Origin of the sequence: Herbaspirillum sp. 1130 (assembly GCF_017833835.1) — a bacterium.
GTDB classification, from domain to species: domain Bacteria; phylum Pseudomonadota; class Gammaproteobacteria; order Burkholderiales; family Burkholderiaceae_D; genus Herbaspirillum; species Herbaspirillum huttiense.
Genome location: NZ_JAFICQ010000001.1, coordinates 1720817 through 1777707 on the forward strand (window position 1 = coordinate 1720817; position 56891 = coordinate 1777707).

The following is a 56891-nucleotide window of genomic DNA, read 5'->3' on the forward strand; positions in this document are numbered from 1 at the left end:
GTTGAAGCAGATGGGCCAAGCGTCTTCGTTCGATCCGCAGCAGACCTGGCCGGCGGATTTTCCTGGCGAATATTGAGGGAGTCCATCCCCGCGCCGGGCGCGGGGACAAACGCGGCGAGGATCAGTCCGCCGACTTCAGCACATGCACCTTGCGATCTGCGATCAGGTCCTTGGACTTCTCGCGATAGTCAGTCATGTGCGGCAGGGTGAAGTGCAGTTTCAGCGCTTCTTCGTCCTTCCACTTCTCGACGAAGGCGAAGGTATCCTGCCCCAGCGGCGCCTGGTTCGGGCCGAAGCCATCCACATCCACCACCAGTCCATATTCGATGCAGCCTTCCTCGGCACGCACGGCGGCCAGGTTGGCGCGGGCGATGGCCAGCAGCGCTTCACGCTGGCCGGGCTTGGCGGTGATGATGGCGACGACGGTAACGGTGCTCATGCGGGAATTCTCCTATGCAAGGTGACGGACGCCGCCAGGGCGGCGGCGCGGGGCCACCAGCATACGCGATTTGTCGCGCCTCAGTTGAGACGGATCTTTTCCAGCAATTGCGTGATGTTGTAGCGCATCAGCGAGAGGTAGTCCGCTGCCGGGCCATCCGGTTTCGACAATGCATCGGCGTACAGCTTGCCGCCCGGTGCCGTCCCGGATTCGCGGGCGATCTGCTGCAGCAGCTTGGGGTTGCTCATGTTCTCGAAGAACAGGGCCTTGATCTTCTCGCTGCGGATCTGGCGGATCAGCGAAGCCACCTCGCGGGCGCTGGGTTCGCTGTCGGTAGACACGCCCTGCGCAGCCAGGAAGCGCACCTTGTAGCGCGCACCGAAGTATTCAAAGGCGTCATGCGAGGTGATGACCTTGCGCTTGGCATCCGGGATCTGGCTGAACTGGCGTGCAGCCCAGGCATCCAGGTCCTGCAGCTTGGCGACATAGGCCTCGCCGTTCTTGCGGTAGACCTCGGCACCGGCCGGGTCCAGCTTGGCCAGGGCGGTGACGATGTTGCGGGTGTAGACGATCACGTTCTGCGGATCCTGCCAGGCGTGCGGGTCGTCCTTGCCGTGATGTTCATGTCCGGCACCGTGGGCGTGATCGTCCTCATCGTCACCCACGCGCTCGCGCGGCTTGATGCCGGCCGAAGCCACCACGATGGGGCCACGGTAATTGGCCGACTGCGCCAGGCGCTCCATCCAGCCTTCGAAACCGAGGCCATTGACCACGATCAGTTTGGCACGCGAGACCGCCTTGATGTCATCCGGCGCGGGCTGGAAGACGTGCGCATCTTCATCCGGACCGACCAGGGTGGAGACGGCGATGCGCTCGCCGCCGACATTGGCGACCACGTCGCCCAGGATGCTGAAGCTGGCCAGCACCGGGATGCGCTCGGCAGCGGCCGCCGGCAGGCTCGCCGCCACGGCCAGGGCCGCCAGCAGCGCAGAGAGAGGACGAAACAGTTTCATGAATACTCCGGAGAAAGAGAAGCAGAAGAAATCAGCAATAGACAGGAGAAAGTGAAGTCTCAGGCCTGCAGGTGCGGTCGCCGCAACAGGCGCGGCAGCCAGCCGCGCGGGGCCAACAGCAGCGAGGCGGCATACAGCACGCCCGCGCAGACGATGATGACGGGGCCGGACGGCACCGAGGCGTAATACGAGATCAGCAGCCCTGCATACCCGGCCAGCGCCGCCTGCAGCACGCTGTTGCACAGCTGCGCAGGCAAGGTGTCGTGCCACAGCCGCGCCGAGACCGCCGGCAGCATCATCAGGCCGACCGCCATCAAGGTGCCCAGGGTCTGGAAGGAGGCCACCAGGTTCATCACCACCAGCATCAGGAATACCTGCTGGTAGATCGCACCGCCGCTGCGTCCGCCGCCCACGGCCATGTAGGAAGGATCGAAGCTCTCCAGCAGCAACCCGCGATAGAGCGCGGCGATGCCCAGCACGCTGGCGCTGGCCACACCGGCAATGAGTACCAGGCCTTCGCTGTCCACGCCCAGCACGTTGCCGAAGAGGATGTGCAGCAGATCGAGCTGGGTGCCGTGGCGCGAAATCAGGATCACGCCCAGCGCCAGAGCGACCACGTAGATGGCGGCCAGGCTCGCGTCTTCCTTCAGTTCGGTATGGCGGCTGATCCAGCCGGCCACGGCCACCACCAGCACCCCGGCGGCGAATCCGCCGATGGACAGCGCCGGCAGCGACAGGCCGAAGAAGATGAACCCCACCGCCACGCCCGGCAGCACGGCGTGGCTCAGGGCCTCACCGAACAGGCTCATGCGGCGCAGGGTCAGCAGCACGCCCAGCGGGGCACTCCCCAGCGCCAGGGCAAAAGCAGCCACCAAAGCGCGGCGCATGAAGGAAAATTCCAGGAACGGGGCAATGGCCAGCGTTTGCAACGTCGAAAGTACACTCATGCCTGGCCTCCCGGGCTGGCGGCATGGTGCGCGTGGGGATGCCCATGTGAATGTTCATGCGCATGGTCATGCACGCGCGACAAGGCCAGCACTTCCGCCTCGCTCACCTCGCAGACGCCGGCATGCTCATCGACCGCCTCGGCCATGGCGCGGGCGCGCTGCAGGTTTTCTTCACACATGACCTCGGCCGTCTCGCCCCAGGCCACCACATTGCGCGCCAGCAGCAAGGTCTGCGGGAAGGCGCGGCGCACCTGGTCGTGGTCGTGCAGCACCGCAATGACGGTACGGCGTTCGGCATGCCAGGCCGAGATGATGCGCAGCAGGTCGCCGGTGGTGCGGGCGTCGATGGCATTGAAGGGTTCATCCAGCAGGATCACCTCGGCATCTTGCAGCAGGATGCGGGCAAACAGCACGCGCTGGAACTGCCCGACCGAGAGGCTGGACACCGGGCGTCCGGCAAAACCGTCCAGCCCGACTGCCGCCAGCGCCTGCACCGCACGCTGGCGCATGGCGGCGTCGATGCCGCCCCAGTTGCCCTTGGCCTGCCAGTAACCCAGTTGCACGCAGTCGATCACCGTGATGGGGAAGCTGCGGTCAATCTCGGCCTGCTGCGGCAGGTAGGCGATGCGGCGTGCATCGACATGGGTATGCACGCGTCCGTCATTGCAGCGCACCAGCCCCAGCATGGTCTTGAGCAGAGTGCTCTTGCCGGCCCCGTTGGGACCGACGATGGCCGTGAGCGAACCACGCGCAAAGGCCCCGTTGACATGGTGCAGGGCCGGATGGCGGCGATAGCTGACGGTGAGGTTGTCCAGCGAGATGGCAGCGTCCATGTCAGCCCTCCCCCAAGGCCCAGTGCACGCCCAGCCACAGCAGCAGGACTACGGGCACAACGGCCAGCACACGCTCCCACCAGGGGCTGGCGAGCACGCCTTGCTTCAACAGGAATCGAGAGAGAAACGACACGGCAGGCAATCTGAGAAGAAGCAACACGGGCACCGGACAAGGCGGCCAGCAAGGCCGGGAAGAGCACACTTGCCCGTTGGCGCAACCGAGTTGCAGAAACAGGAAAAGCAGGCATTATAATGCAACCCTGTTGCAGAATGTAACAACGCTGCAAATCTGCCCTTGGTCCGGGGCACAATGCCGCTCTGAGGGCGGATCTTCTGCCCTGGTTTGCAGTCTGTTTCCTTGCGTTGCCGGTTTGCCGCCCCCCTTAAATTCTCTTTACAACAAGCACAAGAAAGAAGCCGCCCATGTTCCGATCCCGTCCATCGTTGCGCCTGATTCCTCTCGTCCTGCTGTCCCTGGCCAGCCTGCCTGCGCTGGCCGCCGATGAAGGCCATGACCATCATGGCAACCATCCCGCGCACGTGCACGGCGTGGGCAAGCTGGACGTGGCCCTGGAGGGCAACACCCTGACTTTGCACCTGGACAGCCCGCTGATCAACCTGGTCGGCTTCGAACACGCCGCCAGCAGCGGCAAGGACAAGGACACCGTGCGCGCCGCCGTCAAGAACCTGCGTGAGGTCAACCGCATGTTCGCCACCGATGCCGCTGCCCAGTGCAAGCCGGCCGAAGTACAGCTGGAGTCGGCCGTGCTGCCACCGGCTCTCCTGGGTGAGAAGACGCCCGCCAGCAGCGAGCCCGCCCCCAGCGATGGCCATGCCGACCTCGATGGCGATTTCACCCTGGTCTGCGCCACCCCTGGCGCACTCAATACGGTGGATGTGAGCGGCCTGTTTGCCGCCTTCCCTGGCTTCCAGCGCATCGACGTGCAACTGGCCACGCCCAAGAAGCAAGGTGCGGTGCAACTGGTGCCAGGCAGCGCCCTGATCCCCCTGAACTGATCCTCCGAACCGCCGGGGCCACTTGCCCCGGCGGCCAGTCAGGCCAATGACAGGCAGCGGCGCTATGATCGGCCCTGCCCCTCTGCCTCGGCACTCCTGCGCTTTTCCTTCATGTTGTCATGACTCTCCCTGAACGCCCCTCCCCGGCCGCAGCCATCGCCATGCGCGAGCTGCGCTTCACCTGGCCCGGCCAGACGCACCCGGCGCTGGCCTTGCCGCATTTCCAGGTCGCGGCTGGTGAACATGTCTTCGTCAGCGGCCCCAGCGGCAGCGGCAAGAGCACCCTGCTGGCCGCCATCGGCGGCATCATCGTGCCGCAGGCCGGCACCGTGGAAGTCCTGGGCCAGTCGCTGCACAGCCTCTCGGCGGCGCGCCGGGACCGCTTCCGGGTGGATCACATCGGTTTCATCTTCCAGCAGTTCAATCTGCTGCCTTATCTGTCGATCCTCGACAACGTGCTGTTGCCCTGCCAGTTCTCGTCCTACCGCAGGGAGCGCGCCGGCCAGCAAGGGGCCGATCTCAAGAGCGTGGCGCAATCCCTGCTGGCGGCGCTGGATCTGGCACCGGCCCTGTGGACGCGCCCCGTGACCCAACTCTCCATCGGCCAGCAGCAACGCGTGGCCGCCGCGCGCTCGCTGATCGGCCGTCCGGAAATCATCGTCGCCGATGAACCGACCTCGGCCCTGGACAGCGACCGCCAGCAAGCCTTCCTCGACCTGCTGCAGCGTGAATGCGCGCAGAGCGGCGCGGCACTGGTCTTCGTCAGCCACGACCAGCGCCTGGCCGAACGCTTCAACCGCCGCATCGCGCTGGAACAGCTGAACCAGGCCGCCCGCCCCGAGGAGGCCGCATGAAGCTGCTCCTGCGACTGGCCGCGCGCAGCGCCTGGAACCGGCGCTTCACGCTGGGGCTGATGCTGCTGGCCATTGCCCTCTCCACCACCATGCTGCTGGGCATCGAACGGGTGCGCCATGAAGTGCGGGCCGGGTTCTCGCAATCGGTGTCCGGCACGGACCTGGTGGTCGGTGCGCGGACCAGTCCGATCCAGCTGATGCTGTACGCCATCTTCCGCATCGGCGGGGCCACCAACAACATGGGTTGGGACAGTGCCCAGACCCTGGCGCGCAATCCCGCGGTGGCCTGGACCATCCCGATCTCGCTGGGCGATTCCCATCGCGGCTTCCCGGTGCTGGCCACCAATGGCGATTACTTCACCCATTTCCGCTATGGCAGCGGCCAGTCGCTCAAGCTGGCCCAAGGCCAGCCCTTTGCCGGCGTCTTCGATGCCGTGCTGGGGGCGGACGTGGCCGACAAGTTGCACTATCACCTCGGTGACGTCATCGTGCTGGCCCACGGCATGGGTGGTCTCGGGCTGACCCAGCACGCCGACAAACCCTTCAAGGTGGTCGGCATCCTGGCCCGCACCGGCACCCCGGTGGACCGCACGGTACATATCGGCCTGGATGGCATGCAGGCCATCCACCTTGACTGGGAAGGCGGTGCGCCCTTGCCGGGGGTGCATATCCCGGCCGAATTCGTGAAGAAATTCAACCTGACGCCGACCAGCATCACCGCCGTCCTGGTGGGCCTGAAGAGCCGCGCCCGGGTGTTCGCCGTGCAGCGCGCCATTGCGGATGGCGATGGCTTCAAGGAGCCGTTGATGGCCGTGCTGCCGGGCGTGGCGCTGGACCAGTTATGGGACGTGGTCGGCATCGGCGAGAACGCCTTGCTGGTGGTCTCGGGCATGGTGGTGGTGGTCGGCCTGGCCGGGCTGGTGGCGGCGATCCTGGCCAGCCTGGGCGAGCGGCGGCGCGAGCTAGCCATTCTGCGCTCGGTCGGAGCGCGTCCGCTGGATGTGCTGTGGCTGCTGTGCGTGGAGGGATTGGGCGTGATGCTGTGCGGCGTGCTGGCGGGGCTGTTGCTGCTGAGCGGACTGATCTGGGTGCTGGGGCCGATGCTGGCTGACCAGTTCGGCATCGCCCTGCATCCCGCCTGGCCGGCGGCAGGCGAATTACAATTGCTGCTCTGGACCGTGCTGGCCGGACTGGTGGCCAGCCTGTTGCCGGCCTGGCGCGCGTATCGCCTGAGCCTGTCGGACGGCCTGACACCAAGACTCTGATCTGGAAGCAATGATATGAAGACTCTTTACTGGATAGGCGGCATCGTGGTCGCCGGCCTGTGGGCCGGGCTCGGCGTGCGCCTGCTCTCGCAAGTCAACGCCCACGCGGCCCCGGCGGCCGCGCCTGCAGCGGTCAGCGCAGCCCCGGCGACGTCTGCCGCGCTGGCCGGCGCGGTCCCCGCTGTCACGGCACGCGCCGATGCCGGCAGCACCGTGCCGGGCGTGGCGGACGCATCCAACGGCCCCTACAAGGTCGGCGACCAGTTGCAGCAAAGTGCCGCCGTGACCGAAAAGCCTTACCAGGCCTCGGGCAAGATGGTGAACGGCTTCCAGGAGATCGCCTGGGAATCGTTGATCCCCAAGGACTGGGACCCGATGGCCCCCTTCAAGGGCTTGAAACTGGACCAGATGACCGATGACGATCCGCGTGCCGATGCGGCGCTGTGGAAGGCCAAGAAATACTGGAAGGATGCCCCGGTCGACCCGGCCATGGAAGGCAAGCCGGTGCGCCTGCCCGGCTTTGTGGTATCCCTGGACCGGGAAGGCGAGGCACTCAAGGAATTCCTGCTGGTCCCCTACTTCGGTGCCTGCATTCACGTGCCGCCACCGCCGGCCAACCAGATCATTCACGTCAAGAGCGCCAAGGCCGTCAAGAATGTGCGCACCATGGATGCGGTGTGGATCAGCGGCGTGCTCAAGGTGGAACGCTCGGATTCTTCCATGGGGGCCTCCAGCTACAGCATGAAAGCGGTCAGCGTTGAACCCTACAGCGCGCCGGACAAGAGCTGAGTCGTCGCCCGACGGCTTATCCCCAGTTTCTCCTCTGCCTCCTCCAAGGCCTGCCCTGCGCAGGCCTTATCCACATTTTACGGGGGCAAGCTTGTGGACAAGGCTTTGACAAGCCACCCAAGCCCTTGATTCTTCAGTACTTTTCCCTCCCGCCTCGGCAGCGCGCAGAAATGGTGCAGTCGCCTTCCGCCCATCTCGCGGCGCTGACTTGTCCCCGTCCCGTGAGCGGATATCCACATTTTTTGGGAGCAAGCCTGTGGAGAAGCGCTGGGCAAGTCAGGCAAGGTCTTGATTGCAAAGGACTTTCCTTAGCCGAGGCTGCAGCAGGCAAAAAACGGGCGGCCCGGCAGACCCGATAAGCGTTGCAGGACCTGCAAGGATATCCACATTTTCTGGGAGCAAGCTTGTGGAGAAGCACTTGACAAGCCACTCAAGCCGTTGATTCCAAACAACTTTTCATTATCGCAACTGCGGCTGGCAAAGACCACCCAAATACGCCCGACCTTGGCTTTTCAGCTTGCTCCGGACTCGAAATACGGCATTGCCAGGCGCTTTCGGCAGGATATCCACACATTTTGGGAGCAAGCCTGTGGACAAGCGCTTGACAAGAGATCCAAGTAATTGATTACAAAGGAAAAACTATTTCAGATGCAAACCCGGGCAGTTTTTTGGCGCACCAGTCCGTCCGCCGCAAAGCCGCGCCCAGACTGGCCGAGCGGGGTGATATCCACACTTTTTGGGAGCAAGCCTGTGGAAAAGCACTGGACAAGCCACTCAAGCCATTGATTGTTAAGGGCTTTATGAAAAATGATACGAGACGGGCAAGGCCCGTTGGCCTGCAGCCCTTGCATGGATATCCACATTTTTTGGGAGCAAGCCTGTGGAAAAGCGCTGGGTAAGCGCATCAAGTCGTTGATTGCAAAGGGAATTCACCACCAGGGCAGCGGATGGGCAACCGGCGGGCAACACGGGGAGCAGAAGAGAGGAAAAAGCGATGAGCAGGCCCCGGTGACGGAGCCTGCCCGGAAGGGAGGGACGCACCCCGCGCCGCGCACCGACAAGCTTGCGCCTGACGGGAAGGGAGGACTGCGGCTTCCATTACGTGTGCGACCTGCCGGGTTACGACGCCACTGTCCGGCCTGGGCGTGAAGCATGAAGCTGGGAGAAACTGGCTGACCCGCAGAAAAAAAGGCCTGCGACGCGCTCGCATCGCAGGCAACAACATCTGCACAGGGTCAGAGGAGACGTGTTGAAGTCTAGTGGCCGCGTATGACCGCGCCATGACAGTGCTCAGGGGATATGAAGGAAAAAGCGAGAGCGGCAGCGGCCGGGAGAAAAGTGATACCGAAAATGTCATGAAGCCGTCATAACGACGAACTATAGTGTGAATCTTAGTGCGGTACATGCAACCGATATGCATGATCGCATGGTGTGTTGGACATCTGTCCAGCACACCCTCCTCTCGGAGGCGTCCGCCTCCATGACATTCCCGAACTACATTACTGAAGAAAAACGACGGACGTCTTACCAGACGCCTTCGATGGCCGTGGCCTGCAGTTTGATGCGCGAGACTTCGCCATCGGCGCCTTGCAGGGCCAGGTCATCCGGCATGGCCTTGGGCGGCTTGCGGAACCATTCCAGGCACAGTTGCGAGAGATTGGTCAGCGCCTTCTTGGCCATGAACTGCTGCAGCAGCTCGCGTGTCAGTTCCAGGTTGGAGGCCAGGAAGAAGTCGCCCGGCTTGGCCAGTTCCTGCACGTCCGCGCTCATGCGCTGCAAGTCCTTCTGGAACATCTGGCGCGGCACCGGCAGCGGGTGGCCGGCCGAGACCAGCAGCTCCTGGAACAGCGGTGCCATGAAGTCCAGCGCATAGCCATCGCACTGCACCCAGGCGTGGAAGGCATCCTGATGGCTGTTCACGCTTTGGCCGTCTTCGGCCAGTGAACCGAAGGACAGCGCACCGCCGCCATCTTCACGAATCAGGTAGAACGCCGCACCGGCGACGGGGAAGGCATTGCGCTTGTAGAACTTCTTGAGGATCTGGGCGGCGGTGACGGAAAAGAAGAAACTGGCGGCCGGGATGTCCGCTTCCACGCTGTGCAGCACGGAATGGATGACGCGGAAGATGCGTTGGTAATCGGCCAGGGGGATCAATGGGCGCAGGTTCTGCGCGGAGGAATGTGAGCTTTGCATGGGCGCTATTTTCTCATGGAAAAGAACGGGCAAGCCGCTAGGCCGCTCCACGGGTGTGCCGGACTGCACACTCCCGTTGCGTGACGCGCTTTGGAACAAAAGCGGCTGCACGACTTGCCGTTCCACCCTCAAGACATGTTTACTACGCAAAACTCTGCTGCTACTGCTACGGCTACTTCAACTGCTGCTACGCACTGCAACTGCAACTACCACTACAAACCCATTGCAAAACGAAACGACATTGGTTCACTGCTGCTGCGGATGCTTGCTGTTGTTGCAGGCACTACCCCTAGTGCCACGCAACGGTACTGCCTTTGCTGCTTCACTCCCCCTCGCTTCACTTCCCTTCACTTCCCCTCACTTCCCCTGCTATCCCTCGCCCCCAGGCACTGCTCCCCTGGAATTCAATCCGGCTTCTTCGGTTCCTGCATGAAGCAGGTGCAATCGACATCGTGATACTGTGCGCAGTGCTGCAGCGACGGCCGGGTCAGGCCATTGTCGAACAGCGAACGGTCTTCGGCATCCACCTTCACGTAGCGCAGGGCCGAGGCCATCACCTGCTGGTCGCGCCGGCCGATGTCGTCCAGCGACACTTCCAGGCTGCCCCACTCCTTGTCGGTCTTGACGAAGAGATACATCAGTACGGTGCAGAAGACCAGGTAGCTGATGAACATCAGGGTGATTTCACCCGGTACGGATTCGGTAACGAAATGCATGGCTGGCTCCTGAGGCAAGATTCTTGGTCAAGGTCTTGCGTGCCAGTCACGACCCCACTGTGTGGTCGGGGGTCCGGGGCACAGACCGTGTTTCATTGGTTCCCATGGTAGTGGCCCAACGTGACTGCGAACATCGGGAAATTCCTGATCCTGCAACGCGGCTTGTCAGCTCGACAGCAAGCTGGCACAAGGCTTTGCCGCATATCAAGCTCTTCCATGACCTGTAAAAGTTACGTGAATTTCATGCCGAGCTGCCGCAGGGAAACAGCCGAAAAAAAACCCGCCAGGCTTGCGCGTGGCGGGTTCAGGCTCGAATTGTCCAAGTCCAAGGACGTCTGAGGAGACGCCCTCAATGTACCGGGCTACGCAGCGGCTGAAAACGAAGCATTCGTCATGCGCTTATGCTGTTGATGCATAAGCCTCGCGCTGCCCCTCTCAGCCAGCCTTGACGGACAGCCATCGCTCCACCAGCCGGGTCCAGAAGGCGGCTCCCACCGGGATGTTGGCATCATTGAAATCGTAGCCTGCGTTGTGCAGCATGGGCTGGCCCTGCCCGTTGCCCACCCGCAAGAAGCAGCCAGGGCGCTGTTGCAGGAAGTAGGCAAAATCCTCGCTGCCGGCAATCGGACCGAAGGGCGCGATCACCTTCTCCGCACCCACCAGTTCCTCAGCCACGCTACGGGCGAATTCGGTTTCGGCATCGCTGTTGACCAGCACCGGATAGCCGCGCAGGTACTCGATATCTGCCCGCGCACCGTAGCTCTCGGCATGCAGCGCCACCAAGGCGCGGATGCGCTCTTCCAGCAACGCGCGCACCTCGGGCTTGAAGGAGCGCACGCTCAACTCCAGCGTGGCGAATTCGGGAATCACGTTGGAGGCCTTGCCCGCATGCAGGCTGCCCACCGTGACCACTGCCGTTTCCATCGGATCGACATTGCGCGAGACCACCGTCTGCAAGGCCATCACCAGGCTGGCGGCGGCCACCACCGGATCGACCGACAGGTGCGGACGCGCCGCGTGGCTGCCGCGCCCGGTGAGGCGGATCTTGACGGTATCGCAGGCCGCCATGAAGGGACCGCTCCTGAACATGAATGTGCCCGCTTCCACGCCCGGATGATTGTGGATGCCAAAGACGGCATCGCAGGGAAAACGTTCGAAGAGCCCATCGGCCAGCATCTTCTGCGCGCCGCTGTCGAAGCCGGCTTCTTCGGCCGGCTGGAAGATCAGGTGCAGCGTGCCATCAAAACGGCGCGTGCGGGCCAGGTGCTTGGCCGCCCCCAGCAGCATGGCGGTATGGCCATCATGGCCGCAGGCGTGCATGGCACCGGGCTTCACGCTGGCCCAGTCCAGGCCGGTTTCTTCGTGGATGGGCAAGGCATCCATGTCGGCGCGCAGGCCGATGCTGCGGGTACTGCTGCCGGCTTTGAGGGTGGCGACCAGGCCATTGCCGCCGATGTGGCGGGTGACGGCATAGCCCCACTCTTCCAGGCGCGAGGCGACCAGGGCAGCGGTATCGACTTCCTCGAAGGACAGTTCGGGATGCTGGTGCAGATGGCGGCGGATGCCGGTGATTTCGTCGTGGATATCGTGCAGGTCGGCGACCTCGCACAGGGCGTGTTCATGCGGGTGACTCATTGTTTCTCCGTGGGGGATGGGCGTCGCGCCAGCACATCGCGGCCCTGCTCGGCCAGGTCCCAGAACAGGCCCGCCATCAACTGCAGCGACTCGCGCGATACGCTGGCCAGTATATGCTCGTTGGGCGCGTGCTGTGAGCAGGCCGGATAGGAGTGCGGCACCCACAGCGTCGGCAGGCCGAGGGTCTCGGAGAAGACATCGTTGGGCAGCGAGCCTCCCAGGTTGGGCAGCAAGGTCGGTGTCTTGCCGGTGCTCTCCTGCAGCGAGGCCAGGCCCCAGCGCACCCATTCATCATCCGGATCGAGCCGGGTCGCGGAAAACTGCACGCCCGACAGCGTCACCTGCACATCGTCATAGCCGTGCTCATCCAGATGTGCGCGGATGTGTTCGATGAAATGCGCATCATCGCTGCCGACCACGAAGCGGATCTGGCAGTGCGCCGTGGCACGCCCCGGAATGGCATTGACGGGGGCCTCCGGATTGCCGGTCTTGAAGGCCAGCACTTCCAGCGTATTCCAGCCGAAGACGCGCTCGGCGGGCGTGAGGTCGGGCTCGCCCCAATCCGGATCGATCTCGGGATCGGTGAGGCCGCCGCCCAGCTTGACGCTGGCCAGGGCCTTGCGCACGCTCTGCGGCAGGGCATCCGGCAGCAAGGCCGGCACGCGGATGGCACCGCGTTCATCGACCAGGCAGGCGATCGCATTGGCCAGGCGCACGCCAGGATTGCGCAGCAGGCCGCCCCAGTTGCCGGAGTGATGGCCGCCGTCGCGCAGATGGCAGGTCAGATCAAAGTTGCAGCCGCCGCGCGAGCCCAGGAACATGGTCGGCGTGGGAGCGTTCACGCGCGGGCCGTCGGAGGCGATGAAGAGATCAGCCTTCAGGCGCTCTGCATACTGGCGGCAGACTTCGTTCAGGCCGGGTGACCCGGTTTCCTCGCCCATTTCCAGGATCAGCTTGACGTTGTAGCCGAGCTTGCCGCCGCGTACCTTCATGACTTCTTCCAGCGCGGCCAGGTTGATGGTGTGCTGGGCCTTGTTGTCGGCGATGCCGCGTCCGTACCAGCGTTCGCCCTCGACCACGATCTCCCACGGCGAGAGGCCGGCGCGCCATTGATTGTCATAGCCGCGCACCACGTCGCCATGCCCGTAGGTCAGCAAGGTGAAGGCGGCCCCCTCTTCGATGCGCTCGGCGATCAGGAAGGGACTGCCGCCCGGCAACGGATTGTCGATCACTTCGCAGTCAAATCCCAGCGAGACGAGATAAGGCGTGATCTCCTGCCGCAGGTAGTCGTAGAGGATGGGCAGGCTGGCCGCTTCCTGGCTCTCGGTACGGATGGCCACGCGGCGCTTCAGGGTTTCCATGAAACGGCCGTCGTCGAAGTAAGCCTGTACGCCGGCGATGGCTTGTGCTCTGCTCATGCTGCTGCTCCTTGGTTTTTTACAGTTTCGTTCATGTTCTCAAGCCGCTGCCGCCAGCGCCGGAATGCCCATGCCCGGATCGGGCGTCAGCGCCGAGGCCAGCAGCATGCGGGTATACGGATGCTGGGGATCGCTGAAGAGTTGTTCACGCGAGGCCAATTCCACGATGCTGCCCTTGTTCATCACGGCCACCCGGTCCACCAGGTGCTCCACCACGCCCAGGTCGTGGCTGATGAACAGGTAGGTCAGCCCGAACTCGGCCTTCAGGTCCAGCAGCAGGTTCAGGATCTGCGCCTGCACCGACACATCCAGCGCCGAGGTCGGTTCATCGCAGATGAGGATGTCGGGCCGCAGGATCAGCGCCCGCGCAATCGCCACCCGCTGCCGCTGGCCGCCGGAGAGCTGGTTGGGATATTGCGTGTGGGTGCGCTCCGGCATGCCGACCAGATCGAGGATCTGGCGCACCTGGCGATTGCGCTCGGTAGCGTTGCCGATGCCATGCAGCTTCAGCGGCAGGCCGACGATCTCGCCCACGGTCTTGCGCGGATTGAGTGACGAATACGGGTCCTGGAAAATCGGCTGGATGTGACGTGCATGCGCGCGGCGCTCGGTCGGATCGACCTCCTGGCCATTGATGAGCACGTTGCCCGACGTCGGCGCCAGCAGCCCCAGCAGCATCTTGGCCAGGGTGCTCTTGCCGCAGCCGGACTCGCCGACCAGGCCCAGAGTCTCGCCGCGATAAAGACGCAGCGACACGTCATCGACCGCCTTCAGTTCACCGGGTGCCTGGAACAGCCCGCGCTTGAGCGGATACACCTTCGACAAGGCGCACAATTCCAGCGCAATATCGTCGAGCGGTGGCCGTGGTGTCAGGGAATTGTTCATGCTGCCACCTCCATCGCCGACACCGGCGCATCGAGCTTGAAACAGCGCGCCTCATGCGGCAAGCCGGGGCCGCCCTGCTGCACCATGGGCGGATCCTGTTCGCAGCCGCTGTCGGCCAGAGTACAGCGATTGCGGAAGGCGCAGCCGCTGACCTGCCCGACCAGGCTGGGCACCACGCCCGGAATGGCTTGCAGCCGGCTGCCCGGCAAGGTCTTGCCGCGCACCGGGATGCAATTGAGCAAGCCGCGCGTATAGGGATGGCGCGGCTGCGCGAAGAGTTGGGCCACACCGCTGGTCTCCACCACCTGCCCCGCATACATCACGGCCACGCGATCGGCGATGCGCGAGACCACGCCCAGGTCATGCGTGATGAAGATGACCGCAGTCCCGAACTCCTGCTGCAGTTCGCGGATCATGCGCAGGATCTGCGCCTGGATGGTCACGTCCAGTGCGGTAGTGGGTTCGTCGGCGATGATCAGGTCCGGGCTGCACATGAGCGACATGGCGATCATCACGCGCTGGCGCAGGCCGCCGGAGAGCTGGTGCGGATACTGGCGCAGGCGGTCTTCGGCATTGCTGATGCCGGTCCGGTGCAGCAGGTAGAGCGCACGTTCGCGTGCCTCGCCACGTGTGACGCCCGGCTGCTGCAGCATCGCCTCGCAAAGCTGGTTGCCCAGCGTGTAGGCGGGGTTCAGCGACGTCATCGGCTCCTGGAAGATCATCGACATGCGCTTGCCGCGCAACTGCATGCGCTGCCGCTCGCTCATGGTGTTGAGATCCGCGCCATCGAAGAGGATGTGGTCGGCACTGCATTGCGCCTTGCGCGGCAGCAGTCCCATCAAGGCCAGCGAAGTCATGGACTTGCCACAGCCGGACTCGCCGACCAGGCACAGCATCTCTCCCTTGCGCACCTGGAAATCGATGCCGCGCACGGCATGCAGCATGCCGTTTTCGGTGGGCAGGTCCACCTTCAGGTTCTTCACGTCCAGCAATATGCTCATGGTGTGCTCCTTGCGTGAACCCTCAGTTAGTTGCGGCCATCGGGCGCATTGACATCGCGCAGGCCATCGCCGACCAGGTTGATCGCCAGCACCAGCAGCGCCAGCGCCACACCTGGAATGACGATCACCCAGGGCTTGAAAAACATGTAGGTCTTGCCCTCGGCCACCATCAGTCCCCACGACGGCGTGGGCGGCTGCACGCCCAGTCCGAGGAAGGACAGCGTGGCCTCCAGCAGAATGGCGTGGGCCATTTCGAGCGTCGCCACGACGATCAGTGCACCCATGATGTTGGGCAGGATCTCGCGCAGCAGGATGTAGGGGGTCGAAGCCCCGATGGCCTTGGCGGCCGCGATGAATTCGGCATCGCGCAATTGCTGCGTGGCCGAGCGCGTGACCACCGCAAAGCGGTCCCACAGCAACAGCCCCAGCAGCACGATCACCACCTTCAGCGAGCCGCCGACCAGCGAGGCCATGGCCAGCGCCACCAGCACCACCGGCATGGCCAGGCGCGTGGTGATGAGATAGCTGATGACGGCATCGGTGCGTCCGCCGAAGTAACCGGCCAGCACGCCCAGGGTGGTGCCGATCAGGCCCGAGATGAGCGCGGCGGCAATGCCGATGGTCAGCGAGACGCGCGCACCGAAGATCAGCCGCGAGAGATAGTCGCGCCCCAGCTTGTCAGTACCGAGGATGTGTTCCCAGCTGCCCTGGGCCTGCCACACCGGCGGGATCAGGCGCGCCGTGACATCCTGCTCGAAGGGATCATGCGGCGCCAGCAGCGGTGCGAAGATGGCCGCCAGCACGATGATGGCCAGGAACAGTGCCCCCAGCACCAGGCCGCGATGGCCCAGCAGGCGGCGCAGCTTGCGGCGCCACGCCGGCAGCGGTGGCAAGGCCGCACTCAACACGGCAGGGGGCGGCAACGTGGATGATGAGGTAACGCTCATGTCGTCTCCAGACAAGATCAGCGGGTACGGATGCGCGGGTCCAGCAGCGCATTGATGACATCGGCCAGGAAGGTCAGGCCGATGTAGAACATGGCGATGATGAGCACCACGGCTTGCACCACGGGATAGTCGTTGCGCGAGATGGCGTCCCAGGCGAGCTGCCCCAGCCCCTGCATCGAGTAGACCGATTCGATGACCACAGAACCCCCCAGCATGAATCCCAGCTCAACTGCCGCCAGCGCCACCACCGGGATGACCGCATTGCGCAAGGCATGCTTGAACACCACCCGTGATTTGGAGAGGCCCTTGGCACGTGCCGTGCGGATGTAGTCCGAACCCAGCACCTCCAGCATGCCCGAGCGGGTCAGCCGCATCATGGCCGGCATGGCGTAGTAGCCCAGCGCCACGGCCGGCAGGATGAAATGCTGCCAGCTCTCGTTGCCGGCCACCGGCAGCCAGTGCAGGGTGACGGCGAAGAGGAGGATCAGCGTCAGGCCGAACCAGAAGCTGGGCATGGCCTGCCCCACCACGGCGATCAGCAGCGCCGTGCGATCCAGCCAGGTATCGCGATAGAGCGCCGCCAGCACGCCCAGTGGAATGGCAGTCAGGATCGCCAGCAGCAAGGCACTGCCGCCGAGTTTGAAGGTGATGGGCAGGCGTTCGGAAATCATTTCCATCACCGGCCCCTGGAAGTAGAAGGACTTGCCGAAGTCGAGCTGCACGGCGCGGCCCAGCCAGTCCACGTATTGCGTGGTCAGCGGGCGGTCCAGGCCGAACTGGGTACGCACCGATTCGACCTGGGCTGCCGTGGCCTCCGGCCCGGCGATGGAGACTGCCAGGTCACCGGAGAGATGCAGCAAGGTAAAGCTGACGACGGACACCGTCAGCGCTACGCACAAGGCGATGGCGAGGCGGCGCAGGAGGTAGATCAACATGGCGATCCTTCCTTGCAAAAGCTGGGCGGATGACGTCAGGAGCGGCGCACGCAGTGCGTGCGCCACCGGGTTTATTTCCAGGAGGCTTCGTAGAAGCGCGGCAACTCGTCCGGATATCCCTGGAACTTCAGCTGCGCATTGAAGGCATAGAAGGTCGAATAGGAGAACATCGGTGCCACGTAAGCCTGCTTGGAAATGAGTTCCTGCGCCTTGGTGTAATTGGCCTTGCGCACCGCCGGGTCGATGGAGGTATCGGCGGTCTGCAGGAACTGCTGCAATTGCGGATCCTTGGTGATGTCATCGGCACCGCCCTTGAAGTAGACACCGGCAAAGGCCGAGGTATCGTTCATCGAGAACGAGCCCCATGAATAAAAGCTCATGGGTGTCTTGCCGCTGCGGTATTCGGTCTGCAGGGCCGCGAACTTCATGTAATGCAGCCGTGCGCGGATGCCGACCTTGCGCAGGTCGCCGATGATGGCTTCGGCGATTTCACGCTCGCGGTAGGCGTAGATGTCGGTATCGAAGCCGTTCGGATAACCGGCTGCCGCCAGCAGCTCCTTGGCCTTGGCCGGGTTGTAGTCAAACTTGATGGCGGCGTTGCTGTCGCAGCCGAACTGCGTGCGGAAACAGGCGGTATAGACCGGCTGGCTGCCGCCGCGCATCAGGTTCTCGGCATAGCCCTTGCGGTTGATGGCGTGATTGACCGCCTGGCGCACGCGCACATCCTTGAAGGGAGAATTGGGCGCGGAGGTGCCGGTCGCATCCAGGGTGATGAAGCCCACGCGCATGGTCTCGCCACTCTGCACGGTCAGCTTGGGATTGGTCTTGAGCGAATCGGCCTGGTCGGGCGGCACGCGCCAGATCCAGTCGATGGCTCCGGTCATCAGTTGCGCGGCACGCGTTTCCGGATCGGGGATCACCACGAACTTGATGTTGCCAATCGAGGGCTGGCCCTGCGGGCTGTCCTTGAAGTAGTTGCCGTTCTTGACCAGCGTCACGCCCTGTCCCGGGGTCACGCTGGTGACCTTGTAGGGACCGGTGCCGATGGGGGCCTTGGAAAAACCTTCCAGTCCGACCTTCTTGAAGTAGGCCGCCGGATAGATCGGCAGCGGACCGGCCAGATATTCGAGGGCAGCGGGGAACGGCCCCTTCAGGTTGATGCGCACCTGGTAGTCGCCCAGCTTGTCGACGCTCTTGATCCAGTCGGTGTTCTGGCGTGTGACCGCCTTGGATTCCGGCGAGACGGCGTAGTTGAAGGTGAACACCACATCGTCAGCGCTGAACTTGTCGCCGTTCTGGAATTGCACGCCCTGGCGCAGATCCAGCACCAGCGCAGTGGGCGACTCCCACTTCCAGGCGGTGGCCAGTTGCGGCTTGTACTCGTTGGTCTTGGGATCGCGATAGATCAGCGTGTCCCAGATCAGGTGCGCCAGGATCACGCCTTCGCGCAGGTTGTTGTGGTACTGGCTGATGTTCTCGACTTCGCTGTCGGAAGCGTAGATGAGGGTGTCGTTGGCCTTGCCGGCATGGGCTGCCATCGCGCTCATGGCCCCCGCCACGAATACCGCGCAACGTGACCAGCGCATGAGGGATTTCGGTAGTGCGTTCATTCCTGCCCCTTCGTTCGAATAAGACAATTTAGAAAAAATCGCGACGTCGGGGCTGATACTAGGCTAGGATTTATCGATGCCACAATCATCAAATTTCTAAGCCTGCGTTGCCGAATCCAGAACGCAGAAATGCTGCACCACAATGAGACCACCCTGGCAAAAGCCGCATCGCTGCTGGGCTGCGGGGCGTGGAGCAGGTGCAGCATCGCAGTGCGCGCCCAGCCCGCAAGCACTGCACCAAAGCCGTGAAGCACGCACCAAATAAAGCGCGAAATTATTTGCACCGACCGGGTAAAGTGCCGGTCAGCCTTGGTCAGGACGGAAGGAGTCACCGGATGAAATCACAGCAACTGCAAGACACCGCGCTGCGCTACTTTCTCGAAGTAGTCCGCTGCGGTTCCATCAGCGAAGCCTCGCAGCGCCTCAACGTGGCCAGCTCGGCCATCAGCCGCCAGATCAGCAGTCTCGAAGAGACGCTCGATACGGTTCTGTTTGAACGCCGTCCACGGGGCATGGTGCTCTCGGCGGGTGGCGAAATGCTGGCCGCGCATGCGCGCAAGATGGCCCTGGAGGCAGACCGCGTGGTGGCCGACCTGCAGGCCCTCAAAGGCTTGCGCAGCGGGCGTGTGCGGCTGTCGGCCTCGGAAGGTTTTGCGATCGATTTCCTGCCGCGCCTGATCAACGCTTTCCAGAAAAAATATCCGGGCTTCGTGTTCCAGCTCTTCGTGGGCGCGCCGGCAGTCGTGTCGCGCCAGGTGCGCGAAGGCAATGCCGATATCGGCCTGACCTTCGCACGACTGCCCGAGCCGGAGATCAAGGTCGTGCACCGCCAGCCCGGCCCGATTGCGCTGGTGATGCGCAACGATCATCCGCTGGCGCGCTTCCGCCATGTGTCGCTGGGCCAGCTCAAACCTTATCCTCTGGCGCTGCCCGACCCGACCACGACGCTGCGGCAATTGTTCGACATCGCCTGCAGCCGCCAGCAAGTGGTGATCGAACCGGTGATGACCAGCAATTACATCCAGTCGCTGCACAACTACGTGCTCGATAACGACGCGCTCTCCATCACCGGCGACGTCACCGTGCGCTACCGCATCGAGCGCGGTGAACTGACCATGCGGCCGATCCGCGATTGTCCGAGCGATGGCCGCTTCGTCGAAGTGCAGACCCTGGCCGGACGGACCTTGCCGCGCAGTGTCGAGATTTTCCTGGATTACCTGGTCGCGGAATTGAGCAAGGACCTGTAAAACGCAACAACGCAACGCGGCCGCTACAGAAGCGGCCGCGTTGTTTCTTCTTTCAGCTTTTCAGCAGGTCAGTGCATCGCTCAGAAGCGCCAGCTGGCTTTGATCGCCGCCGACTGGTTGATGAAACCGCTGCGGCCTTCGGCATCGAAGCGCAACAAGATGTCGGCCGCTTCCACCAGCTTGAAGCGATAGCTCACACCCGCTTTCAACAACCACGGCGAGCGAGCGGGTCCGGGCGTGGTGAAGGACTGGCCCGGCGCACCGGCATAGGTGGCCACCAGGTCATCGCGATCGTTGATGACGTCATAGCTGGCACCGAGGTAGGTACTGATCTGCGAAGACGTTGTCAGCGCGTAGTTCAGGCGCGCCGCCGTGCCGAGCAACAGGGCCCGGCTGCGCTTGCCCTGCACCGACAGGTTCAGGTCCCCTGCCCCGTTCTCGCCGTAGGACGGGCTTTGCAGGCGGGTGTAGTCGAGCTGCAGGGCCGGTACCAGGCTCATTGCTTCACTCAGCGGCAGCGTGAACGATACGTTCGTGCCCAAATGCGCATGCCAGCTCTGGAAGCGGCTGCTGGCGATGCGATTGAGGCCACCGAACTGCATCTGGCGATCCAGGCGGTTGCCATTGCGGCCCAGGTCGGCTTGCCAGCCGAGTGATATCTCTCCCAACGGGAGGCTGCCGTAGAGGGCCACCATGTTGGACTCGATGCGGCTGCGACTGCCGGTGCCGGTGATGGCGGCATTGCCGCTGGCACTGGTGCTGGCGTAGGCGTAGGACAGGCCGGCGCGTGCGCTGTCGAACTCCATCTCGGCACCGGCTGCCAGGCCCGAAGTGCTGGCGCTGAAGCCGGACTCGCCGCCACGGTCGCCCTGGTTGGTGCGCGACTCGAAGGGCATGATCCACACCTGGCGGTCGCCGCCTGCCTCGCCTGAGGACAAGCCGCTGCCTGCAGCGGCGCTGCCCATGTTGCCGCTCTCGGTGCGGGTGGCGATGACGCGGTTCAGGGACGCCATGGTGCCACGGATGGCACTGGCGCTGACGTCCCTGGGCAAGGTCTGGCTGACGGCGCGCAGCAGGCTTTCCGCATCGGGCATGCGGCCCAGGGCGGTGACCACCTGGGCCATGTCCGCCGTGGAGGGCTGGCGGATCTGGCGGTCCAGTACCGGGGCGACCCGTGCAGCGGCCGTGGCGGCGTCGATGAGTGTGGCCGAGGGGCGCACTGTGGGGGCGGGCGCTGGAGCCGGTGATGCTGCTGCAGGGGTTGCGGGTGCTGCTGCCGGTGCTGCCGATGCTGCAGCCGGTGCCGCCGGTGCCGCCGGTGCCGCCGGTGCCGCTGGAGCTGCTGGTGCTGCTGCTGGTGCTGCTGGTGCTGCCGGTACTGGTTTATTTGCGGCCGGACCAGTTGGAGCTTGCGTGGTGGACGCTTGGGTGGTCGTAGCCTGTACAGCTGGAGCCGGTGCAGTGGATGCTTGAGTACTCGTTGCCTGTACAGCTGGTGCAGGTGGAGTGGACGCCTGAGTACTCGTGGCCTGTACAGCTGGTGCAGGTGAAGTGGATGCCTGAGTGCTCGTGGCCTGTACAGCTGGCGCTGGCGTAGTGGATGCCGGTGTGCCAGTTGGCTGTACAGCAGGCGCTGGCGTAGTGGATGCCGGTGTGCCAGTTGCCTGTACAGCTGGCGCTGGCGCAGTGGATGCCGGTGTGCCAGTTGCCTGTACGGCTGGCGCAGGTGTACTGGACGCCTGCGTGCTGGTCGCCTGTACGGTTGAAGCCGGTGTACTGGACGCATCCGTGTTCGTTGGCTGTACGGGCGGAGCAGGTGTAGCGGCCGGCTGCGTGCCCGTTGCTTGTATGGCAGGGGTCGGTGTCCCCCCCGCATCCGGCGTCAGCACCGCCTGGGCGACCTGCTGAATGCTGGTCGCGTCGACGATGTTCAGGTCAAGCGCAGTAGCGGACACCACAGGCTTGAAGTCGAACAGCAGGGAATTGTCCGTGACATTCAGGCGCGGTGCCGTGAGGCTGCCGGCCGTGACCACGCCGGCCAGTGTCTGGCCGCTTCCCAGACTGGCGGTCTTGTAGACATCCACGGCCAGGTGCGCGTCGGGCGCGAAGCTGGCCGCACCGGTGACCGACAGCTTGCCGTATTGGCTGGCACTGGCCACGCCCACGCTCAGGGTCTGGTCCGTCGCCAGGCTGAAGGCCGGAACGCTCAAAGTGCCCGCGGCGATGGTGGTGTTGCCGCTGTAGCTGAGCGGACCGAGCACGTGCAATGTCCCGTCCCCCTGCTTGACCAGGCTGCCCTTGCTGCGGCCATCGGCGATGCCGGCATGGAGCGTAAGCGTGAAAGCCTGGGTATCGAAGCGCCCTTCGCCACTGACGCTGACCACATTGCCCATGGCCAGTTGGTCGGCCGCCGCACGCAAGGTGGTGCCATCGGACATGGCCAGCGGGCCGGTGCCCAGCGCGGTGGAAGACGCCACGCCGAGCGTGCCGCCCTCCAGCCGGGTGCCCCCCGAATAGCTGTTGTTGCCCGACAAGATGAGGCTGCCCTCGCCGGTCTTGACCAGGCTGCCGACGTAATCGGCATCGGTCTTTTTGCGGGCGGCGTCGAGATAGGTGGCCTGGGCGTGATAGTCGCCCAGCGCCACCGTGGCCGGATCTGCGGCGATCAGCCTGGCCATCAACTCCTCCTTGCTCAGCGTGGGACCGCTGCCGGACTGCTTGAGCAGGGCCGCTGCCAGCGGATTGGCGGCGACTGCCTTGTCGGCTTGCTGGAAGGCAGTGTTGTCCTCTTTCTTCTTGCTGGCCTGGAAGGTGGCATTGCGCTGCGCGCGTGTCTGGACCAGTGCCATGGCCTGGCCATAGCCGCTCTCCACATTCGATGCGATCTGGACCGCCGCGCTGGCAGCGGCCGCCTGCAGGGCATCCGGCGAGGCAGCCTCACGGGCTGCCAGCTGGGCACGGTCATCGCTCTTGCGCTGGATCAGCGCGGCTTCGGAGATGTCGTTGCTCCAGGTGTCGCTGCGGCCGGCGGCGATGTTGGCGTTGAAGACACCCAGCAATTGTCCCGGACCATTCAGGGCCTTGTTGAGGTCCGGCACACCCCAGCCGAACATGGCATTGGGCACGTCCGCCGGACCGCTGCCCAGATGCTTGGCGGTAGTCAGCAGGATGGTGCGGATGGCCTGGTTGTCGAGGTCGGGATAGCGCTCCATGAGCAGCCCCAGTGCGCCGGTCACGTGCGGGGCGGCCATGGAGGTGCCGGAGGCGTTGACCAGGTCGGTGTCGGAAGTGATGTTCAGACTGGTGATGGCCGAGCCGGGGGCGGACACACACCAGTACCTGGCCAGTCCACACTGGTTGGAGAAGCTGGGCAGCACCGAACTGGCATTGATGGCGGCCACCGCGATCCAGTTCTGTTCCAGCTCCGGCCGGAAGTAAGGCAGCGCCGAACGGATATTGATGTTGGCCTTGGCGGAATTGCCGGCCGCCCAGACCATCAGCGTATTGGAGTCTTTCGCCACATCGGCGGCGACATCCAGCCAGCTTTTCTTGCCACCACCCTGCAGGCGATCGTAGGCCGCGGCCACGCCGCCGATGCTGCTGAAGTCATCGCGCGAATCCGGACTGCCCCAGCTGCTGTTGATGACCCGCACACCGGCATTGGCGAGGTTGCCGTAGGCTGCCTTGAAGTAGTTGTAATCCGCGTTCACGCCATAGACCGAACTGTCGGTGCCGTTGGTATTGGTGATGTGGTAGTCGCTGGCGAAGGCCACCCCCATGATGCCCGCGCCGTTCTTGGCCGCGGCGATGGTGCCAGAGACGTGGCTGCCGTGCTTGTCGTTGAGCTTGCTCAATGCCCCGGTGGTGCTGAAGGCGTCCCCTGCTTTCCAGGCCTGGCTGCCGTCCTGATATTGCGAACCGTCATTGGCGTAGGTGCCGGTGACGGCCAGGGCCTTGACGTTGCGGGTGACGAACTCGGCGTGGGACAGCAAGAGCCCGGAATCGACCGCGCCCAGCTTGATGCCCAGGCCCGAGAAGCCGGCCGCGTAGGCGTACTGGGCATTCATGGCCCCCAGCCCCCAATCGGTCTGGAATTCCTTGTTGCCTGTCCAGCTGGCCAGGGCGGCGGCAGAGTCGGTGGTGGTACTGCCATCGTAGTTGACGAAACTCTGGGCGCCAGCGGGCAGGCTCAGGGCCGGGCTCAGGGTCAGCAGTACGGCGGTGCAGAGACGGTGTAGGCGCAAGCCGGCGGGCGGCGTGGTGCAGGCGGACTTGTCCTGCTTCTTTTTGTGTTTCATCTTCCCTTCCTCGGTCGATCTTTTGGAATTGGCCGGGTCATCGGGAAGGCAAACCCGTCCCCCGTCCTTCTTGTCGTCGCCCCTTGGTGCCGGTTCGGACCGGCTTTTGTAGGGGCGCATTGTCGGGGGACAAGGTCTTTCTGGACATTGTCTTTTGGTGCTGTTCAGGGCGGAGGGAGGTGAAGCTTCGTACCTCAGGTGAGGGGGCGACCGAAGGGAGGATGACGCGCGAAACCCGTCTGCGGGTCACTGCCAAAAGGAAGAAGCGTCAGTGCCGTCCATGCAAAGGCACCGAGAAAAGAGAGGATAAGAAAATCGCCGCAGGCATTGCAGCCTGCGGCGATGTGAAGAAAACGGAGAAAACGGAGGTGGCTGATACGGGGCTCATCACCCGTATCGGCTGCCGCATGTCAGAGCGCTTCCTCCGACCACCCCAGCCCCAGCGCCTTCTGAATTCCCACAAAACTGCGCGTCAGATTGGCCTCGGCCTGCAACAGATTCTGCTGCGCGGTGATCTGCTGCCGCGTGGTGTCGAGCACTTCGATCAGCGTCCCGGTACCTGCCTGATAACGCTGCCGCGCCAACACCAGCGCACGGTCGGCGGAGACCTTGGAACGCGCGATGGTGGCCACGCTCACCCGGCCATAGCGGAAGCGCGAGAGCGCGTCTTCGGCATCACGCAAGCCTTCCAGCACGGACTGGCGATACTTCATCTCGGCCTCGTCGCGCAAACGCTCTGCTTGCGTGACACGTGCCTTGGCGCGGCCAAAGTCGAGGAAATTCCAGCTCAGCATGGGTGCGCCCAGCGCCGCAAAATCATCCAGGCGCGTCAGGTCCGAAGGATGTGTTCCACCCAGCCCGATCACGCCGAACAGCTTCAGGCTCGGATAGCGCGCCGCTTCAGCCTGGCCGATCTTGGCCGTATCGGCGGCCAGCGTGCGTTCAGCAGCGCGGACATCAGGACGACGACGCAGCAGCGAGACAGGATCTCCCACCGCCACCTGCTGCGGCGGCAGCGGCACGGGGGCTGTGGCCGCCAGTTCGCTGTCCAGCGTGCCCGGCTCCTGTCCCAGCAGCGTGGCCAGTTGGTTGAGGTAGGCATCGCGCTCGGCCTGCAGCGGGACCAGGTCGGCACGACTGGCATCAAGCTGGTTCTGCACGCGCAGCTGATCCAGCGAAGAGGCCGTGCCGCGCTCGACACGCTGCCCGGTCAGCTGCAGCATCTGCTCTTGCGCCTGCACCGCTTCCTGGCCCAGCGACAGACGCAGCTGCCGGTCGCGCAGGCTGATGTAGGCATTGGCCACTTCAGCGGCCAGGCTCACCTGTACATCAGCCAGCGAGGCCTGCGCCGCATCGGCCGTGGCCGTGGCCGCTTCCACCGCTCGGCGGCGGGCACCGAACAGATCGATCTCCCAGCTCGCATCAAAACCCACGCTGTAGAGATTGGCGCTGGTCGGCGAGCCATTGCCGGAGCTGGAGCCGCCGGTCAGCGCGCCCAGGTTGGCCGGCGGCAGGCGCGCATGTCCGGCCAGGGCCGAGGCACCGACGCTGGGGGCGGCATTGGCCTGTTCCAGCGCCAGCCCCGCACGCGATTGCTGCAGGCGGGCACGCGCCACGCCCAGATTTGGATTGGCTTGCAGGGCGCGCTCGATGAGGCTGTTCAGTTCGCTGTCGCCCAGGCCTTGCCACCACTGGTTGCTCGGCGCGGCGCTATTGGCGCTGTCGCCGCCGCGGACGAATTGCTGGCTGTGTGCCGCTTGCGGGGCGGCTTCGGGCGGGCCGGCGTAGTCCGGTCCGAGGGCGGAACAGCCGGCCAGCAGCGCAGCGGCCGCCAGCGCGATCAGGCGCACGGCCGGGAAGGAGGAGTAAGTCTTGTCCATGTTGATCATCAATGAGAAGCCACCGGTGCGGCATTGGTCGGCAAGGGGCGCAGGAACAGCACCAGCGGAGTCACGCAGAGGATGGCCACGCCCAGCATCCAGAACAGGTCGGCATAGGTCATGGTCAGCGCCTGCGCCTGGATGGTCGCGCCCATGAGCTGGATTGCCACATCCTGCCCGCCCAGCAGATGGGCTTGCGCGGCGATGCCGGACTGCACCAGGTCGGAATTGGCGTTGAGGCTTTCTTCCAGGCGGCGGCTGTGCAACCACAGCCGCTGGTCCTGGATCACGGCAATGGCTGCCAGCGCCAGCGAGCCACCCAGGTTGCGCGCGGCACTGTAGAGGCCGGATGCATCCCCGGCCTGCGACGGCGGCACCGAGCGGATCGCCGCCTGATTCAGGAACAGCATCGCCAGCACCGTGCCCACCCCGCGCATCAGCTGCGAGGCCACGAAGGAGCCGCCATAGGACAGCGGGCTCAGGTCGGTCTCGATGAAAGCCGAGGTAGCCAGCAGCAGGAAACCGGTGCCCACGGCAATGCGGATATCCACCAGCCGCATCAGCAAGGGCGTGAAAGGCATCATGAGGATCATCGGCACGCCCGAGAGCAGCACGATCCAGCCCGATTGCAGCGAGTTGTAGCCGGCAATGCCGGAGAGGAATTGCGGGATCACGTAGGCCGTGCCATAGAGCGCCACGCCGACGATCATGGCCATCATCACCACGGAACCGAACTGGCGGTCGCGCAAGAGCCGCAGCTGGATCACAGGATGGCGCGCGCGCACCTGTCCGATGGCCAGCAGGATGAAGCCGAGTACGGAGGTGGCCGCAAGCCAGCGGATATCCGGGGAGGAAAACCACTGCTCGCGCTCGCCCTCTTCCAGCACCACCGTCAGCCCACCCAGCCCCAGTGCCAGTCCGGCGATGCCGAACCAGTCGGCCTCGGCCAATTGTTCGAACTTGGGACGTTCATAGGGAATGGCCACCAGCAGCAAGGTGATGAGGGCCGCACCCACTGGCAGGTTGATGAAGAAGGCATAGTGCCAGCTGACGTTCTCGGTCAACCAGCCACCCATCACCGGCCCCAGCACCGGACCGAGAATGGCGGTCGCACCGAACAGGGCATTGCCGACCGGCTGCTGCGAACGCGGCAGGCGCGTGGCGATGATGGTCATGGCGGTCGGAATGAGCGCGCCGCCGGTGAAACCCTGCCCGACCCGGCCCACGATCATCATCGGCAGCGTGGTCGAGAGGCCGCACAGCACCGAGAACAAGGTGAAGAGACTGGCCGCCGTCAGCAGCAGCACGCGCAATCCCAGCAGCCGTTCCAGCCAGGCCGACATGGGGATGATGACGATCTCGGCCACCAGGTAGGCGGTGGCGATCCAGGTGCCTTCAGTGCCTGAAGCTCCGATTTCACCCTGGATGGTGGGCAGCGAGGAATTGACGATGGAGATATCCAGCGTGGCCATCAGCGCACCCAGCGTGCCGGCCGCAACCGCCAGCCAGGCGGAGGCATCGGCTTTCTCCGGCTGGGCGCCCTGCCCGATGGGCTGGGCGGGGGCCGCGCCGCTCACTGCGACTCCTTGCGGGTGGCGTTGGTCTCGCTGTTGCGTTCGCGCAGTTCACGCAATTCATCCTTGGCCGCGATGGTGTTGACTTCCACCGTCACCGACAGGCCGGCCACGAAGGCACGGGTTTCTTCCGGTGTCGCATCGACGGCCACGCGCACGGGGACGCGCTGGACGATCTTGGTGAAGTTGCCGGTGGCATTCTGCGGCGGCAGCAGCGAGAACTGGGCGCCGGTACCCGGCGAGAGGCTTTCCACATGGCCGTGGAATTCCACGCCCGGCAAGGCATCGACCTTGATGATGGCAGGCTGGCCGATGCGCATGATGCCGATCTGGGTTTCCTTGAAATTGGCCGAGACGTAGAAGCGGGTCGGCACCACGGTCATCATGCGCGTACCGGGCGAGACGAACTGGCCGACGCGGACCTGCTTGTCACCGATGCGGCCATCGACGGCGGCGCGGATCTCGGTATAGCCGAGGTTGACGCTGGCAGCATCGTATTGCGCCTTGGCCGTCTCGCCCTGGGCCTGCGCCTGGCGCACCTGGGCCTGCAGCGAGCGTACCCGCAGCTGCGCCGCATCGAGCGCAGCACGACGTGCGGCGACCGTGCTGCGGGCTTGGGCCTGCTGGTTGCGCAGGGTGGTCAGGCGTTCACGGGTCTCGGCACCGGAGGCCGCCAAGGGGGTGTAGCGCTCCACTTCTGCGGTAGCGAAGCGGGCATCTTCATCGGCTGAGGCAAGCTGGGCCTTGGCCTGCGCAATGGCGGCCTGTTGCTCGGCCAATTGGGCATGGGCAGCTTCCTCGCTGGCGCTGGCGGCGTCGATCTGGGCCTTGGCCTGGGCGGCTTGCGCCGAATAATCGCGCGCATCGATGCGCACCAGCGGCTGGCCAGCCTTGACGATCTGGTTGTCCGCCACCAGCACCTGGTCGACATAGCCGGTCACCTTGGAGGAGACCGTCACGCTGTCGGCCTGGACGAAGGCATCGTTGGTGCTCTCCAGATACTTGCCGCGGAACTGGTAGTACAGCACCCAGGCCGCCACGATCACCAGCACCAGCAAGCCCAGCGCACGCAGGATGAAGCGGGCGCGCGGACTCATGCGTTTCTTGGGAGCGTTGTTCTTGTTGCTGCCGTTGGTGGAGGCATCCGGCCGGGAGGGACTGGCTTCTGTAGTGCTCGGTGTGTTGCTGGGTGTGGCGTCGGTCATCTTTTTTATCCTAATATCTGGGCGCGGAGGGCTGCTAACTGAATCAATACACTGGGCAACACTGTATTGATACGGAGCAATACACTTCACGCGCCAGCACCAATACAGTGGCAATACGGGGTCAATACAGCTTTCCCCAACCGAACGGGGAAATTAATGAGGTACCATATGATATGGTATCTGGAAAAATCATGTCTACAGGCTTTACAAACGATGACAGCAGCAGTGCCGCCGAGGCGCTGCGCGACTTCTACATCCGCTCGCACCGCACGCTGGACAAGCTCATGGCCGGCGAAGGAGCCTCATTGGCGCGCAACAAGATGCTCGGCCACATCGAACGCAACAGCCCGGTACGCGCGGCCGACCTGGCCACGGCCTTTGGCTTCGCGCCGCGCACCATCACCGAGGCCATCGATGCCCTGGAGCGCGACGGACTGGTCCAGCGCAATGGCGACACCACTGACCGCCGGGTCAAATACATCGCTTTGACAGCGTCGGGAAAAGAAGTGCTGCGGGCCTCGGAGCCGGTGAAAAAAACCTTCATCGACGGACTGTTCGCTGCCCTGAGCGAAGAGGAAATCGGGGCGCTGACCACTGTATTGGGCAAACTCAACCATCGGCTGGGTGAATTGGAAGAGGTGTATTCCTCGAACGCCCCTGTGCCAGCCGCAGCAACGGATGAGCTACCCGCCAAACGCAGCCGCAAGAAAAGCTGAAACGAACGAACAGGTAAAAAAAAACGCTCCCGCAAAGGGGAGCGTCAGACAGACTGCGCGGCCAGATCGCTGGCCGCGTTCACCGCAACGGCATCACAGATCGGCGAACCGATCGGTGGCCGCGATCAGCTGATCGAGGATGCCGGGTTCGTTGTAGGCGTGACCGGCGCTGTCGATCAGGTGCAATTGCGAACCGGGCCAGGCCTGGTGCAAATCCCACGCCGACTTGGCCGGGGTGGCCAGGTCGTAGCGGCCCTGCACGATCACGCCGGGAATGCCTTCCAGGCGCGAGGCATTAGCCAGCAACTGCCCCTCCTCCATGAATCCCTTGTTGAAGAAGTAGTGGTTCTCGATGCGCGCAAAGGCCAGCGCGAATTGCGCATCGTTGAAGGAATCGATCAGACGTTCATCGGCCACCAGCGTGATGGTGCTGGCTTCCCAGCGGCTCCAGGCACGCGCGGCCTGCAGCTTGGCCGCTTCGTCGTCGCCGGTGAGGCGCTTGCGATAGGCATGCACCAGGTTGCCGCGCTCGGCGGCCGGGATGGGGGCCAGGAATTCGTCCCAGCGATCCGGCACCATCCACGAGGCGCCCTCCTGGTAGTACCAATCCAGCTCGGCCTGGCGCAGCAGGAAGATGCCGCGCAGGACCAGTTCGGTCACGCGCTGCGGATGGGTCTGCGCGTAGGCCAGCGCCAGCGTGCTGCCCCAGGAGCCGCCGAAGACCTGCCAGCGCTCGATGCCCAGCAGTTCGCGCAGGCGTTCGATGTCGGCCACCAGATCCCAGGTGGTGTTGGCGTCGAGGTTGGCATGCGGCAGCGAGCGGCCACAGCCGCGCTGGTCGAACAGGACGATGCGGTATTTCTCCGGGTTGAAGAGACGGCGATGCGAAGGACCGCAACCGCCACCGGGGCCACCGTGCAGGAACACCACCGGCTTGCCCTTGGGGTTGCCGCAGACTTCCCAGTAGACCTGGTGACCATCACCGACGTCGAGCAGGCCGTGGTCATGCGGTTCGATGGGAGGATAGAGGCCGCGCAGGGTGGCAGGAGCAGAAGTGGTCATCAGCAGATCCTTGAGGGTGAAGACAAAAGATGCAGTATAGGGTGTGCGTGAAAGGAACGCAGAGTCCTCATTCCACCACGAGTTCCGGATTGTTCTTCACTTCGTTGAGCACGAAGAATGAACGCAATTGCCGCACGCCCGGCAGCCGCAGCAGCGTATTGGCGTGCAGGCGGTTGAAGGCCTGCAGGTCCTTCACGCGCAGCTTGATCCAGTAGTCAAATTCCCCGGCCAGCAGCAGGCACTCCTGCACGGCGGCGATCTCGCGCACCGCTTTCTCGAACTCGGCAAAGCTTTCGGGAGTGGAACGGTCCAGCACCACGCCCACGGTAACCAGCACCGGCAGGCCCAGTTTCTCGGGGTCGAGGATGGCCCGCACTTCCTTCACATAGCCCTCATCCATCAGCCGTTTGGTATGGTTCCAGCAGGCGGTGGCGCTCATGCCCAGCTTCTTGGCCAGCTCGGCATTGCCGATGCGGCCGTCCTTCTGCAGCGCCTTGAGGATGCGCTTGTCCATGCGGTCCAGTGACATGATGAATCTTTCTCTTAAATCTTGTTTATCGCAATTTTCTTTGCCTGAAATAATTTACATCGCTTTTTCATCACGAATCATGCCATAAATTCGGAAGCACCATTTTAATCCTCCGGCGTAAAGTTGATCCCGGCGATTCACCATGAATCGAACCAGATTCGGACCCCTTTCGACCATCCAACTGAACCGGAGCACTCCATGCTGGCACTCGACAAACTCTTCCCTCGCAAGACCCTGGGCTTCTTCCCCTCCCCCATCCACAAGCTGGAACGCTTGTCCGCCATGCTGGGCGTGGAAGTGTGGGCCAAGCGCGATGACGTCTCCTCGGGCCTGGCCTTCGGCGGCAACAAGATCCGCAAGTTGGAATGGCTGGTGGCCGATGCCCTGGCCAAGGGCTGCGACACCCTGGTCTCGATCGGCAACATCCAGTCCAACCACACGCGCCAGGTCTGCGCGGCCGCTGCCGCCGTGGGCATGAAGTCCTATACCGTGCAGGAAACCTGGCTGGAATGGGATGATCCGGTCTACGACAAGGTCGGCAACATCCTGCTGACCCGCATCATGGGCGGCAACCCGATCATGGGCGGCTATGGCTACTCCACCACCGAGAAGGACACCTGGGCCCGTGCCCTGGAAGAAGTGCGCGCCAAGGGCGGCAAGCCCTATGCGATTCCGGCCGGCGCGTCGGACCATCCGCTGGGCGGCCTGGGCTATGCCAACTTCGCCGACGAAGTGGCGATGCAGGAACAGCAGCTGGGCATCTTCTTCGACAACATCGTGGTGGCGACCTGTACCGGTTCCACCCAGGCCGGCATGGTGGTCGGTTTCGCCGCCCAGGAGAAGCGCCGCCGCGTGATCGGCATCGACACCGCCGACGATGAGGCCATGACCCGCCGCGCCGTCACCAAGATCGCCAACGACACCAGCGAACTGATCGCCGCCAAGGGTGGCCAGCGCGTGGTGGTGCGCGATGCGGACATCGAGATCATCCCCGACTACAGTGGCCCGGCCTACGGCCTGCCGAGCGAGCAGACCATCGCCGCCATCCGTACCGCCGCCGAGATGGAAGCCATGCTGACCGATCCGGTGTATGAAGGAAAATCCATCGATGGCTTGATCGACATGGCCAAGAAGGGCCATTTCAAGGGCCAGCGCGTGCTGTATGCCCACCTTGGCGGTGCCCCGGCACTGAACGCTTATTACAAGGCCTTCGAAGATCCGGAAAACCTGACCAAACTGGCCCGCGAAGCGCGTTACAAGGAGTAAGCGGAATCCCCGCGCACAGGCGGATATCCTGATAGCGATACGGATATCCGCCACGCTGCACACCAAGCCCCAGCCTGTTCATGCAGGCGGGGCTTGTGTCGTTTTTGCGTGGCAAGTTCCCGCCGGCGAGGGCATTTTTGCCCGATGTATCCACGCGCTTGATCGGCATCAAAGCCTGCAGAAAGCTTCACGCGTACCTTTCGGACATCCTCACTCGACAGGTAAAACACCGTGAAAAAAATCGTCACCATCACTGCCGCCGTTGCCGCCCTGGCTTCCTCCTTCGCCGCTGCTCCCGTGTTCGCGCAAGAAGCGCAAAGCCCGTGGCTGGTGCGCGTGCGCGCCGTTGATCTGAGCCCGGAAAACAAGTCCGACCCGGTCGGCGGCACCGGCGCCTCGGACCGCATCACCATCAACGAGAAGGTGATTCCGGAACTCGACATCAGCTACTTCTTCACCCCGAACATCGCCGCCGAACTGGTGCTGACCTATCCGCAAAAGCAGGACGTGCGTCTGGACGGCAACAAGATCGGTACCTTCAAGCACCTGCCGCCAACCCTGCTGCTGCAATACCACTTCATGCCTGAAGCAGTCTTCAGCCCCTACGTCGGTGCCGGTATCAACTACACCCGCATCTCCGGCGTGGATCTGGCCAACGGCCTGCAACTGGACAGCAACAGCGTCGGCGGTGCCCTGCAGATCGGTGCCGACTACAAGATCAACAAGAACTGGCTGATCAACTTCGATATCAAGAAGGTGCAGATCTCCAGCGACGTCAAGACCGCTTCCGGCACCAAGATTTCCAGCGTCAAGATCGACCCGTGGCTGATCGGCGTTGGCGTGGGCTACCGTTTCTAAGGTATTCTTGCCGCACCCAAACGGCGCGATCCGTCATCGATGATGACTGGTCGCGTTGTTTTTTGGGATCCGCGCTAACGTCCCCGCCACCGGTTTTCCGGCCGCCATTTCTTGCAATGCCATCCGCCTTGCAGCGTTAGCTGGAGCAGTCTCTGCGGCATGCTCCGCCCGTCCACCGTTTGATAGTAGGAAGAGGTTAATTACGATGTCGACGACTTCGCACCCCAATACCCCGGTCGCGCCCGGCGCGCCGATGCCCCATCGCAAGATCATCCGCTCCTGGGTGATCCCCATCAGCCAGCGCAGCACGGCCATCGCCCTGGCACTGTCGGTGCTGGATTTCTGCCTCTTCGGTGCCAGCCTGGCGGCCATCGTCTGGGCCCCGTGGCTGCTGGCCAAGATCGCGCTGGGCGTGGTCAATGGCTTCATCATCGGCCGCCTGTTCATCCTCGGCCACGATGCCTGCCACCAGGCTTTCACACCCAGCCGCAAGCTCAACACCTGGCTCGGCCGCCTGTTGTTCATGCCCTCGCTCACGCCCTATAGCCTGTGGGCAGTCGGTCACAATGTGGTGCACCACGGCTATACCAACCTGAAGGGTTTTGATTTCGTCTGGCAGCCGCGCTCGCTGGAAGAATTCCGCGCCCTGCCGCGCTGGCGTCAGCGCCTGGAGCGCATCTACCGCAGCGGCTTCGGTCCTGGCCTGTACTACATGATCGACATGTGGTGGAAGCGCATGTACTTCCCCTCGAAGAAGCAGATGCCGACCCGCCGTGCTGAATTCATGTGGGATGGCGTACTGGTGACCGCCGTCGCCGTCGTCTGGATCGCCGGCCTGGCCTGGGCCGCGCAGGCGACTGAACAATCCTTCTGGACCCTGCTGGTGACCGGTTTTGCGATTCCGCTGCTGTTCTGGAAGGCCATGATCGGCTTCGTGGTGTATGTGCACCATACGCATACCTCGGTGGCCTGGTATGAAGACAAGATCACCTGGGCTGCTGCACAACCCTTCGTTTCCACCACCGTGCACCTGACCTTTGGCCGCTACTGGGGATCGCTGCTGCATCACATCATGGAACACACCGCGCACCACGTGGACATGAGCGTGCCGCTGTATCGCCTGAAGCAGGCGCAGAAGAAACTGGAAACCATGCTGCCCGGCCGTATCGTGATCCAGCGCTTCTCCTGGCGCTGGTACTTCGACACGGCGCGCCGCTGCAAGCTGTATGACTTCAAGCGCCTGTGCTGGACCGACTATCGTGGCCGCCCGACCAGTACTCCGCTGCCATTGCCGGACATGAGCAAGCCTACGGCAGAAGTTTGAACGGGAGCCAAGGCAGCCCCATTCAGGAAGCCACGAAAGTTCTGAAGTTTCAATAACAAGACGGTCGCATGGAAGGGCATTCGCGGGTCCCCGGTAACCCCGCGATACCGCCCACTTTCCCCCATCAAGGCCGCTTCTCTTCCACGTACTGTCAGCCGTCGTCATTGGCCGTCAGTTCTGATGTTTTTAGGTGAAATCCGCCATCACACGGTAAGCCTGCCCGCCCTTTCGGGCGCTTACTTGGACCAAGTTTGATCTGGGACAAGAAATGCCGTCTGATTCGGGAATACTGTGCTGCCTATCACGTTCCGCGCACTTAAAATCGAGTCATTCGATTGCCACAAGTCCGCCGGGAACATCGTATGAACCAGCCTTGCCACTCCACTTCGCTCGCCGCTGCCAACAACGCCGCCGCGCCCCTGACCCAATGCTCGCCGCTGACCGCCGCGCGCGAAGCCGCCGCCAGCTCTGCGCTGCGCAGCTGCACCGCCTGCGGCATGCACCAGCTGTGCCTGCCCATGGGCCTGGATGAATCCGACATGAAACGCCTGGACAAGATCATCGGCCGCCGCAAGGTCGCCCGCGATGACTTCCTGTACCGTATCGGCGACCGCTTCACCGCGCTCTACGCCGTGCGTGTGGGCCATTTCAAGACCTATCAGGAAAACCTCGACGGCGACCGCCAGATCACCGGTTTCCAGATGCCTGGCGAACTGCTGGGCATGGATGCCATCAGCACCGAGCAGCATCAATGCGATGCAGTGGCCCTGCAGGACAGCGAAGTCTGCGAAATCCCGTTTGCGCGCCTGGAACAGCTGTTCGGCCAGATTCCCCATCTGCTGCGCCACTTCCACCGCATGATGAGCCACGAGATCACCAGCGAACAGAACGTCATCATGCTGCTGGGGAACATGCGTGCGGAGCAGCGCTTTGCTGCCTTCCTGGTGAATTTGTCTTCACGTTATGCCGCACGCGGCTATTCCTCGACGCGATTCCAGCTGCGCATGACGCGTCAGGATGTCGGCAACTACCTGGGCCTGACCATCGAAAGCATCAGCCGCCTGATTTCCAAGTTCCGCAAGCAGGGCCTGCTGGCGGTGGAACAACGCGATGTGGAAGTGGTGGACCTGGCCGCGCTCAAGCGCCTGGCTGCCGGCGTCGATGCCTGCACACCGGCACCGGCGGCAGCAGCTACCGCACGAGCAGCCAGCTAAGGCTAAGGGCTGACAGGCTTGAAACCGGTAGCAGCACCGGCTTCGAGCCAACCCCAGACTGTTCAAAGTTGATTGAAGCGCTCCAAGGCGTTCAGCCCTGGACGTAATGACGCAAGCGCTCTCTCGGCAGGGCGCGTGTCAGCCTCACGGCCAGCAGGCCGCAGACGGCGAAACTTCCCCAGAAACAGAAGAACCCTACGGTGTAGGCGCCCAGCGCTTCCCATTCATGGCCGGACGCCATGGCCAGTTCCTCGGGATTGAACAGGGAAAAGAACACACCCTCGGCCGCGATGGCCATCAGGAAAGCCACCCAGACCACGATGGCGAGATTGCGTTGCTGTTTGCGCATGGCTGTCTCCTTGACGCATGAAGTTTCATCCGAAGATGGCCGGTCTTGAAGCCGGCTTCACTCCAGCTTAGCGCATTATTCGGCCGGTGCGTAGGCCTCCGCATTCATTTCGATGCTGCGCTGTTGCGGCCACACCCAGGTACCGTGCAGGCGCCAGCGATGGCTGCCGTCCTCGGCCACCAGGCGCCAGCGTGCCTGCTCCATCTCCGCCAGCGGTACCGAGAAGCTGCCATCGGCGGCCGGACGCACCAGCAGCGTGCGGTCCTTGGCCGGCTGGGTCGGGTGCACCAGGTTCAGCACCAGGGTCTGGCCCTCTTCGCCGACGGCAGGCACCTGGCGCAGCTGCAGGCGGCCGCGCAGCACGGCAGCGGCCGGGTCATAGGCGATGCCGATGGCCGCGCCCAGCCTTTGCGCCTCATGATCGCGGCGCAGGTCCTTGTTGATGGCCTTGCCCTGCTTGTAGTAATCGTCGGCCACCAGGGCATCGGCCCGCGAGATGGCCAGCCAGGCGGTAAAGATCCCAGCTACCACCACTACGGCCGGGCCGGACATCAGCAGCCAGGGCCAGCGGTGGCGGTACCAGGGAGCGGTGTTGCCAAGCTTGGGGGAGATGGTGGTCATGGTTTCCTCTCGATATGAAGTTTGGTTCACGTGTGTTGCAACGCTTGCCGCACTCAGCGGCGCGGCACCAGGAACACGGCCTTCTCGCTGACATGCAGCGCCGGCTGGTCCTCTGCCTGCAATTCGATATGAATCTTGTTGGAGCCGGACTCACCCGCTCCATGCGGCGCCCTCACCCGCACCGGCACCATCAGGGTCTGGGTGGCGGCCAGTTCGATGGGGCCGGCCGGATCGACGGTCAGTCCTTCGATGCCGCTCGCACTGATGCGATAGCGATGGCCGCGCTCATCGGTGTTGATGACTTGCAAGCGGTAGACGTTTTCGATGATGCCGTCCTCCACCTCGCGGCCCATGGAACCGCGATCACGGATCACATCGAGCTTCAGCGGCGTGCGCACCACCAGCGAGCCCAGGAACAGCGCGATCACCGCACCCAGGATGGCGGTGTAGATCAGGATGCGCGGACGGAACAGGCGGCGGCGGATTTCCGGCGTCGAGAAGCCCTGCTCGATGGCGTTCTCGGTGGAATAGCGGATCAGGCCGCGCGGACGGTCGATCTTGTCCATCACGCTGTCACAGGCGTCCACGCAGGCCGCGCAGCCGATGCACATGTATTGCAGGCCCTGGCGGATATCGATGCCGGTCGGGCAGACCTGGACGCACATGGTGCAGTCGATGCAATCGCCCGCCTTGCGTCCCTCCTGCAGCTTGGCTGCCTTGGCCGCAGGCATGCGCGGCTCGCCACGGGCGTTGTCATAGGTGATGACCAGGGAGTCGCGGTCGAACATGGCGCTCTGGAAACGGGCATAGGGGCACATGTACTTGCAGACCTGCTCGCGCATCCAGCCGGCATTGCCGTAGGTGGCGAAGGCGTAGAAGGCGATCCAGAAGCTCTCCCACGGGCCCAGTGCGAACTGGCCGATTTCCGGCAACAACTCGCGCATCGGCGAGAAGTAGCCGACGAAGCTGATGCCGGTCCACAGGGCCACGCTACCCCAGGCCAGGTGCTTGGCGGACTTGCGCCAGAGCTTGTCGAACGACCAGGGCTGGCGGTCCAGGCGCATGCGGGCACTGCGGTTGCCTTCGATGCGGCGTTCGATCCACAGGAAGATCTCGGTGTAGACCGTCTGCGGACAGGCGTAGCCGCACCAGACGCGGCCGGCGATGGCCGTGAAGAGAAACAGGCTGAAGGCGCAGATGATCAGCAGCGCGGCCAGCCAGATGAAGTCTTGCGGCCACAGTACCAGGCCGAACAGGTAAAACTTGCGTGATGCCAGGTCGAACAGCACGGCCTGGCGCTCGTTCCAGTTGATCCACGGCAGGCCGTAGAACACCAGCTGCGTCAGGAATACGCACAGCCAGCGCAGGCTGGCAAAACGTCCCTGGATCTCGCGCGGGTAGATCTGTTCACGCGCGGCATACATGCGGATGACGGCGTATTCATCCTTGCCGTTCTTGCCTTCCTTCTTTGGCGCCTCCTGCTGCGTTCCTGCCTCGGGTGGCGGGTCCCCTTCCTTGCTCTGCCTGGGTGTCATTGCGGCCTTGTTCATGGTCTTGCCTGCTCTGCTTTCGCTCTCTGTCATGCGCCCCTTGGCCGGGCGCGTGGCCGATATGGCCATCACGAAGAACGCCGGGGCCGCGCAGCTCTGTGTCTGCGTCGGCCCCGGCGCGGGTTCAACTGCTCATCGGGGCCTACTTGGCCTCTGCATTGCTGGGCTTGTTGGACAAGCTCCAGACATAGGCCGCCAGTACGTGCACCTTGGGTTCACCGAGGAATTCGCCAAACGCCGGCATGGTGTTGTCGCGGCCCTTGTTGATGGTCTCCTTGATGGTGTCGATGCTGCCGCCATAGAGCCAGATCTTGTCCGACAGGTTGGGCGCGCCCAGTGCCTGGTTGCCCACACCGCCAGGGCCGTGGCAAGCCATGCAGGCGGCAAACTTGGACTTGCCCAGTTCGGCCTTGATCGGATCATGGGCCGAATTGGACAGGCTCAGCACATAGTTGGCGACGTTGTCGACATCCTTGTCGGTACCCACCGCCGCAGCCATGGGCGGCATGACGCCGTGACGGCCCTTGAGGATGGTTTCCTTGATGATCTCGGGCGTGCCGCCATGCAGCCAGTCGTTGTCGGTCAGGTTGGGGAAGCCCTTGTTGCCGCGCGCATCCGAACCGTGGCACTGCGCGCAGTAGGTCAGGAACAGGCGCTCGCCAATGGCATGGGCTTGCGGATCGGCGGCCACCACCTTCAGGTCCTTCTTGAGGTAGCTGTCGAAGAGCGGTCCGTACTTGGCTTCGGCCTGCTTGACGTCGGCATCATGCTCGCCGGTCGAACGCCAGCCCAGGGTGCCGGGCAGGTTGCCCAGGCCCGGATAGGCGATCAGGTAGCCCACCGAGAAGATGATGGTGAGGTAGAACAGCCACATCCACCAGCGCGGCAGCGGGTTGTTCAGTTCGGTCAGGTCGTCATCCCAGACGTGGCCGGTGGTCGAACCGGCAACCGGCTGGTCGCCCTTCTTGACCTTCCAGCTCGACTGCTGCCACAGCAGCAGCGCGCAACCGGCGATGCCCAGCACGGTCAGGACGATGATCCAGATGTTCCAGAAACCACTGGTGAAATCAGCCATGGCGCACCTCCTTGTCGCTGCTGTCGGCGGCGGGCTGGCCGATGTCGCCATCGGCAAAGGGGATCATCTCGGCTTGCTTGAAATCAGCGGGCTTGTGGCCGACATAGGTCCACCACAGGATGCCGGCAAAGGTGATGAAGCTGATCAGCGTGATCAGGCTGCGTGGGTCGGTCAACATTTCAATCATGGTCTTATCTCTCCGCCTTGATCAGGATGCCCAGGCCTTGCAGGTAGGCGATCAGCGCATCCTGTTCGGTCTTGCCGGCCAGTTCGGCCGGGGCATTCTTGATGTCTTCTTCGGTGTACGGGTCGCCGATGCGCTTCAATGCCTTCATGCGCGAGACGATGTCGTAGTTGTCCAGCTTGGCCTGCTCCAGCCACGGGTAGGCCGGCATGTTGGACTCCGGTACCACGTCACGCGGGTTGTGCAGGTGGGCGCGATGCCATTCATCGCTGTAGCGGGCACCGACGCGGGCCAGGTCCGGGCCGGTGCGCTTGGAACCCCACTGGAAGGGGTGGTCATAGACCGACTCGCCGGCCACCGAGTAGTGGCCATAACGCTCGGTCTCGGCGCGCAGCGGACGGATCATCTGCGAGTGGCAGTTGTAGCAGCCCTCGCGGATGTACACGTCGCGGCCAGCCAGGCGCAGGGCCGAATAAGGCTTGAGGCCGGCGATCGGTTCGGTGGTCGATTTCTGGAAGAACAGCGGCACGATCTCGGCCAGGCCACCCACACTGACCACCAGCAGCACCAGGCCAATGAGCAGCCAGGGGTTCTTCTCAATCCATTCATGCGAAAACTTCATACTTTCCCCCAATCAGTGCGCAGCGTTGGTCACGGTAGGAATCGGTGCGACAGCCAGTTCGGTGCCGCGCATGGTGCGCCAGGTGTTGTAGGCCATCACCAGCATGCCGGACAGGTACATCAGGCCGCCCATCAGACGAATGATGTAATACGGGTAGGTTGCCTTCACCCCTTCGACGAAGCTGTAGGTCAGGGTGCCGTCGGCGTTGACCGCACGCCACATCAGGCCTTGCATGACGCCGGCAATCCACATGGCGGCGATGTAGAGCACGATGCCGATGGTGGCGACCCAGAAGTGGATCTCGATCAGATCCTTGCTCCACATCTCGGTCTTGCCGGACAGGCGCGGGATCAGGTAATACATCGCCCCCATGGTGACGAAGCCGACCCAGCCCAGGGCACCGGAGTGCACGTGGCCAATGGTCCAGTCGGTGTAGTGGGACAAGGCGTTGACGGTCTTGATGGCCATCATCGGACCTTCGAAGGTGGACATGCCGTAGAAGGACAGCGACACCACCAGGAACTTCAGGATGGGATCGGTACGCAGCTGATGCCAGGCACCCGACAGCGTCATCATGCCGTTGATCATGCCGCCCCAGGACGGTGCCAGCAGGATCAGCGAGAACACCATGCCCAGCGACTGGGTCCAGTCAGGCAATGCGGTGTAGTGCAGATGGTGCGGACCGGCCCACATGTAGGTGAAGATCAGAGCCCAGAAGTGCACGATCGACAGGCGGTAGGAATAGACCGGACGGTTGACCTGCTTGGGGATGAAGTAATACATCATGCCCAGGAAGCCGGCGGTCAGGAAGAAGCCCACCGCGTTGTGGCCGTACCACCACTGGATCATGGCATCCTGTGCGCCGCTGTACATCGAGTACGACTTGGTCAGCGTGGCCGGCATGGTCATGCCGTTGACGATGTGCAGGATGGCCACGGCGATGATGAAGGCACCGTAGAACCAGTTGGCCACGTAGATGTGCTTGACCTTGCGCTTGATGAGGGTGCCGAAGAACACCACGGCGTAGGCCACCCAGACGACGGCGATCAGGATGGTGATGGGCCATTCCAGCTCGGCGTATTCCTTGCCTCGGGTCAGTCCCAGTGGCAGCGTGATGGCCGCACCGACGATCACCAGCTGCCAGCCCCAGAAGGTGAAGGCCGCCAGGAAGTCGGAGAACAGCCGCACCTGGCAGGTGCGCTGCACGACGTAATACGAGGTTGCCATCAGCGCGCAGCCGCCGAAGGCAAAGATCACTGCGTTGGTATGCAAGGGACGTAGCCGGCCGAAGCTCAGCCAGGGAATCCCCATGTTCAATTCGGGCCATGCCAGCTGGGCGGCAATGATCACGCCGACCAGCATACCGACTACGCCCCACAGGATGGTCGCCACGGTGAATTGGCGCACAACCGTGTAGTTGTAGCTATTTTCTTTGCTCACGAAACTCTCCCCACTTTGTTGAGTACTGTTCAATGCGAGCTTACGGGGCAAGCCTCCGGGGGGCATTGACGTGTATCAAGTGGAAAGAGAGCCAAAGAAAAATGCAGGCAATTGAGGCGTTATTTGCACGAACGGGCAGGCGCGAGAGCAGATCAGGCGGGATCGTGCCGGTCCTGCTGCGGGGGAATGTCGTCGTCGTGGAGGATGCGCATGGCCGGTCCTTCGAGATCATCGAACTGACCGCTGTCGGAGGCGCGGAAGAACACCCAGATCGCCAGGAAGACCAGCAAGGTACTGAGTGGAATGAGGAGATAGAGCGCTTCCATCAGGCCCCTCCCGCCAGCGCTGGCTGGACCGCTGGAGCACTTGCCGGCACCTGCCGTGCCGCGCGCGTGGCACGGCTCAGGCGCAGTGCATTGCCGACCACCAGCAGCGAACTGGCCGACATCCCCACCGCCGACATCCACGGATCAAGCAGCCCGAAGGCCGCTGCCGGAATGGCGAGGAAGTTGTAGACGCTGGCCCACACCAGGTTCTGGCGCACGATGCGCATGGTCCGGCGGGCCATCTGCGCACATTGTGCGACGGCCGACAGGCGATCACTCATGATGACGGCATCCGCACTGACCTGGGCCAGAGCCGCACCTTTGCCCATCGCGAAGGAGACATCGCCTGCGCGCAGCATGGCGGCGTCATTGATGCCATCGCCGACGATGGCCACCACCGCCCCGCCCTGCTGCAATTGGCGCACCACCTCCAGCTTGCGTTGCGGCGTGCAGCCGGCGATCACTTCGTCGATACCGACGGCCGCTGCTACCTCGGCGCAGACCTCGGGCTGGTCACCGCTCAGGAGGATCACCCGCAAACCCTGCGCACGGAACGCAGCCACGGTATCCACGGCATCCGCACGCAATGCATCGGCCAGGTCGAAGCGCGCCAGCCAACCTTGGCTGTTGCCCAGGTAGACCGAACCGGCCGCTGCCGCAGCGGGCTGGTTCAGTTCGGCAGGCACGGATTGTCCTGCGATCTCGGCCACGAAGTGGCGCGCGCCCAGGCGATGCGGCACGCCATCGATGACACAATGCATGCCCGCGCCCGTGACGGAGCCGAGCTCGGCGACGTCGCAAGCTGCACTGCCGCGACGGTCGGCCTCCTCCACCAGCGCCTTGGCCAGCGGATGCAGACTGCCGCGCTCCATGGCGGCGGCGACCGACAGGGCCTGCGCCTGGGGAATGCAGCTCCACAACGCCGTCATCTGCGGCCGGCCTTGCGTGAGCGTGCCGGTCTTGTCGAAAAGGATGGTATCGGCACGCTGCAAGGTCTCCAGCACGTTGCCGCGCACGACCAGCGTGCCTTCGCGCAGCAGGCGGTCGGTGGCGGCAGCCAGGGCCGATGGCGTCGCCAGCGACAGCGCGCAAGGGCAGGACACCACCAGCACCGCAATCGCGGTAGCCCAGGCGCGCGCCGGATCGATCAGATGCCAGGCAATGAAAGTGATCGCCGCCAGCAGCAGCAAGGCCACCACGAAGCGCGAGGCCACGATGTCGGCCCACTGCGCCAGTGCCGGCTTGCCCTGTCCGGCCTGCTCCGCCAGACGGGTAATGGCCGCGAGCGTACTCTCGCGCGTGGTGCGCACCACGCGCAGCAGCACCGGCTGGCTCAGGTTGACCGCGCCGCCGGGCGCTTCCTGACCGGGCTGGAAAGCTTGCGGACGGCTTTCGCCTGACAGCAGCGCCAGGTCCAGTTCAGCCACGACTTCGAGCAGACAGGCGTCGGCGGCGATGGTGTCACCGGGGCGAGCCAAGATCACGTCACCGGCCTGCAATTGGCTGGCGGCCACCAGCGTCGTCTCACGTTGCAGCGGATACCCGCGCAGTACCAGCGCCGACGCCGGGAAAGCCTGTTGCATGCGCTCCAGCGCGGCCGCCGATTTGCGCCGCGCGGCAGTCTCAAGGTAGCGGCTGGCCAGCAGCAGGAAAATGAACATGCTCACGCTGTCGAACCAGATCTCGCCCTCGCCGCGCCAGGTGGCGATGGCGCTGCCGGTGAAGGCCGCAGCAATGCCGATCGCCACCGGCAGGTCCATGCCCGGCGCACGCGCCCGCAGTCCTGCCCAGGCACCGGTAAAGAACGGCAAGGCCGAATAGAACACCGCCGGAATGGTCAGGAACAGACTGGCCCAGCGCATCAGCGCCATCATGTCGGGATCGATGCCTTCATGCGTCATGTAGACCGGGATGGCATACATCATCACCTGCATCATCGACAGCCCGGCGATGAACAACTGGCGGAACAGGCGGCGGCCGGCGCGGCGCGCCTGCTCGCCCTGGCGCAGCGGATCAAAGGGATAGGCCGTATAACCCAGGCCGTGCAGGCCGCGCAGGATGGTGGAAGTAGAACAGCGCGCAGGATCGCGGCGGATATGCAGGCGCGCACTGGCCACGTTGAGTTCGGCCATGTCGATGCCGGGCATCCGGGCCAGGTATTTCTCGATCAGCCAGACGCAGGCGGCGCAGCGCAAGCCATCGATGGAAAGCACCAGTTCCTGCGCGTGGTCCCCTGCGTCAGAAACTTCACTATCGGCTGTCTGCACGGGCAGATCCACCAGGGCCAGCTCTGGCGGCAGCAACTGTTCTGGATCGATGCGGGCAGAGGGAACGGTCCGCCGCAGGTAGAAATCTTCACATCCGCTCTCGACGATGAGCCGGGCCACGCTCTGGCAGCCCACGCAGCACAGGGTCCGGTTGAGCCCACCAATGTCCAGCGTCCAGGACTCCCCCGCCGGCACCGTCTGGCCGCAATGGAAACACAGGTTCGCCGCATCACTCCCGTCGTTGTGCATGCTCATCCTCCGTGCACCGGACTGACACAGAACACGTCAATCCAGCCGCGCGCAATGCCCAGGCCGCCAATCTCGGCGGCACGCAGCAAACCCAACAACCCGAAGGCCAAGACGATCACGCCGGCGCTGCGCCGCACCCAAGGGCGCGCAGCCAACTGGCGCAAGCGTGCACCGGACATGCCGGCCACCAGCAGCATCGGCAAGGTGCCCGCCCCGAAGGCCAGCATGGTCAGCGCGCCTTGCACGGCGCTGCCGGCCATGAGGGCGGTGAGCAAGGCGCTGTAGACCATCCCGCACGGCAGCCAGCCCCACAGGCTGCCCAGCAGCAGCGCCTTGACCGGCGTATCCACTGGCACCAGCCGCGCTGCATGGGGACGCAGTCGGGACCAAAGACCGCTACCCCATTGCTCCATGCGGGACAGGCCGCTCCACCACTGGGTGAGGTACAGCCCCAGCAGGATCAGGACAAGATTGGTGATGACGTAGGCCACCGTCTGCGCCGGTGCCAGCCAGCCCAGCACATCGGCACCGCGCAGCAGGCCGGCGGCGATGCCGCCGGCCAGTGCGCCGGCCAGCGCGTAGCTGGACAGGCGACCGAGGTTGTAGCCCAGCACGCGCACCAGATCCTGCCCGAAGGCCTGGACCTGGGCGGAGCCGGCGACATGAAGGGGAATGATGCGATGCGCCGCACGCCCCCGCGCTGCGGCCATGGCCAGCGCCTGGGTGGCGACCGCCGGGGCAAGCGGCGGCGCGGCTGAACTGAGCGCACCGATGATGCCGCCGCACATGCCGATGCAATGGACGCTGCCCATCAGGCCTACCAGGAAGATCGGCAGCAGGTTCATCGACGCGCCCCGCTCACACGGTCTGCGAATAACGCTGTGGTGTGTCCTTGTTCTGGCTTGCGGCTTTTTCGCGGTCCTGGTTCAGATAGCGGTCGAACACCATGCAGATGTTGCGGATCAGCAGACGGCCCTTGGGCTCGACCGTGATCCATTCGGGTTCGATATTGATGAGGCCGTCCTCTTCCAGTTGCTTCAGCTTTTCCATCTCCGGTGCGAAGTATTCGCGGAAGACGATGGGATAGGCAATCTCCAGCGAATTGATCGACAGCTCGAAATTGCACATCAGCCGCTGGATGATCAGACGGCGCAGCACGTCATCCATGCCCAGCTGGATGCCGCGGGCGATGGGCAGCGTGGAATTTTCCAGGCGGGCGTAATAGCCATCCAGGGTCTTTTCATTCTGGCTGTAGCTGCCGCCCACGGCGCTGATGGCCGAGACGCCGCACGCGACCAGGTCGGTCTCGGAATGGGTGGAGTAGCCCTGGAAATTGCGATGCAGGCGGCCCTGCTGCTGGGCGATGGCGAGATCGTCAGTGGGCTTGGCGAAGTGGTCCATGCCGATGTAGACGTAACCGGCGCCGGTCAGCTGGCGGATGCACAGCGACAGCATGTCCAGCTTGCTGTCGGCGCTGGGCAGGTCTTCTTCCTTGATCTGGCGCTGGGTCTTGAACAGCGCCGGCATGTGCGCATAGTTGTAGACGGCGATGCGGTCCGGGCTGGCGGCGATGACCTTGGCCAGCGTGCGCGACATAGACATCACGTTCTGCTTGGGCAGCCCGTAGATCAGGTCGATGCTGACCGAGCGGAAGCCGGCTTCACGCGCGGCAGCGATGATCTGCAGGGTCTGTTCTTCGGATTGCACGCGATTGACCGCCAGCTGGACTTCCGGATCGAAATCCTGCACGCCCAGGCTGATGCGGTTGAAGCCCTGCTCGCGCAGCTTGTGGACACGCGCCACCGACACCGTGCGCGGATCGATTTCGATCGAATATTCACCCACGTGATCCGGAGCCAGCGTGAAGCTGTGGCGGATATGGTTCATCAGGTCCGACATCTGCTCGTCCGAGAGATAAGTCGGCGTACCGCCACCGAAGTGCAGCTGCTCGACCTGGTTCATGCCGGAGAAGAGCGAGCCCTGCATGCTGATCTCGCGCTTGAGGTAGCTCAGGTAGAGCGCGGCCTTGGCGCGGTTCTTGGTGACGATCTTGTTGCAGGCGCAGTAATAGCAGATGGTGTCGCAGAACGGGATGTGCAGATACAGCGACAGCGCCCGCCAGGCGCTCATGTTGCGGCGGTCGGAGACCGCATGCAGGTAGTCGGTGACGGCGAAGTCACTCGAAAAGCGATCTGCCGTGGGATAGGACGTGTAACGCGGACCACGCTGGTCCATTTTGCGCAGGACGGCCTTGTTCATGCCGGCGAGACTGGCGGATGGATGCAGGATGGACGGATGGGCGACTTGCATGCGATGCTCCTGGCCGGCTGCCACGCCGGACTGACGCGGCGCGCACATGCGCTGGGCCGCGAGCCCACCGGGCGAGCTGGTATTGACTGGAGCTTGCAGAATAGACAGATCACTGCAGGACCGCATTGATGTGCATCAAAGGGTCAGGACCTGTTGCCGGAGCGGCATCTACAGCAAGCCTGAAACCGCCGTCTGTGGTGCCAATGTCACGCGGCGTCTTCGTCCTGCCGCTTTTTGATTGCATTTCGGTATTGTCGCGCTTTACAGAGCGATGTGCCAAACCCTAGGCTGCGATGGACGGCATCTGACCGTCTTTCATCTTCAATCCCGGGGGATTTCTTCGTGCACCGTTTCCAACTTTCCTGCGCTTGTCTCATCAGCCTGGCTGCCCTTGGCAGCACCGCCCAGGCCGCCAATCTCGGCCTCAGTGGCGAACTCGGCACTACCGGCGTGGGCGTCCACCTGAGCGTGCCGCTGGCGCAACAGCTCAATGCCCGCTTCGGGGTCAACTATTTTGATTATTCCTTCAACTCCAGCACCAATGATGTGAACTACGATGCCAAAGCCAAGCTGCGCACCTTCGATGCGCTGCTGGACTGGTTCCCGTTCGACAACGGCTTCCGTCTCTCCGGCGGCGTGGTCTACAACGGCAACAAGATCGACGCCACCGGCAAACCCAAGGCCAACGGCATCTATACCATCAATGGCAACGTCTATACCGCTTCACAGGCAGGCCAGGTCGATGGCCGCATCGATTTCAAGAAGTTCGCGCCCTACGTGGGCCTGGGCTGGGGCAACGCAGTCGCCCCGGCCAAGCCGGGCTGGGGCTTCACGGCCGACCTGGGCGTGATGTTCCAGGGCAATCCCTCGACCTCGGTCAGCAACTCCGGCTGCAACGCCCCCGCCGCAATCTGCGCGCGCCTGGCCACCGACGTGGCGGCCGAAAACGCCCAGCTCAGCGACAAGGTGCATGGCTACAACCTGTATCCGGTGCTGCGGGTGGGCGTGAGCTATCAGTTCTGATTGTGCTCTTCGGCCTTGCGGGCCGATCCGTAACAGGCCCGCAAGGCGCGATAGTCGTAGTAATGGCTGCCCGGCGAAAGCCGCGCAGCATTGCAGTCCGGCTTGAAATCCATCTCCGCTTCGTTGTACAGCAGGCGCACCACGGTGCGTCCTGCGGCATTGGCGAACATGTCCCATTGCAGGTTGGCGGCCATCGGCGCGATCAGCGCGCCACGCCAGCCATTGCTGGCCGGGGCATAGGGTTCGCGCTCGGTCACCTGCTGCGATGCGCCGGGCAGGCCCAGCAGCGCAGCCAGCGGGATCACGATCTCGGCGTGGGCGAACCGCAGCTTGGCCAGATGGCGACGCTGCCCGCGTTCAATGGCATCGGCCTCATCAAAAAAATCCTGCAGCAGGATGCGCGCCATGCGCCAGGTCACATCGCCCTGCTCCACCATGCCCGGCCCCTTGCTGTAGAAGTCTTCAGCATCTTCAGCCTCGGCATAACGCTGCGCCGCCAACGGCGGCATGAATCGTTCAAACTCCTTCACATCGCTGCCAGCCTGCTCCAGTTCGCTGCGCATGCCGGCACTGATGGCATAAAGGTCATACAGCGCCCAGGCGGCCTGCAAGCCGTTGACGATCACGCTGCGGCCATCGCCGGTCAGCGTGCTGGTGTAACGGCCATTGGCGCTGGAAAATGTCAGCGTGCCGCTGTTGCTGAAACGGTAGCTCCCCTGCCCCAGCCGGCTCAGAAAATCCGGCTTGAACAGCTGTGCCAGGACCACATCGGCCGCCTCCTGCAAGCGCGGATCCTGCCGGATGCGGGCCAGTTGCGCCTGTAAGGCCGGACTGCGGGCATAAGCCTGGTAGGCCTGGCTGTCGCGCCAGGTCTGCAGGCGCAGCGCCTGCTGAGGATCCGCGCCGGAGGTCTCTGCCGGGGGAGTCTTGGGCAAACGGTGGAAATACAGCAGATAGGCATCGCTGGACGGCCCCTGCACCTGGTCGCGCAGACCAGGGCGGACCACCAGCAGCGCCCGGGTGAAGGCCTCGGCACTGTCCACTGCGCGATCCTTGCCGGAACTGACCACGACCACCGCGCGCCCGGCGCTGCCGGCCTGATCGAACAGGCCGGGCAGGCGCTGCACCATCCGGTGCGCCAGATCGGCATGCTCCTGCAAGCCGGTCCGGGTCTCGTTGCCATAGCCGGGCTGGCTGATGCCGGGCACCCCGGCCCCGAGCAAGAAGTTGGCGCGCAGCATGGCCTGCAAGGCCGGTCCCAGTTCGCGGCCCAGCGGGGTCAGCGCATCCTCCTGTTCGGCTTGCTGCCACAGTCGATACAAGGCCAGATCGGATTTCATCCCCGTCAGGCCGCGTGATCCATGGCGCGCCAGCAGTTGCGTGAACACCGGTTCATATCCAGGCGGAACCGGCTCCAGGCTGGCCATTGTCTGGCGTGGTGCGTAGGGGGTCTTGGTCTGGCGATCATCACGATCGGCGGCCTGCGCCAGGCTGGCGGCCAGCAGCATGCCACTCAGCCAGACAGAGGCCCTCGCGGGCTTATGGGAGAACAGGCCACCGATCATGTTGTTTCATCCTTTCCGAATCAGGAAAACCTTGGCACTCAGAAGTCTGCGCGCACGTTCAGGTTCAGGGTACGCGGCGCACCCACGTTCAGATAGGTTTCCTGATAGTAGGTCCAGTACTTGCGATTGGCCAGGTTGGTGATGTTGGCGCTCCAGGTCGTCATGTGGCCACCGATGCGGGTGCGATAGTTCAGCCCGGCATCAAACAGGCTGTACGGCGAGAGCATGTTGGCATTGGCCGAATCCAGTGCCATGGTGCCGACATACTGCGCGCCGGCATGCAATTGCAAGCCCGGCAAGGCCGCCACGCGATAGCTCAGTTGCGCCCCGGCCTGCATATCGGCCGCACCGACGGCACGCTTGCCGTTGACCGCGGCCGCCGCATGAGTGATCTCCGAGCCCATGACCATCACGCTGCCATCCAGGCTCAAATCACGCGTGAGCTGCAGCGAGCCATTGGCTTCCACGCCGCGATACACGCTCTGGCCATCGGCCACGTAGACGTTGGCGCTGTTGATGTACTGCGAGCCGCGCTCGATGCGGAACAATGCCAGGCTGCCGTTCCAGCCATCGTGCTCGGTCTTGACACCGACTTCAGCCTGTTTGCTCTTGATCGGCGCGAAGGTCTGGTTGGCATTGACGGTAGTGGTCGGGGCGGAGGCACTCTGCTCGAGTGCTTCGGCATAGCTGACGTAGACCGTGGTATCGGCGCGCGGCTTGTACATCACGGCTGCCGTCGGGCTCAGCGGATTGGCGGTGAAGCGCGCGCTGGTGGTGTTGGCAGTGCCGTAGGCGGTATCGATGTAGTTGGTATAGCGCACACCGGCCAGCACCGACCAGCGCTCGTCGAACTTCATCGTATCGCTGGCGAAGAGCGCGGTCTGGGTGGTCTTTTCATCGCGATACGTGCCGCCACTGTAGTTGACGCTGTCGGCCGAGTAGATCGTCGGCGCATACAGGTTGCCGGTGCCGATGTAAGGCTTGGGCGTATTGACCGAGGAGGTCGACAGCAGGTTCTGCGCCATTGCACCGAACACCAGCTCATGCTGGAGGAATCCAGTGCGCACCTTGCCCTGCACCATGGCTTGCGCCTCGTTGAATTCATAGCCGTGGTATTCCGAGGTCACACGATCACGGTAATTGCCGCTGTTGCTGGTGATGTAGTACTGGTCCTTCTTGTAGATGCGTACCGATTCGGAGTGACGCACGGCGACGCTGGCCTTCCAGTCATCCGAAAGACGGTAGTCGGCGCTCAGCGTCACCAGTCGGTAATCGACATCGGTGAAGGAGCCATTGCTGTAGAGCCGGGTCGTGCCATCCAGCGGCGAAGGAATCCTGAATCCGCTGACGATGACATCGGTACCGCCGGTGGCGATGCGGCGCTGGTAGATGGCATCCAGCCGCACGGTCAGGTCGCTGGTGAGGCGGGCATCAAAGGATGCGCCGATGGACTGGCGGTTGATGCTGCCGTGATCGGCCTCGGTATCGCCGCTTTCGTTGACCAGGTTGACGCGGTAACCGAAGCGCTGGTCCTCGCCAAAGCGCCCACCGGCATCGACATGTTCCTTCCAGGTACCGCCGCTGGCATAGCCGAGATCGGTGGCGAAGAAGGTGTCATCGGTCGGACGCTTGGTGACGTAATTGATGATCCCGCCCGGCGAGCCGAAACCATACATGAAGCCGGACAAGCCCTTGAGCACTTCCACCTGATCGAACATCTCCAGCGGCATTTCGGTACCGCGGTTGATGTTGGCCAGGCCATCGATCTTGTAGCCGTTCAGGTCATCCAGGCGCAGGCCGCGCACCGAGATGGTGGCCGGGTGCGTGCCATTGACCGGACTGTTGTTGCTGACGCTGGCGTCGTACTTCAGCACCTCGGCCAGCGAGGTGGCCTGGCGATCTTCGATCTCGTCGCTCTTGACCGCGCGCGTGGAGAACGGCGTCTCCAGTTCGGAGCGATCACCGAGGGCACCGCTGCTGACCTTCTCGGCCAATTTCTTCTTGTCGGCGCTGTCGGTGACGGTGATCTGGGGCAGGACGCTGTCATCGGCCTGCGCCATCAGCGGACCAGCGCTGCCCAGCAGGAGGCCGGCGCCGAGCAGGGCACGGCGCATGGTGGACGGACGGAAACGGGCAATGCGTGTGGAAATCATGTCGGACTCGCAGTGGATGTGGAGAGAGAGGGAGTTGATTTGGCTATGCAATGGACCGACCGGGCAATGCCGGTCAGTCTTCTCTTTTTTATCGGGTCGTTTTCGTGTTCATGGCCGCGGATCAGTCACGAAGCCGATCTTGGCCAGCCCGCCTGCCTGTGCCATGGCCATCACCTGTGCCACTTTTTCGTAGGGCGTGGTGCGGGCTGCTCGCAGATGCAGTTCCGGCGGCTGCGGTGCAGAGGCTGCCTTGCCGATGCGAGCCTGCAGTTGCGACTGATCGACCGGTTCGTCATTCCAGAAGGTCTTGCCGTCGGCATCGATGGCGAGGTTGATGCTGTCCGGCTTGAGCGTATCGGGTTGGGCGGTGGCGCGCGGCAGGTCGATCTTGACGGCGTTGTTCATGACCGGGACCGTGATGATGAAGATGATCAACAGCACCAGCATCACGTCCACCAGCGGTGTGGTGTTGATTTCGGGATTGAAGTCATCGTCCGAATCGGAGAGGGAACCCATGCCCATCATGCAGCTCCCCGCGTGCGCAGGCGCAGGGCCGGGGCCTGTTCCGGCGCGGCAGAGGCGGAGTCGGCGCGCGCCCCGGTGACGAACAGCGCATGCAGTTCGAAACCGAACTTGTTCAGTCGCGCGATGATGCTCTTGTTGCCGCGCAGGAGCGCGTTGTAGCCAAAGGTGGCGGGAATGGCCACTGCCAGCCCGAGCGCCGTCATGATCAACGCTTCGCCGACCGGACCGGCGACCTTGTCGATGCTGGCCTGGCCGCTGCTGCCGATGGAAACCAGGGCGTGGTAGATGCCCCAGACCGTGCCGAACAAGCCCACGAAGGGAGCCGTCGAACCGACCGAGGCCAGCACCGCCATGCCCGACTGCAGGCTGGCCGAGGCTTCATCGATGGCCTGGCGCAGCGACAGCGTGACCCACTCGCTGACCGGCAGACGATCCTGCAACTGCCCTTGGTGCGTGGTGTGATGATCGACTGCGCCTTGGCCGGCGCTGGCAAGCGCGGCAAAGGGATTGTCACGGCCCAGCAGGGTGATGCCGGCGGCGACGTTGCCGGCCTCCCAGAACGCGTGGCCTGCGGCGTGCGCCGGAGTACGGTAGCGCCACAATTGCAGGGCCTTGGTCACGATCACATACCACGAGGCCATCGACATCATCGTCAGCAGAAGCGCCACCGCCTTGGTGACGACATCGCCTTGCGACCACAGGGCCGTGAGGCCGTAGGGACTTGCATCCATTGCTGATTCCTTTCGTTCGGGGTTACTGCGTCAATTGAAATTTGATCGGTACGACCACATAGGCAGGCAGCGCCCTGCCCTGCTCCACATAGGGCTGGAAGCGCGCGCGCCGGACGGCCTCGCGCGCGGCCTGGTCGAGGCTGGCGATGCCGGAAGAACGTTCCAGTGCAATCTGCTCCACCCCGCCCTGGGCATCGATCAGCACGCGCAGCAGCACCTCGCCTTCATCGCCGCGACGGCGGGCCGCAGCGGGATAGACCGGCTGCGGTGCAGTAAGGTACTGAACGCCGCTGGTAATGACGGGCGGGCGGATCATCGGGGCGGCCGGCGTCACCGGGGCAGCGGCGGCCTCGGGCGCAGACGCTGGAGCAGCTGGCGAGGAAGGAGCAGATGGCGCGGATGGCGCGGATGGCGCGGATGGCGCAGACGACGTATCGGCAGAAGTGACCATGGTCGGCGCGGGTGCCACGGCCTGACGGGTGTGCGGCACGGGTGTCGGCCGCAATGGCACAGTGCGCACGGGGGCTGCAGGATGCGGTGATGTCGCAGGCAAGGGCGGCTGCGGTGCGGACTCGAGGAGCGCCAGCATCACGGTGGGCGGTACCGGTGGCTTGGCGGTGGACGCTGGCAAGGCGTGCATCTGCGTGGCCAGCCACAGCAAGCCCAGATGCGCAGCCAGCACCAGCAGCGCCGGCTGCGCACTGCGCAACATGGCTGCACCGTGAACCGTGCGCTGTGGAGAAAGAGGGAGGGATGACAGCATGACTCTCGCCGCATCGCGCGGCCTTGCTCTGAAAAAAGCAGGAGTCTAGGCAGTCAAGATGACCTCGCCGTTACGCATCGATGACAACGGCGTCAGGAAAGCCCCGCGAGATGTAAAAATTTGTTGGCAGCATGCCGGGGCAGTGAACTCTGCGGATCAGATCGGGAGATCACGCCTCTCTGTGTCCTGCGGAGGTGGCACGCCAGCAGAGGATCGATCCGGCGCACACCAGCGCCGCGCCGACCCAGAACGACGGCGGCAGCGGCGCACGCAGCAGCGCGGCCGACAGTGCCGAGGACAACACCGGGATGAAATACGATGCCCCCGCCATCACCGTCACGTTCCCGTGCAGGATGCCCACATTCCAGGCCGCATAACCCAGCCCCATGGCGGCAGCCGCCAGCAGCAGATAGACCAGCGCGGGCACGCTGAAGGAAAGTTCAGCGGCATGACCGCCCAGCAGGACCTTCACCCACAAGGCCAAAGCCACCAGCATGAAGAAAGGGGTCACACCGTTCCTGCCCTCGGCGATGCGGGTGGTCACGGTGCAGTAGGCCGCCCAGATCAGGGCACCGATGAAGGCCAGGCCGTAGCTCAGGGGATTGTCCTGAATGTTGGCCAGCATGACCGGCAGGTCCAGGCCCTGATTGCCGCCCAGCACCCAGCAGATACCCAGCATGGACAGGATGAAACCCGGCACCACCAGCAGCGTCGCGCGCTGCCCGCCGAAGAGAATCGCCGCCACCAGCGTGAAGGTCGGCCACAGGTAGTTGACCATGCCCACTTCGATGGCCTGGCGGCCGCTATGGGCGTAGCCGATCGAGAGCGACAGGCACAGTTCATACGCCACGAACAGCGCGCTGCCCCACACCAGATACCTGCGCGGGAAGCTCGACAGCCGCGGGAAACCGACCGACACCATCAGGAACAGCGAGGCCACCGTATAGATGGCTGCCGCGCCGCCGGTGGCACCGAGATGTTCGCTCACGCCGCGGATCAGGCCAACGATGGCGCTCCACAAGACCACGGCGCTCAAACCGATCAGGGTTGCCTTCTTGCTGTTCATTGCACCTGCCCAAAAGCGCAAGAGTTTACCTCAAGGGCCGGGACCGGGCCTTGTGATAAAATCCTGCCCCTTCTGTCCGGTCTTCGGTGGCCATTGCCCGCGCGGCGGCCGGACGTGTTCCATGGGTTCCCTCGCCCCCATTCATCAAAAAGGTTCATATGACAACACTCGACCTGCGCCGCCATGCCGCGCTGCTTACCTGGCTTTCGCTGTTTCACCTTCTGGTGATCACTTCCAGCAACTACCTGGTGCAATTGCCCGTTTCGATCTTCGGGCTGCATACCACCTGGGGCGCCTTCAGCTTTCCTTTCATCTTCCTGGCGACCGATCTGACGGTGCGCTTCTTCGGTGCGCCACTGGCCCGCCGCATCATCTTCGCGGTGATGCTGCCGGCCCTGTTCATCTCCTACGGCATCTCGGCTCTCTTCTACATGGGCCAATGGCAGGGCTTCGGCGCGCTGGCGCATTTCAATGTCTTCGTGGCGCGCATCGCGGCGGCCAGCTTCATGGCCTATGTGCTGGGGCAGGTGCTGGACGTGCAAGTGTTCAATCGCCTGCGGGCTTCGCGCCACTGGTGGCTGGCACCGTCGGTATCGATGATCTTCGGCAATGCCAGCGACACCATCGCCTTCTTCTCCATCGCCTTCTGGCGCAGCAGCGATCCCTTCATGGCCGAGCACTGGGTGGAGATCGCGCTGGTCGATTATGGCTTCAAGATCGCCATCAGCCTGCTGTTCTTCCTGCCGGCATATGGCGCGCTGATGTCCTTCCTGAAGAGCTGGTTTGGCCGCCCCTTGGCGGCCGATCCGGCTTGAGTCCTGCAGCGATTTCCATCCAACGGTAAACTTGCGGCTTTGCGCGGTCTGCCCTGGCCGCGCCCTCCTCTCCACCCTCCACCTGGACTGAGCATGAACTGGCCCCTGTTTGCCCTCGCCGTTGCCGCCTTCGGCATCGGCACCACTGAATTCGTCATCATGGGCCTGCTGCCCGACGTTGCGCTTGATCTGGGTGTCACGGCTCCGGCCGCCGGCATGCTGGTCTCGGGCTATGCCCTGGGCGTGGCCGCCGGTGCGCCCATCCTCGCCATCCTTACTGCCAAGTGGCCGCGCAAGCAGGCGCTGGTGGGGCTGATGTGCCTGTTCATCCTCGGCAATGTGCTGTGCGCGCTGGCCCCCAATTACCCGTTCCTGATGGTGGCGCGGGTGGTCACCGCCTTCTGCCATGCCGCCTTCTTCGGTATCGGCTCGGTGGTGGCAGCAGAACTGGTGACGCCGCAGAAACGCGCGCAGGCAGTGGCGCTGATGTTCACCGGCCTGACCGTCGCCAACATCCTGGGCGTGCCGCTGGGCACCGCCTTCGGCCATGCGGCGGGCTGGCGCTCCACCTTCGGCGTGGTGACCGGCATCGGCCTGCTGGCCGCCGTCATGCTGTGGACCATGCTGCCCAAGAAGATCCCCATGCAGGCCGGCAATATCTTCCAGGAGTTCCGCTCCATCATCGATACCCGCGTGCAGCTGTCGCTGCTGACCTCGACGTTGGCCTCGATCAGCATGTTCAGCGTGATCACCTACATCGCCTACATCCTGCTGGACGTGACCGGCTTCAGCGCCCGTGAAGAAAGCTGGGTGCTGCTGCTCTTCGGTGCGGGCATCACCGTGGGGGGCCTGGTCGGCGGCAAGCTGGCGGACTGGAAACTGATGCCGGTGATGTGCGGCGTGTTCCTGTGCATTGCCATCGTGCTGGGACTGTTTTCCTTCACCAGCCATTACAAGTGGCCGACGCTGGCAACGATGTTCGCCTGGGGGGCCTTCGCCTTTGCGGTGGTGCCCGGTGCGCAGATCCGCGTGCTCGACACCGCACGCGGCGCGCCCAACCTCGCCTCGACCCTCAACCAAGGGGCCTTCAACCTCGGCAATGCCACTGGTGCCTGGGTCGGTGGACTGGCGATCTCGGCCGGCCTGCCGCTGACCGACCTGCCCCTCATCGGCTCGGCCTTCGCCCTGCTGGGCCTGGTCACGGTGGCCGTCTCGGCCTCGCTGGACAAGCGCGTTCGCGCTCCGGCCTGACTTTTCCCCGCTCCGGAAAAAAGGCGCTTGACCCTCACGGGCAAGCGCCTTTGTTCATTCCGGCGAAGATGCTGAAGCGATCAAACCGCCTTCAGATGCGCCGAAGCGACGAAGTTGTCGAAGAAACTTTCACATCGGGCCAATTGCTCCAGTGTCACGAACTCGTTGGGCTTGTGCGCATGGATGATGTCGCCCGGCCCGCAGATCACCGCCGGCATGCCGGCCTGACCGAACAGCCCGCCTTCGGTGCCGAAGCCGACCTTGCGCGCACGTTCACTACCCAGGATGCGCAGTGCCGAACTCACCAGCGGATCATCGGGCGACGTGCTCATGCCC

General features: G+C 63.8%; 52 protein-coding genes (2 of these 52 running past the window's edge). 14 read left to right on the forward strand and 38 right to left on the reverse strand.

Features of this window, described 5'->3' with window-relative positions:
• A protein-coding gene (locus JOD78_RS07655; protein ID WP_034335739.1) for a LysR substrate-binding domain-containing protein crosses the window boundary here: on the forward strand, positions 1–76 show its end. The gene continues 863 nt to the left of window position 1, outside the view; only the last 76 of its 939 coding nucleotides appear in the window; its start codon lies off the left edge, out of view; its stop codon occupies positions 74–76.
• Positions 77–121: 45 nt separating this feature from the next.
• Here JOD78_RS07655 and JOD78_RS07660 read toward each other — a convergent pair whose 3' ends face one another.
• The 5 genes from JOD78_RS07660 to JOD78_RS28215 all read right to left on the reverse strand — a co-directional run bounded on the left by JOD78_RS07660 (position 122) and on the right by JOD78_RS28215 (position 3365).
• Positions 122–439: a putative quinol monooxygenase gene (locus JOD78_RS07660; protein ID WP_209566997.1), complete on the reverse strand. Its 318-nt coding sequence runs from the start codon at positions 437–439 to the stop codon at positions 122–124.
• A gap of 80 nt (positions 440–519) precedes the next feature.
• Positions 520–1452, reverse strand: a complete 933-nt coding sequence (locus tag JOD78_RS07665) for a metal ABC transporter substrate-binding protein (RefSeq protein WP_134136120.1) — start codon at positions 1450–1452, stop codon at positions 520–522.
• Positions 1453–1511: 59 nt separating this feature from the next.
• Positions 1512–2399: a metal ABC transporter permease gene (locus tag JOD78_RS07670; RefSeq protein WP_039784850.1), complete on the reverse strand. Its 888-nt coding sequence runs from the start codon at positions 2397–2399 to the stop codon at positions 1512–1514.
• Complete coding sequence (gene aztA / locus JOD78_RS07675; protein ID WP_039784849.1) at positions 2396–3232, reverse strand: zinc ABC transporter ATP-binding protein AztA; 837 nt, start codon at positions 3230–3232, stop codon at positions 2396–2398. Before aztA ends, JOD78_RS07670 begins: the two co-directional genes overlap by 4 nt.
• 1 nt (position 3233) lies before the next feature.
• Complete coding sequence (locus JOD78_RS28215) at positions 3234–3365, reverse strand: hypothetical protein (protein WP_256497406.1); 132 nt, start codon at positions 3363–3365, stop codon at positions 3234–3236.
• Between the two features lie 290 nt (positions 3366–3655).
• Between JOD78_RS28215 and JOD78_RS07680 the strand changes: the two genes are divergently transcribed.
• From JOD78_RS07680 to JOD78_RS07695, 4 genes are all read left to right on the forward strand, one after another.
• On the forward strand, positions 3656–4249 hold the full coding sequence (locus tag JOD78_RS07680) for a DUF2796 domain-containing protein (RefSeq protein ID WP_121042161.1): 594 nt from the start codon (positions 3656–3658) through the stop codon (positions 4247–4249).
• A gap of 119 nt (positions 4250–4368) precedes the next feature.
• Positions 4369–5103, forward strand: coding sequence for an ABC transporter ATP-binding protein (locus tag JOD78_RS07685; RefSeq protein WP_204725689.1), 735 nt, complete (start codon positions 4369–4371; stop codon positions 5101–5103).
• Positions 5100–6368, forward strand: a complete 1269-nt coding sequence (locus JOD78_RS07690) for an ABC transporter permease (RefSeq protein ID WP_121042165.1) — start codon at positions 5100–5102, stop codon at positions 6366–6368. Before JOD78_RS07685 ends, JOD78_RS07690 begins: the two co-directional genes overlap by 4 nt.
• A 15-nt stretch (positions 6369–6383) precedes the next feature.
• Positions 6384–7157: a DUF3299 domain-containing protein gene (locus JOD78_RS07695; RefSeq protein ID WP_121042167.1), complete on the forward strand. Its 774-nt coding sequence runs from the start codon at positions 6384–6386 to the stop codon at positions 7155–7157.
• 1524 nt (positions 7158–8681) lie between these two features.
• Here the strand turns inward: JOD78_RS07695 and JOD78_RS07700 are convergent.
• From JOD78_RS07700 to JOD78_RS07740, 9 genes are all read right to left on the reverse strand, one after another.
• Positions 8682–9350, reverse strand: a complete 669-nt coding sequence (locus tag JOD78_RS07700; RefSeq protein ID WP_121042169.1) for a DUF2026 family protein — start codon at positions 9348–9350, stop codon at positions 8682–8684.
• Between the two features lie 404 nt (positions 9351–9754).
• Positions 9755–10066: a hypothetical protein gene (locus JOD78_RS07705; protein ID WP_121042171.1), complete on the reverse strand. Its 312-nt coding sequence runs from the start codon at positions 10064–10066 to the stop codon at positions 9755–9757.
• 435 nt (positions 10067–10501) lie between these two features.
• Positions 10502–11701 (reverse strand): M20 aminoacylase family protein, encoded by a 1200-nt coding sequence (locus JOD78_RS07710; RefSeq protein WP_134136121.1) that lies wholly within the window; start codon positions 11699–11701, stop codon positions 10502–10504.
• Positions 11698–13119, reverse strand: a complete 1422-nt coding sequence (locus JOD78_RS07715; RefSeq protein WP_134136123.1) for a M20 family metallopeptidase — start codon at positions 13117–13119, stop codon at positions 11698–11700. The genes JOD78_RS07710 and JOD78_RS07715 overlap by 4 nt, the downstream gene beginning before the upstream one ends.
• A 39-nt stretch (positions 13120–13158) precedes the next feature.
• Positions 13159–14004 (reverse strand): ATP-binding cassette domain-containing protein, encoded by an 846-nt coding sequence (locus tag JOD78_RS07720; protein ID WP_121042177.1) that lies wholly within the window; start codon positions 14002–14004, stop codon positions 13159–13161.
• Entirely contained in the window at positions 14001–15005 is a 1005-nt protein-coding gene (locus JOD78_RS07725) for an ABC transporter ATP-binding protein (RefSeq protein ID WP_209566998.1), read from the reverse strand. Before JOD78_RS07725 ends, JOD78_RS07720 begins: the two co-directional genes overlap by 4 nt.
• 26 nt (positions 15006–15031) lie before the next feature.
• Complete coding sequence (locus JOD78_RS07730; protein WP_121042180.1) at positions 15032–15952, reverse strand: ABC transporter permease; 921 nt, start codon at positions 15950–15952, stop codon at positions 15032–15034.
• 17 nt (positions 15953–15969) lie between these two features.
• On the reverse strand, positions 15970–16887 hold the full coding sequence (locus JOD78_RS07735) for an ABC transporter permease (RefSeq protein ID WP_121042182.1): 918 nt from the start codon (positions 16885–16887) through the stop codon (positions 15970–15972).
• A 71-nt stretch (positions 16888–16958) separates the two neighbouring features.
• Positions 16959–18497 (reverse strand): ABC transporter substrate-binding protein, encoded by a 1539-nt coding sequence (locus tag JOD78_RS07740; RefSeq protein ID WP_134136126.1) that lies wholly within the window; start codon positions 18495–18497, stop codon positions 16959–16961.
• Positions 18498–18832: 335 nt separating this feature from the next.
• Here JOD78_RS07740 and JOD78_RS07745 point away from each other — a divergent pair, with 335 nt between their 5' ends.
• Positions 18833–19744: a LysR family transcriptional regulator gene (locus tag JOD78_RS07745; protein WP_034331414.1), complete on the forward strand. Its 912-nt coding sequence runs from the start codon at positions 18833–18835 to the stop codon at positions 19742–19744.
• 80 nt (positions 19745–19824) lie between these two features.
• Here the strand turns inward: JOD78_RS07745 and JOD78_RS07750 are convergent, their stop codons facing one another.
• From JOD78_RS07750 to JOD78_RS07765, 4 genes are all read right to left on the reverse strand, one after another.
• Positions 19825–24042: a S8 family serine peptidase gene (locus JOD78_RS07750; protein ID WP_209566999.1), complete on the reverse strand. Its 4218-nt coding sequence runs from the start codon at positions 24040–24042 to the stop codon at positions 19825–19827.
• A 410-nt stretch (positions 24043–24452) separates the two neighbouring features.
• Entirely contained in the window at positions 24453–25931 is a 1479-nt protein-coding gene (locus tag JOD78_RS07755) for an efflux transporter outer membrane subunit (RefSeq protein WP_209567000.1), read from the reverse strand.
• Positions 25931–27499, reverse strand: a complete 1569-nt coding sequence (locus JOD78_RS07760; protein WP_134136131.1) for an MDR family MFS transporter — start codon at positions 27497–27499, stop codon at positions 25931–25933. Before JOD78_RS07760 ends, JOD78_RS07755 begins: the two co-directional genes overlap by 1 nt.
• Positions 27496–28701, reverse strand: coding sequence for an HlyD family secretion protein (locus JOD78_RS07765; RefSeq protein ID WP_209567001.1), 1206 nt, complete (start codon positions 28699–28701; stop codon positions 27496–27498). Before JOD78_RS07765 ends, JOD78_RS07760 begins: the two co-directional genes overlap by 4 nt.
• Before the next feature lie 191 nt (positions 28702–28892).
• On the opposite strand from JOD78_RS07765, the gene JOD78_RS07770 reads away from it, so the two are divergent.
• Positions 28893–29417 carry a MarR family transcriptional regulator gene (locus tag JOD78_RS07770; RefSeq protein ID WP_209567002.1) on the forward strand — a complete coding sequence of 175 codons (525 nt, stop codon included), beginning with the start codon at positions 28893–28895 and terminating at the stop codon, positions 29415–29417.
• Between the two features lie 93 nt (positions 29418–29510).
• On the opposite strand, the gene pip is transcribed toward JOD78_RS07770, so the two are convergent.
• The gene (gene pip / locus JOD78_RS07775) at positions 29511–30479 is read right to left on the reverse strand and encodes a prolyl aminopeptidase (protein WP_134136135.1); all 969 of its coding nucleotides are present in this window, start codon (positions 30477–30479) and stop codon (positions 29511–29513) included.
• Between the two features lie 67 nt (positions 30480–30546).
• Positions 30547–31008 (reverse strand): winged helix-turn-helix transcriptional regulator, encoded by a 462-nt coding sequence (locus tag JOD78_RS07780; protein ID WP_017454720.1) that lies wholly within the window; start codon positions 31006–31008, stop codon positions 30547–30549.
• Positions 31009–31209: 201 nt separating this feature from the next.
• Here JOD78_RS07780 and JOD78_RS07785 point away from each other — a divergent pair, with 201 nt between their 5' ends.
• The 4 genes from JOD78_RS07785 to fnr all read left to right on the forward strand — a co-directional run bounded on the left by JOD78_RS07785 (position 31210) and on the right by fnr (position 35670).
• Entirely contained in the window at positions 31210–32274 is a 1065-nt protein-coding gene (locus tag JOD78_RS07785; protein WP_198516461.1) for a 1-aminocyclopropane-1-carboxylate deaminase, read from the forward strand.
• 231 nt (positions 32275–32505) lie between these two features.
• Positions 32506–33132, forward strand: coding sequence for an OmpW family outer membrane protein (locus JOD78_RS07790; RefSeq protein WP_199900250.1), 627 nt, complete (start codon positions 32506–32508; stop codon positions 33130–33132).
• 205 nt (positions 33133–33337) lie between these two features.
• Positions 33338–34456: a fatty acid desaturase gene (locus JOD78_RS07795; RefSeq protein WP_232729579.1), complete on the forward strand. Its 1119-nt coding sequence runs from the start codon at positions 33338–33340 to the stop codon at positions 34454–34456.
• Positions 34457–34818: 362 nt separating this feature from the next.
• On the forward strand, positions 34819–35670 hold the full coding sequence (gene fnr / locus JOD78_RS07800; protein ID WP_039784830.1) for a fumarate/nitrate reduction transcriptional regulator Fnr: 852 nt from the start codon (positions 34819–34821) through the stop codon (positions 35668–35670).
• 91 nt (positions 35671–35761) lie between these two features.
• On the opposite strand, the gene JOD78_RS07805 is transcribed toward fnr, so the two are convergent.
• The 11 genes from JOD78_RS07805 to hemN all read right to left on the reverse strand — a co-directional run bounded on the left by JOD78_RS07805 (position 35762) and on the right by hemN (position 46663).
• Positions 35762–36019, reverse strand: coding sequence for a hypothetical protein (locus JOD78_RS07805; RefSeq protein WP_121042204.1), 258 nt, complete (start codon positions 36017–36019; stop codon positions 35762–35764).
• 75 nt (positions 36020–36094) lie between these two features.
• Positions 36095–36640, reverse strand: a complete 546-nt coding sequence (locus tag JOD78_RS07810; RefSeq protein ID WP_209567003.1) for a FixH family protein — start codon at positions 36638–36640, stop codon at positions 36095–36097.
• A gap of 53 nt (positions 36641–36693) precedes the next feature.
• Positions 36694–38190, reverse strand: a complete 1497-nt coding sequence (gene ccoG / locus JOD78_RS07815; RefSeq protein WP_209567005.1) for a cytochrome c oxidase accessory protein CcoG — start codon at positions 38188–38190, stop codon at positions 36694–36696.
• Positions 38191–38332: 142 nt separating this feature from the next.
• Entirely contained in the window at positions 38333–39265 is a 933-nt protein-coding gene (gene ccoP / locus JOD78_RS07820) for a cytochrome-c oxidase, cbb3-type subunit III (protein WP_121042210.1), read from the reverse strand.
• On the reverse strand, positions 39258–39452 hold the full coding sequence (locus JOD78_RS07825) for a CcoQ/FixQ family Cbb3-type cytochrome c oxidase assembly chaperone (RefSeq protein WP_121042212.1): 195 nt from the start codon (positions 39450–39452) through the stop codon (positions 39258–39260). Before JOD78_RS07825 ends, ccoP begins: the two co-directional genes overlap by 8 nt.
• 4 nt (positions 39453–39456) lie before the next feature.
• A complete protein-coding gene (ccoO, locus tag JOD78_RS07830; protein ID WP_039784824.1) occupies positions 39457–40071 on the reverse strand; it encodes a cytochrome-c oxidase, cbb3-type subunit II in 615 nt (204 codons plus the stop codon).
• 12 nt (positions 40072–40083) lie between these two features.
• Complete coding sequence (gene ccoN, locus JOD78_RS07835) at positions 40084–41511, reverse strand: cytochrome-c oxidase, cbb3-type subunit I (RefSeq protein WP_209567007.1); 1428 nt, start codon at positions 41509–41511, stop codon at positions 40084–40086.
• Positions 41512–41663: 152 nt separating this feature from the next.
• The gene (gene ccoS, locus JOD78_RS07840) at positions 41664–41837 is read right to left on the reverse strand and encodes a cbb3-type cytochrome oxidase assembly protein CcoS (RefSeq protein ID WP_039784822.1); all 174 of its coding nucleotides are present in this window, start codon (positions 41835–41837) and stop codon (positions 41664–41666) included.
• On the reverse strand, positions 41837–44353 hold the full coding sequence (locus tag JOD78_RS07845; RefSeq protein ID WP_209567008.1) for a heavy metal translocating P-type ATPase: 2517 nt from the start codon (positions 44351–44353) through the stop codon (positions 41837–41839). Before JOD78_RS07845 ends, ccoS begins: the two co-directional genes overlap by 1 nt.
• Positions 44354–44355: 2 nt before the next feature.
• On the reverse strand, positions 44356–45198 hold the full coding sequence (locus JOD78_RS07850; protein WP_209567010.1) for a sulfite exporter TauE/SafE family protein: 843 nt from the start codon (positions 45196–45198) through the stop codon (positions 44356–44358).
• Positions 45199–45211: 13 nt separating this feature from the next.
• Positions 45212–46663: an oxygen-independent coproporphyrinogen III oxidase gene (gene hemN / locus JOD78_RS07855; RefSeq protein WP_121042220.1), complete on the reverse strand. Its 1452-nt coding sequence runs from the start codon at positions 46661–46663 to the stop codon at positions 45212–45214.
• Between the two features lie 468 nt (positions 46664–47131).
• On the opposite strand from hemN, the gene JOD78_RS07860 reads away from it, so the two are divergent.
• Entirely contained in the window at positions 47132–47686 is a 555-nt protein-coding gene (locus JOD78_RS07860; protein ID WP_121042222.1) for a hypothetical protein, read from the forward strand.
• Here the strand turns inward: JOD78_RS07860 and JOD78_RS07865 are convergent.
• From JOD78_RS07865 to yddG, 6 genes are all read right to left on the reverse strand, one after another.
• A complete protein-coding gene (locus JOD78_RS07865; RefSeq protein ID WP_209567012.1) occupies positions 47677–49194 on the reverse strand; it encodes a histidine-type phosphatase in 1518 nt (505 codons plus the stop codon). The genes JOD78_RS07860 and JOD78_RS07865 overlap by 10 nt on opposite strands.
• Before the next feature lie 95 nt (positions 49195–49289).
• The gene (locus tag JOD78_RS07870) at positions 49290–51404 is read right to left on the reverse strand and encodes a TonB-dependent siderophore receptor (protein ID WP_245201999.1); all 2115 of its coding nucleotides are present in this window, start codon (positions 51402–51404) and stop codon (positions 49290–49292) included.
• Between the two features lie 108 nt (positions 51405–51512).
• On the reverse strand, positions 51513–51926 hold the full coding sequence (locus tag JOD78_RS07875) for a biopolymer transporter ExbD (protein ID WP_134136219.1): 414 nt from the start codon (positions 51924–51926) through the stop codon (positions 51513–51515).
• Positions 51926–52660 (reverse strand): MotA/TolQ/ExbB proton channel family protein, encoded by a 735-nt coding sequence (locus tag JOD78_RS07880; RefSeq protein WP_121042224.1) that lies wholly within the window; start codon positions 52658–52660, stop codon positions 51926–51928. Before JOD78_RS07880 ends, JOD78_RS07875 begins: the two co-directional genes overlap by 1 nt.
• 22 nt (positions 52661–52682) lie before the next feature.
• Positions 52683–53423 carry an energy transducer TonB gene (locus tag JOD78_RS07885; protein WP_209567013.1) on the reverse strand — a complete coding sequence of 247 codons (741 nt, stop codon included), beginning with the start codon at positions 53421–53423 and terminating at the stop codon, positions 52683–52685.
• Between the two features lie 169 nt (positions 53424–53592).
• Positions 53593–54489 (reverse strand): aromatic amino acid DMT transporter YddG, encoded by an 897-nt coding sequence (gene yddG, locus JOD78_RS07890; RefSeq protein ID WP_209567015.1) that lies wholly within the window; start codon positions 54487–54489, stop codon positions 53593–53595.
• Positions 54490–54647: 158 nt separating this feature from the next.
• Here yddG and JOD78_RS07895 point away from each other — a divergent pair, with 158 nt between their 5' ends.
• The gene (locus tag JOD78_RS07895) at positions 54648–55304 is read left to right on the forward strand and encodes a 7-cyano-7-deazaguanine/7-aminomethyl-7-deazaguanine transporter (protein ID WP_039784818.1); all 657 of its coding nucleotides are present in this window, start codon (positions 54648–54650) and stop codon (positions 55302–55304) included.
• 93 nt (positions 55305–55397) lie between these two features.
• Positions 55398–56555: an MFS transporter gene (locus JOD78_RS07900; protein WP_134136150.1), complete on the forward strand. Its 1158-nt coding sequence runs from the start codon at positions 55398–55400 to the stop codon at positions 56553–56555.
• Positions 56556–56635: 80 nt separating this feature from the next.
• Here JOD78_RS07900 and argE read toward each other — a convergent pair whose 3' ends face one another.
• Positions 56636–56891, reverse strand: the end of a protein-coding gene (gene argE, locus JOD78_RS07905) for an acetylornithine deacetylase (protein WP_204725707.1). The gene runs 947 nt beyond the window's last position; only the last 256 of its 1203 coding nucleotides appear in the window; its start codon lies off the right edge, out of view — the gene reads right to left on this strand; it ends in the stop codon at positions 56636–56638.

What these genes read in the sequence shown, in the direction of transcription:
- JOD78_RS07660 (WP_209566997.1), bottom strand. Translation starts at nt 439, where the DNA reads ATGAGCACCGTTACCGTCGTCGCCATCATCACCGCCAAGCCCGGCCAG.
- JOD78_RS07665 (WP_134136120.1), bottom strand. Translation starts at nt 1,452, where the DNA reads ATGAAACTGTTTCGTCCTCTCTCTGCGCTGCTGGCGGCCCTGGCCGTG.
- JOD78_RS07670 (WP_039784850.1), bottom strand. Translation starts at nt 2,399, where the DNA reads ATGAGTGTACTTTCGACGTTGCAAACGCTGGCCATTGCCCCGTTCCTG.
- aztA (WP_039784849.1), bottom strand. Translation starts at nt 3,232, where the DNA reads ATGGACGCTGCCATCTCGCTGGACAACCTCACCGTCAGCTATCGCCGC.
- JOD78_RS07680 (WP_121042161.1), top strand. Translation starts at nt 3,656, where the DNA reads ATGTTCCGATCCCGTCCATCGTTGCGCCTGATTCCTCTCGTCCTGCTG.
- JOD78_RS07685 (WP_204725689.1), top strand. Translation starts at nt 4,369, where the DNA reads ATGACTCTCCCTGAACGCCCCTCCCCGGCCGCAGCCATCGCCATGCGC.
- JOD78_RS07690 (WP_121042165.1), top strand. Translation starts at nt 5,100, where the DNA reads ATGAAGCTGCTCCTGCGACTGGCCGCGCGCAGCGCCTGGAACCGGCGC.
- JOD78_RS07695 (WP_121042167.1), top strand. Translation starts at nt 6,384, where the DNA reads ATGAAGACTCTTTACTGGATAGGCGGCATCGTGGTCGCCGGCCTGTGG.
- JOD78_RS07700 (WP_121042169.1), bottom strand. Translation starts at nt 9,350, where the DNA reads ATGCAAAGCTCACATTCCTCCGCGCAGAACCTGCGCCCATTGATCCCC.
- JOD78_RS07705 (WP_121042171.1), bottom strand. Translation starts at nt 10,066, where the DNA reads ATGCATTTCGTTACCGAATCCGTACCGGGTGAAATCACCCTGATGTTC.
- JOD78_RS07710 (WP_134136121.1), bottom strand. Translation starts at nt 11,701, where the DNA reads ATGAGTCACCCGCATGAACACGCCCTGTGCGAGGTCGCCGACCTGCAC.
- JOD78_RS07715 (WP_134136123.1), bottom strand. Translation starts at nt 13,119, where the DNA reads ATGAGCAGAGCACAAGCCATCGCCGGCGTACAGGCTTACTTCGACGAC.
- JOD78_RS07720 (WP_121042177.1), bottom strand. Translation starts at nt 14,004, where the DNA reads ATGAACAATTCCCTGACACCACGGCCACCGCTCGACGATATTGCGCTG.
- JOD78_RS07725 (WP_209566998.1), bottom strand. Translation starts at nt 15,005, where the DNA reads ATGAGCATATTGCTGGACGTGAAGAACCTGAAGGTGGACCTGCCCACC.
- JOD78_RS07730 (WP_121042180.1), bottom strand. Translation starts at nt 15,952, where the DNA reads ATGAGCGTTACCTCATCATCCACGTTGCCGCCCCCTGCCGTGTTGAGT.
- JOD78_RS07735 (WP_121042182.1), bottom strand. Translation starts at nt 16,887, where the DNA reads ATGTTGATCTACCTCCTGCGCCGCCTCGCCATCGCCTTGTGCGTAGCG.
- JOD78_RS07740 (WP_134136126.1), bottom strand. Translation starts at nt 18,497, where the DNA reads ATGAACGCACTACCGAAATCCCTCATGCGCTGGTCACGTTGCGCGGTA.
- JOD78_RS07745 (WP_034331414.1), top strand. Translation starts at nt 18,833, where the DNA reads ATGAAATCACAGCAACTGCAAGACACCGCGCTGCGCTACTTTCTCGAA.
- JOD78_RS07750 (WP_209566999.1), bottom strand. Translation starts at nt 24,042, where the DNA reads ATGAAACACAAAAAGAAGCAGGACAAGTCCGCCTGCACCACGCCGCCC.
- JOD78_RS07755 (WP_209567000.1), bottom strand. Translation starts at nt 25,931, where the DNA reads ATGATCAACATGGACAAGACTTACTCCTCCTTCCCGGCCGTGCGCCTG.
- JOD78_RS07765 (WP_209567001.1), bottom strand. Translation starts at nt 28,701, where the DNA reads ATGACCGACGCCACACCCAGCAACACACCGAGCACTACAGAAGCCAGT.
- JOD78_RS07770 (WP_209567002.1), top strand. Translation starts at nt 28,893, where the DNA reads ATGTCTACAGGCTTTACAAACGATGACAGCAGCAGTGCCGCCGAGGCG.
- pip (WP_134136135.1), bottom strand. Translation starts at nt 30,479, where the DNA reads ATGACCACTTCTGCTCCTGCCACCCTGCGCGGCCTCTATCCTCCCATC.
- JOD78_RS07780 (WP_017454720.1), bottom strand. Translation starts at nt 31,008, where the DNA reads ATGTCACTGGACCGCATGGACAAGCGCATCCTCAAGGCGCTGCAGAAG.
- JOD78_RS07795 (WP_232729579.1), top strand. Translation starts at nt 33,338, where the DNA reads ATGTCGACGACTTCGCACCCCAATACCCCGGTCGCGCCCGGCGCGCCG.
- fnr (WP_039784830.1), top strand. Translation starts at nt 34,819, where the DNA reads ATGAACCAGCCTTGCCACTCCACTTCGCTCGCCGCTGCCAACAACGCC.
- JOD78_RS07805 (WP_121042204.1), bottom strand. Translation starts at nt 36,019, where the DNA reads ATGCGCAAACAGCAACGCAATCTCGCCATCGTGGTCTGGGTGGCTTTC.
- JOD78_RS07810 (WP_209567003.1), bottom strand. Translation starts at nt 36,640, where the DNA reads ATGACCACCATCTCCCCCAAGCTTGGCAACACCGCTCCCTGGTACCGC.
- ccoG (WP_209567005.1), bottom strand. Translation starts at nt 38,190, where the DNA reads ATGAACAAGGCCGCAATGACACCCAGGCAGAGCAAGGAAGGGGACCCG.
- ccoP (WP_121042210.1), bottom strand. Translation starts at nt 39,265, where the DNA reads ATGGCTGATTTCACCAGTGGTTTCTGGAACATCTGGATCATCGTCCTG.
- JOD78_RS07825 (WP_121042212.1), bottom strand. Translation starts at nt 39,452, where the DNA reads ATGATTGAAATGTTGACCGACCCACGCAGCCTGATCACGCTGATCAGC.
- ccoO (WP_039784824.1), bottom strand. Translation starts at nt 40,071, where the DNA reads ATGAAGTTTTCGCATGAATGGATTGAGAAGAACCCCTGGCTGCTCATT.
- ccoS (WP_039784822.1), bottom strand. Translation starts at nt 41,837, where the DNA reads ATGGAAGCGCTCTATCTCCTCATTCCACTCAGTACCTTGCTGGTCTTC.
- JOD78_RS07845 (WP_209567008.1), bottom strand. Translation starts at nt 44,353, where the DNA reads ATGCACAACGACGGGAGTGATGCGGCGAACCTGTGTTTCCATTGCGGC.
- JOD78_RS07850 (WP_209567010.1), bottom strand. Translation starts at nt 45,198, where the DNA reads ATGAACCTGCTGCCGATCTTCCTGGTAGGCCTGATGGGCAGCGTCCAT.
- hemN (WP_121042220.1), bottom strand. Translation starts at nt 46,663, where the DNA reads ATGCAAGTCGCCCATCCGTCCATCCTGCATCCATCCGCCAGTCTCGCC.
- JOD78_RS07865 (WP_209567012.1), bottom strand. Translation starts at nt 49,194, where the DNA reads ATGCTGCTGGCCGCCAGCCTGGCGCAGGCCGCCGATCGTGATGATCGC.
- JOD78_RS07870 (WP_245201999.1), bottom strand. Translation starts at nt 51,404, where the DNA reads ATGATTTCCACACGCATTGCCCGTTTCCGTCCGTCCACCATGCGCCGT.
- JOD78_RS07875 (WP_134136219.1), bottom strand. Translation starts at nt 51,926, where the DNA reads ATGGGCATGGGTTCCCTCTCCGATTCGGACGATGACTTCAATCCCGAA.
- JOD78_RS07880 (WP_121042224.1), bottom strand. Translation starts at nt 52,660, where the DNA reads ATGGATGCAAGTCCCTACGGCCTCACGGCCCTGTGGTCGCAAGGCGAT.
- JOD78_RS07885 (WP_209567013.1), bottom strand. Translation starts at nt 53,423, where the DNA reads ATGCTGTCATCCCTCCCTCTTTCTCCACAGCGCACGGTTCACGGTGCA.
- yddG (WP_209567015.1), bottom strand. Translation starts at nt 54,489, where the DNA reads ATGAACAGCAAGAAGGCAACCCTGATCGGTTTGAGCGCCGTGGTCTTG.
- JOD78_RS07895 (WP_039784818.1), top strand. Translation starts at nt 54,648, where the DNA reads ATGACAACACTCGACCTGCGCCGCCATGCCGCGCTGCTTACCTGGCTT.
- JOD78_RS07900 (WP_134136150.1), top strand. Translation starts at nt 55,398, where the DNA reads ATGAACTGGCCCCTGTTTGCCCTCGCCGTTGCCGCCTTCGGCATCGGC.